Consider the following 53,688-nt stretch of genomic DNA (forward strand, 5'->3'; position numbering starts at 1 on the left):
AAGCCGGGGCCCGGGTGCGCCCACCCGACTCGAGCGACGGCGCCGGGCTGATGGTGGCGGCCGCGCCCGGCATCAGCGCCGCATTCGACGAGGCGCTGGTCCGCTCCGGCGCGCGGACGGCGTGACGGGGCCGGTCCCGCGACTGTCAGCAGGTTCCGGTGTGGGCCTTGGTCAGGAGGTCGGCGTCGGCGGGCTGAGTGGCATCGGGCAGCAGGCTCGCCAGCACGGCGTCGATGTCGTCGCTGTGGGTGAGCTCGGTGAAGTCGGTGCCGATCGCGAGGTCGACGCTGTCGTCGGCACGCCCGTCCTGGAACAACTCGGTGCAGGGGGCGACCAGCCAGACCGCCGCGGCCGCCGCGCGCCCGGACGGTCCGAACCGGATCTGGCCCTGGCACTGCAGCCGTGCGGTCACGTAGATCGGGTCGTTGGCGGCCTCGGGGTCGGTGAAGCCGAGGTCGCGCAGCGCTCCGGCCACCTCGGCGGCCTGGCCACCCTGACCGCTGGCGTTGAACACCCGGATCCGGGCGTCGGCGAGTTTGGCCGGGGTGACCTCGATCATCGACGACCGCGACACCTGCTCACCGAGATCGGGGACCGGCGCCCCGGGCTCGGCCGGCGGGGGAGGCCGGTTGCAGATCGCGGCCTGTGGAATGTCCGGTGGCCGCGACAGGGCGATGACCCACACCAAGAGGGCCACCACGCCCAGGCATCCGAACATCACGATGCCGGGCAGATAGCTCCGGCGCCGGAACGGGCGGCCGTGTCTGTCGAACGCCGTGCCCTCGGTGATTTGCGCGACCACGGTCAGCACTCTAGAGCCACCGCGAGTGGGCCACCTACCGGCTCGTCAAGCAGGCATTTCCATCCTGTGACGTAAATCACATTAGAACCGGTGTCAATACGGGCACGAATCGTTTGGCGGATGCGTTCGACGCTGGTACAAAGCAACGCTGCACACAAGCTTCATGGAGGGGACAGGTATGGCCACTGACTACGACGCCCCAAGGCGCACAGAAACCGATGACGTTTCCGAGGACTCGCTGGAGGAGTTGAAGGCCCGGCGCAACGAGGCCCAGTCCGCCGTCGTCGACGTCGACGAATCCGAATCGGCGGAGTCCTTCGAACTGCCGGGCGCCGATCTGTCCGGTGAGGAGCTCTCGGTCCGGGTGATCCCGAAGCAGGCCGACGAGTTCACCTGCTCGAGCTGCTTCTTGGTTCATCACCGCAGCCGTCTTGCCACCGAGAAGAACGGCATGATGATCTGCACCGACTGCGCCGCCTGAGGCAGGCTCGGGTCCGTCCCCTCAGGACTTGAGCGCTGCCAGAACCCTGTCTGGGTGCTTCGCGCTGATCAGCCAGTACGGGGTGGGGTCCTCCGGATCGTCGAGGACCAGAAGCACCATGGGGCCCACCCAGCCCTTGTGCACGACGTAGGCCGCAGGGTCGAGTTGGCGGCCCAGCGCCGCCGACTTGGCCGAGCGGGGCACCTCCGCGGAGCGGGTCACCACCGAGACGGGTAGGTGGGCTTCGCCGACCCACAGTTCGGTGTCCCCGCCGGAGCTCACCACCCGCAGTTCGGTCCGTCCGAGCGCGAGCAGTACGACCGCGGCGACCGGCAGCAGCACCGCGTAGGGCAGCCACGTGGGCAGCGCTGGGATGCCCTGGTTGACCTCGAGGGCGATGAGTGCGGCCAGGCCCAGGCCCGGCAACCACCACCACAGCGGCACCCAGAGCCGCTCGCGATAGCGGACCGTTTGGGCGGTGGCGCGCGTGTCAGACACGCGGCCCAGAGTAATCTCTGACGCCGTGTCCACATCTTTGGCGGTTGTGCGGCTCGACCGCGAGCTTCCGCTGCCCAGCAGGGCCCACGACGGGGACGCGGGGGTCGACCTGGTCAGCGCGCAGGACGTCCGGCTGGGCCCCGGGGAGCGGGCGCTGGTGCCCACCGGGGTCGCGGTCGCGATTCCGCACGGGATGGTGGGTCTCATCCACCCTCGTTCGGGACTGGCTGCGCGCGTGGGACTTTCGATCGTCAACAGCCCCGGGACGATCGACGCGGGCTACCGCGGGGAGATCAAGGTCTGCCTGATCAATCTCGATCCGGCGACCCCCATCGAGATCCACCGCGGCGACCGGATCGCGCAGCTTCTGGTCCAGCGCGTGGAATTGCCGGAGCTGATCGAGGTGACGTCCTTCGACGAAGCAGGGCTCGCCGAGACGACGCGTGGCGAAGGTGGCCACGGTTCGTCGGGTGGGCATGCCAGTCTGTAGGTGGAGTTGACATGGCTTCAGGCAGACACCGCAGCGAGAGGGACGCAGTGCCCGAGGAGGTGACGTCGGTGGACACCGACGACGAGGAGCTGGAAGGCCCGTTCGACATCGACGATTTCGATGATCCGGCGGTCGCCACGCTGGCGCGGCTGGACCTGGGCTCGGTGTTGATCCCGATGCCCGACGCGGGCCAGGTGCAGGTCGAGATGAACGAGGCGGGGGTGCCGAGCGCGGTCTGGGTGGTCACACCCGACGGCCGGTTCACGATCGCGGCCTACGCGGCCCCGAAGTCGGCCGGGCTGTGGCGCGAGGTCGCCTCGGAGCTCGCCGAATCGCTGCGCAAGGACGCACCGAAGGTCAGCATCGAGGACGGCCCGTGGGGCCGCGAGGTGGTCGGGTCCGCGGGCGAGGGGGCCGCGGTCGTGCGGTTCATCGGCGTGGACGGCTACCGGTGGATGGTGCGATGCGTCGTCAACGGCCCGTACGAGCGCATGGGTGCCCTCGCCGAGCAGGCACGCAATGCGTTGGCCGACACGGTCGTCCGTCGAGGCGACACACCGATGCCGGTGCGCACACCGCTGCCGGTGCAGCTGCCCGAACCGATGGCCGCCCAGCTCGCGGCCGCCCAGCAGCAGGCGATGGCACAGCAGCAACAGGCCGCCGCGCAGGCGGGCGGGGCTGCACCGCAGCAGCAGCAGCAACCGGCGCCACAGCAGCCCGCGCAGACTCCCGAACAGCCCGCGCAGCAGGATCAGCCTCCGGCTCCGGATGCGCGGCGCAGCACGCTCGGTTCGGCCATGCAGCAGCTGCGCACCATCACCGGAGGCTGAGGCTCCGCGCCGTTCGGCGGTGTCAGCGCCGCTCGGCGGCCTCGCCGACCGCGGCGAGGCACTGAGCGCCGAGGATTCCCGGATCGGCGCCGATGTCGTCGAGCGTGACCGTGCGCAGGGCTGCCCGGGGCGCCGCCGACACCCACTCGATTCCCACCTCCAGCGGATGCACCGCGTCGTCGGTGGCGGACACGACACCCAATGGTGGCCGCAGTGTCTCGAGGCGGGCCGTGGTCGGGGCTATGAACCGCGCGGCGTCCTCCATCGCGTCCGGCAGCGCCGGCCACTGATCCAGCCACGACCGGGTCAGTTCGTCGGCCAGCCAGGCCGGGCTCGACTGCTGCATCTGCGTGGTGGTCGTCACCAACCCTTCGCGGCGCAGCATGTCGGCGGAGTAGCGGGCCGCCAGGGCCGCGGGCGCGGTCTCGGGGTCGCCCGTCCATGCGGGCAGCGCCGCGAGCACCGCGACCGTCCCGTCGGGGTGTGTCAGAGCCCACTCGAGGGCGACGGCGGCGCCGATGGACACCCCACCCACGGCGATCGGTGACGGCGCGGCTGCGCGGCACGCGTTGTCGAGCTCGTCGCGGTACCCGTCGATCAGCCGGTGCGGCTGCGGCCGCGGCGTTACGACGACCGCACCGACCTGGTGCAACGCGGCGGAGAATGCCCGGTAGACGAAGTCGTCGTCGGACCCCGTGCCCGGGAGCAGAACGGTGGTGATTCCGCGCAGGATGGCCGCCATGTTTCGATCGTGCCTGGTGAGGGAAAACCCGACCCTGGCGACCCGCTCAACACCCGCCCCGTGGTTAGCACTTCGGAACCAAGAGGTCTACCGTGGCGTTGGTCAAGTGAGTCCACAGTGGATTGGCAGAAGGTCAGGAGAAGCCATGGCTACGGCCGAGGGGTATCTTCGACGGCTCACCCGGCGGTTGACCGAAGATCCGGAACAACTCGACGTCGAAGAGCTCAGCGACGAAGCCGCTAACACCGGCGCGCAGAAGGCGATTGACTGTCAGCGCGGCCAGGAAGTGACCATGATCGGCACCCTGCGCAGCGTCGAGTGCAACGGCAAGAGTTGCGCCGGCGGCGTGAAGGCCGAGTTGTTCGACGGCACGGACACCGTGATGTTGGTGTGGCTGGGGCAGCGGCGCATCCCGGGGATCGAATCCGGGCGCACCCTCAAGGTGCACGGTCGCGTCGGCAAGCTCGACAACGGCAGCAAGGCGATCTACAACCCCCACTACGAGATCCAGAAGTGAGCGACCCCGGTACCGATCCGGGCACGCAGACATCTCCGGCGCGTGGCGCGGCCGTGCTGGAACAGATGGGCGGTATCAGCGGCCTGATCTATTCGTCGCTGCCGGTCCTCGTGTTCGTCCCGGTCTCGTCGGCCTTCGGTCTGATGCCGGCCATCATCGCCGCGCTCGGCGTGGCGACGCTGATCCTGATATGGCGCCTGGCGCGGCGTGAGACGGCCCAGCCGGCCATCTCCGGGTTCTTCGGCGTCGGCATCAGCGCGCTCATCGCCTATCTCGTCGGGGCGTCCAAGGGCTACTTCCTCCTCGGCATCTGGACGTCGCTGATCTGGGCGGTGGTGTTCGCGCTGTCGGTCGTGATCCGGCGTCCGCTGGTGGGCTATATCTGGGGGTGGGTCAACACCCACGACCGCCGGTGGCGCGAGGTGCGGGCGGCGGTGCTCGCCTTCGACGCGGCGACGCTAGTGTGGGTCGCGGTGTTCACGGCACGCTTCGTCGTCCAGCACCACCTCTACGACGCCGACCAGACAGGCTGGCTGGGTGTCGCCCGTATCGCGATGGGCTGGCCACTGACCGCGGTGGCCGCCCTGGTGACGTACCTGGCGATCAGGAAGGCCAAGAAGGCGGTCCGTGAGGCGGGGCTCAGCGACGCTCCCGACGCCCCGACCGACCCCGCCGGCGACACCGACCCCGTCAGCGACACCGACGACCCGGCGCGCAAGACGACCTAGACGGACCGAGGCAGGACGTCGTCAGCGCTGCTGGGGATGCAGCAGCAGTTCGCGCAGCTCGTCCTCGGCCTCGGCCACCGTGACGAACAACAGCTCGTCGCCCCCCTCAAGGGGTTCGTCCCGCTCGGGGACGATGACCCGGGGGCCACGCAGGATCGTCACCAGCGTCGCGTCCCGGGGGAGTTCCAGACGCTTGACGGGTTTGCCGCCCCACGGGGTGTCGTCGGGCAGGGTGATCTCGACCAGGTTGGCCTGACCCTTGCGGAACTCCATCAGCCGGACGAGATCACCGACCGACACCGCTTCCTCCACGAGCGAGGCGAGCATGCGCGGCGTGGACACCGCGACGTCGACGCCCCACGACTCGTCGAACAGCCACTCGTTGCGGGGATCGTTGACACGGGCGACGACCCTCGGCACCGCGAACTCGGTCTTGGAGAGCAGGCTCACCACGACGTTGGACTTGTCGTCGCCGGTCGCGGCGATCACGACGTCGAACTCGTGCAGCTTCACCGACTCCAGCAGGCTCAGCTCGCAGGCGTCCCCGAGGCGCCAGTGCGCGGCGGGGATCGCGTCGACGTCGATGTGGTCGGGGTTGCGTTCCAGCAGCGTCACTTCGTGCATGTCGACCAGCTCGCGGGCGATCGAACGCCCCACCGCCCCGGCCCCGGCAATCGCGACCTTCATCGCAGCGCTCCTCGCCTCTGTGCCATGGCTCAGCCCTCGGCGTCTTCGCTCGGCGGTAGCGCGGCGATCGCCAGCGCCTCGGCGATGTGGCCGGAGATCGCGGCGAGATACACCTGATCGCCGGCCTGGATGACCGTCTTGGCATCCGGCAGCAGGCCGGCGCCGAACCGGATCATGAACGACACCCGTCCCGCCGTCGCACTCTCCAGCTCGGTGAGCCGCCGGCCCACCCAATCCTCGTGCAGCGCCAACTCGGTGACGCCGACATTGCCGGTGGGGTCCCGCCACTTCGTGGTCTCGGTCTCCCGCGTGAGGACGTTGAGCAGCCGGTCGGTGGTCCACGGCACCGTGGCCACGGTCGGGATGCCCAGGCGCTCATAGACCGCGGCGCGTTTGGCGTCGTAGATGCGGGCCACGACGCGTTGCACGCCGAAGGTCTCGCGGGCCACCCGGGCCGAGATGATGTTCGAGTTGTCGCCCGAGGAGACCGCCGCGAACGCCGACGCGCCCTCGATGCCGGCGCGGATCAGCACGTCACGGTCGAAGCCCATGCCCAGCACGCGTTCCCCCGGGAAGTCGGCAGAGAGCCGGTGGAAGGCGGTGCCGTCGCGGTCGATGACGGCGACGTCGTGGCCGATCCTGGCGAGGCTGTCCGACAGGGATGCGCCCACGCGGCCGCACCCCATCACCACTACGCGCACCTGAGGGTCCTTTCCCCGCCGAGGCTGCTGCAAAACCCGTGCACCCGGAACGCTACCGCTTCCCGACGGCCATCGGCCTTCGGGCTTACCCTTGGCAGTCGTGTCCAAGCTTTCGACCGTCGCACGGCGGTTGGTGCTGGGCCGGCCGTTCCGTAGCGACAAGCTGTCGCACACGCTGCTCCCCAAGCGGATAGCGCTGCCGGTCTTCGCCTCAGATGCCCTCTCCTCGACCGCATACGCCCCGGAAGAGATCTTCCTCGTGCTGTCGGTCGCCGGGCTCACCGCCTATTCGATGGCGCCCTGGATCGGCCTCGCCGTGGCGGCGGTCATGCTGATCGTGATCGCCAGCTACCGGCAGAACGTGCACGCCTATCCGTCGGGCGGTGGCGACTACGAGGTCGTGACGACGAACCTGGGCCCGACCGCGGGCCTGACGGTCGCCAGCGCGCTGCTCGTCGACTACGTGTTGACCGTCGCGGTGTCGATGTCCTCGGCGATGTCGAACATCGGGTCGGCGGTGCCGTTCATCAACCAGCACAAGGTGTGGTTCGCGGTGGTCGCGATCCTGCTGCTGGCCTCGCTGAACCTGCGCGGGATCCGGGAGTCCGGAACGGCGTTCGCGATCCCGACGTATGCGTTCATGATCGGGATGGTCGTGATGCTCGGCTGGGGGTTCTTCCAGATCTATGTCCTGGGAACGCCGTTGAAGGCCGAGTCGGCGGATTTCGAGATGCACTCCGAGCACGGCGACATCCTCGGTTTCGCGTTGGTGTTCCTGGTCGCCCGGGCGTTCTCGTCGGGAAGTGCGGCGCTCACCGGTGTCGAGGCGATCAGCAACGGGGTGCCCGCGTTCCGTAAACCTAAGTCGCGCAACGCCGCGACCACCCTGCTGCTGCTCGGCGGTATCTCGATCACGTTGTTCATGGGAATCATCATGCTGGCCCAGGCGACCGGCGTGCAGATCGCCGAACGTCCGAACGAACAGCTCGTCGGGGCCCCGGTCGACTACCACCAGCGGACGCTGATCGCCCAGCTCGCGGACGCGGTGTTCCACGACTTCCCGCTGGGTCTGTTCCTCATCGCGCTGGTCACCGCGCTCATCCTGGTCCTGGCGGCCAATACCGCGTTCAACGGCTTCCCGGTGCTGGGATCGATTCTGGCGCAGGACCGTTTCCTTCCGCGCCAGTTGCACACCCGGGGGGACCGGCTGGCGTTCTCGAACGGCATCCTGTTCCTGGCCTTCGGCGCCATCGCGTTCGTCGTGGCGTTCCAGGCCGAGGTGACCGCGCTCATCCAGCTCTACATCGTCGGGGTGTTCGTGTCGTTCACGCTGAGCCAGATCGGCATGGTCCGGCACTGGACGCGTCTGCTGCGCACTGAGACCGACGTCGCGGCGCGCGGCCGGATGATGCGGGCGCGGGTGATCAACACCATCGGATTCGTCTGCACCGGAACGGTCCTGGTCATCGTGGTCGTCACGAAGTTCATGGTCGGTGCGTGGATCGCGATCCTGGCGATGGCGGCGCTGTTCGGGATCATGAAGCTGATCCACCGCCACTATGCGTCGGTGAGCCGCGAGCTGGAGGCACGCGCGGCCGAGACCGAGGACATCGTGCTGCCCAGCCGCAACCACGCCATCGTGCTGGTGTCGAACCTGCACATGCCGACGATGCGCGCGCTGGCGTACGCGCGGGCCACCCGTCCCGACCTGCTGGAGGCGGTCACGGTCAGCGTCGACGACGCCGAGACCCGGCAGCTGGTGCACAAGTGGGAGCACAGCGACATCAGCGTGCCGCTGAAGGTGATCGCCTCGCCGTACCGGGAGATCACCAGGCCCGTGCTCGATTACGTCAAACGCGTCAGCAAGGACTCGCCGCGCACGGTGGTGACCGTGTTCATCCCCGAGTACGTCGTGGGGCACTGGTGGGAGCAGGTGCTGCACAACCAGAGCGCGCTGCGGCTGAAGGGACGGCTGCTGTTCGAACCGAACGTGATGGTGACGTCGGTGCCGTGGCAGCTGTCGTCGTCGGAACGCCTCAGGAAACTGGCGCCGCAGTCCGCGCCGGGCGACGCGCGCAAGGGGTTCCTGGAATGAGCCCCGCCGACGAACTGACCCTCACCACGGTCGCGCCGGCCAACGGGGGCAGCTGCATCGCCCGCCACGAGGGCAGGGTCGTGTTCGTCCGCTACGCCTTACCCGGCGAGACGGTGCGGGCCCGCCTGGTCGGCGACCGCGGCTCCTATTGGAACGCCGAGGTGGTCGAGGTGCTCGACGCGGCGGACGGCCGGATCGACCCGCTGTGCCCGATCGCGGGCCCAGACGGCGCAGGCTGCTGCGACCTGGCGTTCGCCGAGCCGTCGGCCGTCCGCCGGATCAAGGGTGCGGTGGTCGCCAATCAGCTTGCCCGCGTAGGGAATTACCACTGGCGTGACGAGTCGGAGGCCACCGCCGAGCCGGTCGGCGACCAGGGTGCGACGGGCTGGCGGACCAGGGTGCGGCTCGCGGCGTCCGCCGATGGCCGTGCCGGCTTTCACCGCTACCACAGCGCCGAACTGGTGCACCGTCTCGACTGCGCGCAGTTGCCCGCGGGGATGCTCGACGGCGTGGCCGAGGCTGAGTGGCCGGCCGAATCGGAGATCCATGTCGTGCTCGACGACGACGGACGGCGCCACATCGCGGTGGCGGGGGCGAAGGGGGAGAAGGGGGAGAAGGGCGGCAATCGGACTTCCGCCGCCGGAGGCGGCAATCGGACTTCCGCCGCCGGAGGCGGCAATCGGACTTCCGCCGCCGGAGGCGGCAATCGGACGCGAGTCGTCGAGGGCGACTACGAGACCACGCAGCGGGTCGGCGCCCGCAGTTGGCGCGTTCCGGCCACGGCGTTCTGGCAGGCCCACCGCGACGCACCGGCGCTCTACAGCGCTCTCGTCGCCGAGTGGGCGCGGCTGGAGCCGGGCATGTCGGCCTGGGATCTGTACGGCGGTGCGGGGGTCTTCGCCGCTGCATTGGCCGAGGGCGTGGGTGAGCACGGCAGCGTCCTGACGGTCGACACGTCCCGTGGCGCGTCGCGGGCGGCGCGAGCGGCGCTGGCCGACCTCGGCAACGTCTCGGTGGTGACGGATTCGGTGCGGCGCGCACTGGCCGGGCAGCGCCGCCGTGCCGACGTCGCCGTCCTGGATCCGCCCCGGGCCGGGGCCGGGCGCGAGGTGATCGACCTGCTGGCCGCCGCCGAGGTTCCCAGGATCATCCACATCGGTTGCGAGGCGGCATCTTTCGCGCGCGACGTCGGTCTGTACCGGGACCGGGGATATCAGGTGGAGCACGTCGCGGTCTACGATTCGTTTCCCCTCACCCATCACGTGGAATGCCTGGCCGTGCTGCAGCGACCGCCGGGCAGCACCTAGGATGACTGCCAGGTGTGCCGGGAAGTCTGGTCGGCGATAACGCAATGACGTCTACCCGAGGCAGGCCGTGACATCCGATCCCAGTAACCGCCGCCGCCGCACCCCGCTTTTCTCGCGGGGCTCCTGGTCGGAGACGAGCAGGGTCAGCGAGATCCTGCGCAAGGAGACCGTCGGCGGCGTCATCCTGCTGGTCGCCGCGGCCACCGCACTGATCTGGGCCAACTCCCCGTGGGCCGAGGGCTATTTCGGCCTGCGCGACGCGGTGCTGGGCGGCCGGTGGCTGGGGCTGCACCTCGACCTGAGCATCGGGGAGTGGGCGGCCGACGGCCTGCTGGCGATCTTCTTCCTCGTGGTGGGCCTGGAGTTGAAACGCGAGTTCGTGGCCGGCGATCTGCGGGACCCGCGCCGTGCGGCGCTTCCCATCGCCGCCGCGGTCGGCGGCATGGTGGTGCCCTCGCTGATCTTCGTGCTGGTCAATCTGAACACCGGCGACGGCGCGCTGCGGGGCTGGGCGATCCCGACCGCGACCGACATCGCCTTCGCGGTCGCCGTGCTGGCCGTCATCTCCACGCACCTGCCCTCGGCACTGCGCACCTTCCTGCTGACGCTCGCGGTCGTCGACGACCTGCTGGCGATCACCGTCATCGCGGTGTTCTACACCGACGACATGAACCTGGCCGCCCTGGCGCTGACCGCGGTGCCGCTGCTGCTGTTCGGGCTGTGCGTGCAGCGCGGGGTGCAGGCGTGGTGGGTGCTGGCGCCGCTGGCGATCGCAACCTGGGTGCTGATGCACGAGTCGGGCGTGCACGCGACCGTCGCGGGCGTCCTGCTCGGTTTCCTGGTGCCGGTGCGCCGCTCGGCCGTCCGCGGCGGCCGGGAGCTGGAGGCGGGGATGGCCGAGCACTTCGAACACCGGCTGCGCCCGATTTCGGCCGGTGTCGCGATACCGGTGTTCGCGTTCTTTGCCGCCGGAGTCAGCGTTGGCGGGGCGGACGGGCTCGGCCACGCGTTGCGCGATCCGATCACCCTGGGCATCGTGCTGGGGCTGGTCGCGGGCAAGCCGATCGGGATCTTCCTCACAACGCGGGTGCTGGCCGCGGTGACCCGCGCGAATCTCGACAGCTCGCTGCGGTGGGTCGACGTCCTCGGGGTGTCGATGCTGGCCGGCATCGGTTTCACGGTGTCGCTGCTGATCGGCGATCTCGCCTACGGTCTCGGGTCAGAACGTGACGATTTCGTAAAGGTTGGCGTGTTGGCCGGGTCACTGCTGTCCGCGGTGCTCGCGGTGGTCCTGCTGCTCTCCAGAAACGCTGCCTACCGGCGCATTTGTCAGGAAGAGACCGTCGATGCGGACGCCGACGGTGTGCCCGACGTCTACCAGGCTCGACAGGACCCGGCCTGACGTCCGTGCGTAGACTGGGCTGATGCTTGAACAGATCCGCGGTCCCGCTGATCTGCAGCGCCTGTCTCGGGCTCAGCTCGACGAGCTGGCCCGAGAGATCAGGGACTTCCTGATCCACAAGGTCGCGGCGACAGGTGGGCACCTGGGACCCAATCTCGGTGTCGTGGAACTGACGCTGGCGCTGCACCGCGTCTTCGACTCGCCCCACGACCCGATCCTGTTCGACACCGGGCACCAGGCCTACGTGCACAAGATGCTCACGGGCCGTTGCCAGGACTTCGACACGTTGCGTAAGAAGGACGGCCTGTCGGGCTATCCGTCGCGCACCGAGAGCGAACACGACTGGGTCGAGTCGAGCCATGCCAGCTCGGCGCTGTCCTACGCGGACGGTCTCGCCAAAGCCTTCGAGCTCAACGGGCACCGCAACCGGCACGTGGTGGCTGTCGTCGGTGACGGCGCGTTGACCGGCGGCATGTGCTGGGAGGCGCTGAACAACATCGCCGCGTCCCGGCGCCCCGTCGTGATCGTCGTCAACGACAACGGCCGCAGCTACGCCCCGACGATCGGCGGCCTGGCCGAGCACCTCGCCGCGCTGCGCCTGCAGCCCGGCTACGAGCGCGTGCTCGAAGAGGGCCGCAAGGCCGTGCGTGGCGTGCCGGTGATCGGCGAGTTCTGCTACCAGTGCATGCACAGCATCAAGGCCGGGATCAAGGACGCACTCTCGCCGCAGGTCATGTTCACCGACCTCGGCCTGAAGTACGTCGGCCCGATCGACGGTCATGACGAGGCCGCCGTGGAGAGCGCGCTGCGCCACGCCCGCACGTTCAACGCGCCCGTCGTGGTCCACGTCGTGACCCGCAAGGGCATGGGCTATGCGCCGGCCGAGAACGACGCCGACGACCAGATGCACGCCTGCGGGGTCATCGACCCGGAGACCGGTCTGGCCACGACGGTGCCCGGCCCGGGCTGGACGGCGGCGTTCTCCGAGACGCTGATCCGGCTGGCGGCCAAGCGACGCGACATCGTCGGGATCACCGCGGCCATGCCGGGACCTACCGGGCTCAGCGCGTTCCGGGACCGCTTCCCCGATCGTTTCTTCGACGTCGGCATCGCCGAGCAGCATGCGATGACGTCGGCTGCGGGGCTGGCCATGGGCGGCATGCATCCCGTCGTGGCGGTCTACTCGACCTTCCTCAATCGCGCGTTCGATCAGCTGCTGATGGACGTGGCCCTGCACCAGCTCCCGGTGACCCTGGTGCTGGACAGGTCGGGCATCACCGGCCCCGACGGTGCCAGCCACAACGGCATGTGGGACCTGTCGATCCTCGGGATCGTGCCCGGCATCCGGGTCGCCGCACCCCGGGACGGCGCACGACTGCGCGAAGAGCTGTCCGAAGCCGTCGACGTCAAGGACGGCCCGACGGCCATCCGGTTCCCCAAAGGCGATGTCGGAGAAGACATTCCGGCGATCGAGCGGCGCGACGGCGTCGACGTGCTCGCACGTCCGGTCGACGAGCTCTCCCAGGACGTTCTCATCGTCGCGGTAGGGCCGTTCGCGGGCATGGCGATCGCGGTCGCCGAGCGCCTGCGCGACCAGGGCATCGGCGTGACGGTCGTCGACCCGCGGTGGGTGCTTCCGGTGCCCGCGACGATCAACGAGCTGGCCGCCTCGCACAAGCTCGTGGTGACGCTGGAGGACAACGGTGGCCACGGCGGTGTCGGGTCGGCGGTGTCGGCGGCGCTGCGCCGCGCCGAGATCGATGTGCCGTGCCGTGACGCTGCGCTGCCCCAGGAGTTCTTCGCCCATGCCTCGCGAGGTGAGGTGCTCAAGTCCGTCGGGTTGACCGAGCAGAGCATCGCCCGCCAGATCACCGGCTGGGTGGCCGCTCTGGGAGCCTCCGCCGGGGATCGGGAAGTCAGCGAACGCATCGACTGACGGTGAGACGCTCCGGCGCGGTCCGCACACTGGCCGCCTTGCTGCTGTCGGCTGCGCTGCTCGTCGGTTGTGCGCGCCCTGTCGAGGCGGGCGGCCCGCTGTGGTCAGGGTTGGATGCGCGCTCGTTCGACGGGGCCATCCCGGCTCCGGGCACGCTCATCGAATCGGTGACCCTCGATCCCGAGCTGTCGGTGCCGGGCGCCGGTGCCGCGTATCGCATCCTGTACTCGACGATCGACCAGCATGAGCGTCCCGCGGTCAGCACCGCGGTGGTCTTCACCCCGAAAACCCCTGCGCCGCGCTCTGGTTGGCCCGTCGTGGCATGGGCGCACGGAACCGTCGGCCTGGGCGACGACTGCACCCCGTCGGCGCTGTCGCGCAGCGGACGAGACGACGCATACCTCTCGCACTGGTTGGATCAGGGGTACGCCGTGGTCGGCAGCGACTACGCCGGCCTCGGCACCCCGGGTCTGATGAGCTACCTCAACAGCGTCACCACCGCCCGCGGTGTCGTGGACTCGGTGGTCGCCGCGCACGACATGGATCTCGACCTCTCCCCGGCGTGGGCCGTCGTCGGCCAATCGCAGGGCGGGGGCGCCGCGGTCGCCACGGCGCGGTGGGCGAGCGAGTTCAGCGCGGGGTCAGGCCTGGACTATCGCGGTGTGGTCGCCACCGGTACGCCCGCCGGGGTGGAATCCATTGTGAAGCAGGCGGGTCCGGACATGGCGGTACCGCCGGAACTCGGCCCGATGGCCGGCGTCTACACCGCCTACATCGTCGCCGCACTGCGTGAGGCGCGGCCCGATCTGAACCTCGACTCCGTCCTGACCCCCGCCGGGCTCGCCGCCGCCGAGCAGGCCGAAACGGCGTGTGTCGCCGAACTGGCCGAGGCGCTCGCCGATACGACGGTGCCCGGCTTCTTCTCGGCGCCGATCGCGTCGATTCCCCGATCGGCGGACGCGATCGACGACTTCATGGGGCTGCCAACCGACGGCTATGACCGGCCTCTCTTCCTCGGGGTGGGGATGCAGGACCGGGATGTGCCGCCCGATCTCACCCTGAGATTCGCCGAGCAACTGCGGGCCGACGGTCAGGACGTGACGCTCAAGGTGTATCCGGATGCCGACCACAGCGGCGCCGTGCTGGAGTCCATCCCCGATTCGACCGCTTTCCTGGCCCGTATCCTGGCCTGATCGCCGAGCCGGAGTCCGGCCGAGACGAGGGTTAGGGTCATCGGTGTGGACGCTGAACTCGAACAGTGGCGCGACGCCGGGCAGTACTTCGACTACCTCGGATTCGACATCTTCTTCCGGCACGAGGGCCACGGCCCGAATCTGCTGCTGATCCACGGGTATCCGTTCAACACGTGGGACTGGGAGCCGCTGTGGGATCGGCTCACCGCACGGTTCACCGTCGTCGCACCGGACATGATGGGCATGGGGTTCTCGGCCAAGCCGTCGGCGTACGGCTACTCGGTCGCCGACCACGCGGACATGCACGAGGCGCTGCTTGCACACCTCGGCGTCGAGTCGGCGCACGTCCTGGCCCACGACCTCGGCGACTCCGTCGGCCAGGAACTGCTGGCGCGCTGTCACCGGGGCGAACAGTCCTACGGTGCGCTGTCTCTGGAGTCGGTCACCTGGCTCAACGGGGGCCTGTTCAACGAGGCCTACACGCCGCGGCTGATGCAGAAGCTGATGTCGCGAACGCCGTTGGGCGACATCATGAGTCCGCTGCAGGGCAGTCCGCTGTCACGGCGGCTGCTGGAGTCGACGATCGACGAGATGTTCGGCCCGGACACGAAACCGGGTAGGCGCATGATGGACCTCTTCCACCAGATCCTGGAGCACAACGACGGAAAGCGGGTGCTGCACAAGGTCGGTCGCTTCATCGAGGACCGTTACCGGCACCGCAACCGGTGGGTCCGTGCGATGAGGGAGACGACGGTGCCCATGCGGCTCATCGACGGCGCCCTCGATCCGAACTCCGGTGCCCACATGGCCCGCCGCTACGCCGAAGTGATCGCCGGCGCGGACGTGGTGATGCTCGACGACATCGGCCACTGGCCCCAGTTGGAGGCGCCCGACGCGGTGTGGCGGCACTTCGTCGAGCACGTCGACCGGGTTACTGCGCAGCGGTAGTCAGGGCCCGCGCCAGCACGGGTACGGTCAGCTCCCGCTGCCACTGCCGCGCGGTGGACTCGCGCAGGAAAGCGTCCACGGCGGCGGCCGGGTCGTCGGTGTTCTGCCAGTCCCAGCACAGCCGGCGCACGGTCTCGGGCGCCAGGAGGTTCTCGACGGGAACCTCGATCTGCTGGGCCAGCGAGGTGAGTTCGGCCCGCGCGGCCTCCAGGCGTACCGCCGCCTCGGGTTTGCGGCGCGCCCAGCGCGACGCGGGCGGCGGCCCGTTGGACGGTTCCTGGGCGTCGGGCGCCTCGCCGATCCGGGCCCGGGCGAGGGCGTCGAGCCACACCTGTGCGCTGCGGCGCTGCTTGGAGCCGCCGAAAATGGGTAACGCCGTGAGCTTTTCGACGGTATCGGGGTTGGTGGTCGCGGCGGCGATGATCGCGCTGTCGGGCAGGATGCGCCCGGGGGCGATGTCACGCCGGCGGGCGATCTGGTCGCGGGTGGTCCACAGTTCGCGGACCGCCGCGAGCGTCCTGGGGTCGCGCACCTTGTGGATGCCCGACGTGCGCCGCCACCGGTCGCGCCGGGTCGGCGTGGCCTCCAGCGTGCGCAGGTACTCGAACTCCTGCCGGGCCCACTCCGTCTTGCCCTGCTCGTCGAGCACGGCGGCGACCGCGTCGCGCAGATCGATGAGCACCTCGACGTCGAGGGCGGCATAGTTGAGCCACTCGGCAGGCAGCGGACGCTTGGACCAGTCCGCGGCTCCGTGGCCCTTGGTCAACTGCAGACCGAGCAGCCGCTGCACCATCGCCGCGAGGTTGACCCGGTCGTAGTTGGCGAGACGACCCGCGAGCTCGGTGTCGTACAGCGCGGGCGGGCGCATACCGATCTCAGCGAGGCAGGGCAGGTCCTGGTCGGCGGCGTGCAGCACCCATTCGTCGCTCGCGAGCACCTCGGCGACCGGACCCAGCACCTGCAGGGCGTCGCCGCCGTGGCTGACCGGGTCGATGAGCACGGTCCCGGCGCCGGCCCGGCGGATCTGCACGAGGTAGGCCCGGTTGGAGTAGCGGAACCCCGAGGCGCGTTCGGCGTCCACCGCGAAAGGGCCGTGTCCGGAAGCCAGAAGATCTGCGGCCCTTCGGATCTCGTCTCGGCTGGCCGAAACGTCGGGCACGCCGTCGCGGGGCGCCAGGAGGGGTTCGGCCTCGGGTTCCGGTTCGGCGGTCGCTGCGGCCTCTTCGAACTCTTCCGGGTCCGCGGAGGGGCCCGTGATCTCGGTGTCTGACATAGGGGTCAGGCGCGCGTGCGTGAGTTCAGGTCGGTCACCCCGGCGGGCGGCAGCCCCGCGGCGTGTTCGAGCACCTCACAGAACGCCTCCACGTGCGGCCCGAGCTCCAGTGTCGTGGCCGTCCAGGACGCACGCAGCTCGAGCTGGTGTGCGCGGGGAGGCCCGGAGATGTCGCCGTAGCGCACCGACGTGGTGGCGGTGACGGTACCCCCGAGCGCGGTGACGTGCTCGGCGCGCTGGTCGAGGGCGTCGACGAGCCAGCTCCACGCCACCTCGGGCAGGAGCGGATCGACGGCCTCGGTCGAATCCAGGTCGGCCTGGATGTAGGCCACCAGACGCATGGTCCCGTCCCAGGCCTCGGCGCCCTCAGGGTCGTGCAGCAGGATGAGCCGGCCGAACGCGTCGCCTTCGGAACGCTCGGGGATCACCGGGGTTTCGGCATGCTTGACCTCGGCGCCGAGCGCATAGCTGTACGGCGCCAGCCGCTGCGGCGGCCGGATCGGGCCCAGCTCGATCTCCGGACGAACGGTGGTGGCATTCATCGCCGCCACCGCTTCGCGGAACTGAGCCGGTTCGGCGGTGGTCACGGCGTTTGACGCTAGACCATTTGGCCAGGTCTGTGCTCATGGCGCGCCGATTCGGACGCAACCGGGCATGGCAGCATGGTGGGCGATGAACACGCGCCGCGAGCTGCCCGAATCCCCGTACCTGGCCGCCGTCGCCGGCCGCAAGCCGGCCCGCGTGCCGGTCTGGATGATGCGGCAGGCAGGTCGGTCGCTGCCCGAATACCGGCAGCTACGGGCCAAGAACACGATGATGCAGGCCTGTTTCGACGCCGAGCTGATCACCGAGATCACGCTGCAGCCGGTACGCAGGCACGGCGTCGATGCGGCGATCCTGTTCTCCGACATCGTCGTGCCGCTGCGGGCGGCGGGCATCGACCTCGACATCGTCCCCGACGTGGGGCCGGTGATCGCCAACCCGATCCGCACGGCCGGTGACGTCGCGTCCGTCCGGCCGCTGGAACCCGAACAGGTGAGCGCGGTGGCCGCCGCGATCGGGGCACTGACCTCGGCGCTGGGGGACGTCCCGCTGATCGGCTTCGCCGGCGCGCCGTTCACCCTGGCGTCGTACCTGGTCGAGGGCGGCCCCAGCCGCAATCACGAACGCACCAAGGCGATGATGCTGGGGGAGACCCCGACCTGGCATGCGCTGATGACCGCGCTGACCGATGTGACGATCGCGTTCCTGCGCACGCAGGTGGAGGCCGGGGTGGACGCGATCCAGGTGTTCGACTCGTGGGCGGGGACCCTCTCCCTGGCCGACTACCGCAGCTACGTGTTGCCGCACAGCGCCCGCGTCTTCGAGGCGCTCGCCGGGTTCGGTGTGCCGATGACCCACTTCGGCGTCGGCACCGCCGAACTCCTCGGCGCGATGTCGGAGGCCGTCACCGGGCACGGCGTGCCCGCCGTCGTCGGGGTGGACTGGCGCACCTCGCTCACCGACGCCGCGGCACGGGTCCAGCGCGGCAGCGCCCTGCAGGGCAACCTCGACCCGGTGGTCCTGCTCGCCGGCTGGCACGTGGTCGAGCGCGCGGTGCGGGCCGTGGTGGAAGACGGCAGGCGCGCGGTCGACGCCGGGGTGGCCGGGCACGTGTTCAATCTCGGCCACGGGGTGCTGCCGGCCACCGACCCCGACATCATCACCGACGCCGTCGCCTTGGTGCACGAGCTGTGAGCCCGGCCCACCGCGCGCGCTATTGCGTTGTCGGCGGCGGTATTTCCGGCCTCGTCGCGGCCTACCGGCTCCGCGTGGCGGCGGGCCCGGACGCCGAGATCACGCTCCTCGACCCCGCCGACCGCCTCGGCGGCGTGCTGCGCACCGAACGGATCGGGGGCCAGCCCCTCGACGTGGGGGCGGAGGCCTTCGTGGCCCGCAGGCCCGAGGTGCCCGCGCTGCTGGGGGAGCTCGGGCTGTCGGGCCGACAGATCACCACCACCGGCGTGCGGCCGCTGATCTACAGCGAGGGCCGTCTGCATGAACTCCCCAAGGACACGGTCAACGGGATCCCGTCGCGTCCCTCGGCGCTCACCGGTCTGGTCGACGACGCGACGATCCGCCGCATGCTCGACGAGCCCCGCCGCGCCCTGCCCTGGCGCCCCGGTGCCGACCCCTCCGTCGCCGAGCTGGTCGGCGACCGGTTCGGCGAACAGGTCGTGGTGCGGTCGGTCGATCCGCTGCTGGCGGGTGTCTACGCCGGATCGGCGGCGACGATCGGCCTCCGCGCGGCGGCGCCGACGGTGGCCGCGGCGCTGGACGGAGGCGCGCGCAGTCTGACCGAGGCGGTCGCGGCGGCGCTGCCGCCCCCTCGCGCCGGTTCGGTGTTCGGCGCCATCGACGGCGGCTATCAGGTGCTGCTGGACGAACTCGTACGACGTTCCGGGCTGCAGTGGGCCCAGGTCGCGGTGCGTGGCGTCCAGCGCGCATCCGGGGGATGGGACGTGGTCGACGACGAAGGCGGCCGGTGGGCCGCCGATGCCGTCGTCCTGGCGGTCCCGGCTCCGCGCCTGCCCGCTCTGATCGCCGACGTCGCGCCGGACTCCGCCGCGGCGGCGCGCACGATCCCGGTGGCGTCGGCCGCGGTGGTCGCCCTGGCGCTGCCCGGGGGCACGCCGCTACCCGACCAGTCGGGGGTGCTGGTCGCGGGCAGGGGCCGGTTGCGCACCAAGGCGGTCACGTTGTCCTCACGCAAGTGGGGTCGCCGCGGCAGCGTGGAGATGGTGCGGATGTCGTACGGACGGTTCGGCGACGATCTGGCGCGCAACACCGGTGACGAGGAGTTGCTCACCTGGGCGGCCGAGGACCTGGACACCCTGTTCGGGATCCCGACCGAGCCCGTCGACACCAGGGTGGCCCGATGGATCGACGCGATGCCGCAGTACGGACCCGGGCACGCCGCGATCGCCGCGCAGGTGCGCGGCGGTCTTCCGCAGGGCCTGGCCGTGGCCGGTGCCTACCTGGACGGCATCGGGGTCCCCGCCTGTATCGCCTCGGCGACGAGGGCGGTGGCGGCGCTGGTCGTCGGGTAGACCTCCGGCCTCGGGCGTGCGTGGCACCGGGATCCCGGATGGCACCATGAACGCATGGCCAAGCTCGATTTCGACGAACTGAACTCCACGATCCGCTACCTGATGTTCTCGGTCTTCGCCGTGACGCCGGGTGCGCTGCCGTCCGAGGACGAGGCGCGCGCCACGCTCGCCGACGACACCGCGACGTTTCTCAAGCAGCAGGAGGACAAGGGCGTCGTCGTGCGTGGTCTCTACGACGTCGCCGGGATGCGGGCCGATGCGGACTTCATGATGTGGACGCACGCCGAGAACGTCGAGGCGCTGCAGGCCACGTATTCGGACTTCCGGCGCACCACCGCGCTCGGTCGGGCGTCGACCCCGGTGTGGAGCAATGTGGCCCTGCACCGTCCCGCCGAGTTCAACAAGAGCCACATCCCGGCCTTCCTCGCGGGGGAGGAACCGGGCGCCTACATCTGCGTGTACCCGTTCGTCCGGTCCCTGGAGTGGTACCTGCTGCCCGACGAGGAGCGCCGGCAGATGCTGGCCGAGCACGGCATGGCCGCGCGCGGCTACAAGGATGTGCGTGCCAACACCGTTCCCGCGTTCGCGCTGGGCGACTACGAGTGGCTGCTGGCGTTCGAGGCTCCGGAACTGCACCGGATCGTCGATCTGATGCGCGACCTGCGCGCCACCGATGCCCGGCGCCACGTCCGCGAGGAGACGCCCTTCTTCACCGGTCCCCGGGTCTCGGTGGAACGACTGGTACACGCGCTGCCCTGAGCGTTTGCTGCGGCGCACGCGCGCCGGCGCGTAAATGACGGTGACGTAGATTGGGTAATCGGTGCTCACGCCGACTTTGCGGTCGTGAACCCGCACTAATCCGCCTGGCGAAGAAGTCAGCAAACGCACCTGGGCGAATGCGCGCCGGTTTGGTGGCGTCGCGATGGTTGCTAAACTCGCCGGGATGCCGAAGCTACGGGGGGTGACGGCGGGCGCCGCAATCGTGGGCGTCGGCTACGCAACGTGGCTGGTCAACGGTTGGGGCGGGGACACCGTCATCCGGATAGTCGACGACGCGGGTCTGATCCTGTTCGCCGCGTTCGCTTCGGCGTGCGCGGTGACAGGGGCGTTCCGCACCCGGGGCAAGGTGCGCGCCGCGTGTGCGACTCTGGCGGCCGGCGCGGCGGCGTGGGCGGCCGGTGAAACCGCCTGGAGCTACTACGACCTGATCACCGGCGAGCAGACCTTCCCGTCGCTGGCAGACGCGGGGTATGCCGCGTTCCTCGCCGGCGCCGGCCTGTGCCTGGGTTTCCTGTTGTTGGCGCATCCGCCGCGGGTTCAGCTGCGGCTCGCCCTGGACGGTGTGATCGTCGGTGCGGCGCTCTTCGGGGCGGCCTGGGTGACCCTGCTCGGCCCTGTCTACGCGGCCAAGGGCGACTTCCCGGTCGGCGTGGAACTGGCGTTGGCCTATCCGATGGTCGACATCGCGCTCGTGAGCATGGCGTCGCTGATGCTGGTGCGGGCGTCGGTGGACAAGCGACCGTCGCTGGCCGCACTCACCGCCGGCCTGGTGCTGATCCTGCTGTCGGACCTGGCGTTCGCGTATCTGACCGCCGTCGACGGCTACGAGGCGCACCACGTCATCGCGATCGGATGGGCGTGGGGCTTTCTGTGCCTGGGCATCGCGGCGCTGCTGGCGCCGCAGTCCCTGCGTGAGAGCGGAAATCAGCCCGCGCCGTCCTCGCCGCGGGCCGCGGTGTGGCTTCCCTACGTGCCGGTCGTGGTGTCGGCCGTGGTCTGCACGCCGGTGCTGATCGGTGGTCTCGGGCCGGTGTACGTCGCGGCGGCACTGACGGTGTTCGCGGTGATGATCCGCCAGTTCCTGGTGCTCTCGGACAACCGGCGCCTGCTGGTCAAAGTCGCCTACCAGGCGCTGCGCGACCCGTTGACGGGCCTGGCCAACCGGGCCCTGTTCCAGGATCGCCTCCTGCACGCGGTCGAACTGCATCAGCGCCACTCGACGGCGGTGGCCGTGCTGATGCTCGACCTCGACCGGTTCACGTCGGTCAACGAGAACTTCGGACATCCCGGCGGCGATGCCGTTCTGGTGCGCGTCGCCGAACGGCTGGCCAGCACGGTCCGCAGCACCGACACCGTCGCCCGCTTCGGCGGTGACGAGTTCGCGGTGCTGCTGGAGGGCGACGCCGACACCGCAGAGGCGCTGGGGCGCCGGGTCGTGACGGCGTTCGAGCGTCCGTTCGTCATCGCCGACGAGGACCTGATCGTGCGGCCCAGCATCGGACTGGCCGTCGCTCCGGCCGACGAGTCCGATGTGACCGGCGACGAGTTGCTCGGGCAGGCCGATGCGGCGCTGCGGTCGGCCAAACGGTCCGGTTCCGGGGCGCTCGTGGTCTTCGAGCCGCAGGCGGGCAGCGGTGCGGCGGGCCGACCTCAGCTCGACACCGCCCGCGACGAGGGCGCCGGGCCGAACTCCGAGCATCTCCTCGCCGAATTACGGCACGCGATCGAGCATTTCGGGCTCAGCGTCGTGTATCAGCCGAAGTTCGACCTGCGTACCTACGACATCGTCGGGCTCGAGGCCCTCGTGCGGTGGCCGCACCCGCGTCGCGGCCTGCTCTCGCCGCAGCAGTTCCTGCCCCTCGTCCGCCGGCACGGCCTGATGCGGTCGGTGACGTCCATCGTTCTCGAGCTCGCCCTCGACGACGCGGCCCGCTGGTACGAGCGCGGTATCGGCGTGCCGGTGGCGATCAACGTCTTCGCGCCGGCGATCAGCGACCCGGAGTTGCCGCGCCAGATCAGCCAGGCGCTCGAGCAGCGGGGCCTGCCGCCGCACGCGCTGACCGTCGAGATCACCGAGGATCTGCTGCTCGACAACCTCGGCAAGACGCGCATGGTGCTCAACACGTTGCGCGACACCGGAGTCCGGGTCGCCATCGATGACTTCGGCAGCGGCTATTCGGCGCTGTGGTACCTGCGGGAGTTCCCGGTGGACGAGGTCAAGCTCGACCGTGAGTTCATCGCGCCCATCATGAGCCATCCGGCATCGGCGGCCATCGTGCGCGCCGTCGTCGACCTGGCGCACGCGCTGGGCGTCATCCCTGTCGCCGAAGGCGTCGAAAACACCGAGACCGCAACACAACTGCTGGAGTACGGCTGTGAGGTCGCACAGGGCTATCTCTGCAGTCCGCCGCTGCCGGCCGAAGCGATCGAGAAGCTGCTGCACTCGCAGAAGCGGATCCTGGCGGCGTCGCGGACCGATTAGGAGTCGGCGGGCACCAGCTTCAGCGAGATCGAGTTGATGCAGTATCGCTGGTCGGTCGGGGTCGGGTAGCCCTCGCCTTCGAAGACGTGCCCGAGATGGCTGTGGCAGTTCGCGCACAGCACCTCGACCCGGCGCATACCGAGTGAGTCGTCGGAGCGCAGGATGACGGCCTCGGAGTCGGCGGGGTCGAAGAAGGACGGCCATCCGCAATGGGATTCGAACTTCTCGGTGCTGCGGAACAACTCGGCTCCGCAGGCGCGGCACTGGTAGACGCCTTCGGTCTTGGTGTCGGTGTACTCGCCGGTGAACGGGCGTTCGGTGCCTGCCTGCCGCAGCACCGCGAACTCTTCGGGGGAGAGCCGTTCGCGCCACTGGTCGTCGCTGAGCACCAGTTTGGGGGCTGTCATGGTGCCAGGCTACTCGGCTGTCCCCGTGTCGGCGTGAGCTGCGCGACCCAGGGCGGATCGATGCCGTCGGCGAGGCGGCCGTCCTCTTTGGCGTCGAGGTAGCGGTACAGCAGCACCGAGAACACCACGACCATCAACAGCGACCAGCCGTACGTGATCTTCAGGTACTCCAGTGCGCGTCCGGTGGAGGGCAGCTGCCAGAGCAGCCAGCGGTCCATGGTCAGGAAGCCGTAGACCGCCAGCCACGCCACCCAGTTGCGGATCACCGAGTTCGGCAGCACCACCGTCATCAGGAACGGGAACAGCACGATCGAGTAGTAGCCCTGGCCCAGGGAGAGCGCCAACCACGACGTCGTGAGCAGCACACCGGAAGACGTCAGCATCCAGAAGAACGGGTCGCGTGTGCGGTAGTAGCGGTACAGCAGCCACAGCGAAATGGCGCCGAGCACGACGAACAGGACGCGCAGCGACAGGATCAGCCACATCGGGTGTCCGAAGTACAGGCCGTTGCCCAGGATCGAGCTGTTGAAGTAGTCGCGGGTGGACAGGATGTAGGGCACGGTGCGCGTCACGAAGTTCATCGGGTCGCTGATCAGCGGCCAGGCGGCGGCATTGAAGGCCACCGGCACCAGTAGCGCCGTCACCAGGGCCCGCCACTGCCGGTTGAGCAGGGGGAGCAGCAACAGGGGTGCGATCAGCGGCTTCACGACCAGCGTCAAGCCGATGCTGACGCCGGCCCACCATTCGTGACTGCGGTTGCCGTCGAGCAGCCAGCGGAAGAACAGCACCTCCAGCAGCAGGATGACGCCGTTGATGTTGCCGAAAACCAGTGTGTTGGTGACGCTCTCGGTGCAGAACATCGCCAGCAGCAGTGCCGGCGCCGCGACCGAGGCGAGCGTGTAGTTGAACAGGCGCAGCAGAAAGTAACCGGCGAGGATGATCGCGACGGTGTTGAAGAAGATGAACCAGTTCCGGGACGCGACCTCGGGCAGGTACGCGAAGGGCGCGATGATCAGTGTGCCGCCCGGCGGGTAGAGGTAGTGCGGGTCGACGTGGTCGAAGTGCTCGTTGTAGATGTCCCAGCCGAACTTGAAATTGATCACCGCGCGGTAGACGGGCGCGAAATCGTCGGTGATGTAGCGGTTGAAGACGAGGACGTAGCTGCGGTGGATGACCGCCATGATGGCCAGGGGCCAGAGGATCGACCGCAGGACCGACGCGGTCGTCGGAGGCGACGTGCGGGGTCGGAACGCGGTCAGCACAAGATCACGCACGCCCCGCACCGTACCGCAGTCCTGCGGGCGTTCCGTCAGGCCGGGCAGTACGTGTCGGTGGAGGGAAGTTGCCCGGATGTGAGGTACTCGACGACCGGAGGCAATGCGCACGGGGAGTAGATGATCGCGCCGTGGCCGATGCCCTGCCACATCACCCTGCGGTTAGAGGACCCGGCGTTGATGGCGGTGGCGGCCACCGCGGCGACGCCCTCGTTGCCGACGATGGGGTTGTTCGCGACACCCAGCAGCAGGGTGGGGGTCTTGAGCTCGGCGGGCTCCTTCGGCGCGCTGCCGCTGGGCCAGTTGAGGCACTTGACCATGTCCAGGGCCCCGACGGTGCCGAACTGGGGGTATATCTTGCCCCAGGCGACGACGAGTTCGCGGACCCTGTCGGGGGTCGGCCTGTTCAGGGCGTCGCTGCAGGTGTTGACGAACTGTCCGTCGGTTTGGCGCAGCGTCTCGGCCTGGTTGATCAGGTTGTTGAGGCCGTTGGTGTCTCCGGAGCGGGCATCGGCGATGGCCACGGCGAGTTCGTTGCCGGCGTCCACCCGGCCGCCGCGGGGATATCCCAGCGCGGTCGAGATCGCGTCGGCGACGGCGGCCACCGACGCGCCGCCGGGTCCGCGGCCGGCGCGGGCGTCGGACAGAAGTGCATCGACGGCACCCTTGGGGTCGGGTCCGAGGGGGCAGTTGGTCGCCAGGCACTGCGTGGCCCAGGCGTCGAGGGCGGCCTGTTCGCCTTTGACCCGCTGTTCGGTCGCGGCTTCGGCGGAGATGCCCAGGGGCAGCGGCGAATCGAGCACCAGCCGGGCCACCTTGCTCGGGTGCGATCCGGCGTAGGCGAGGGCGACCTGCGCGCCGTTGCCGATGCCGAGCAGCGCCAGCGCCGGCACGTCCCAGGTGGTCCGCAGGCGCTCGATGTCCTCGGCGGCGTGGGCGTTGTCGTAGGCCGAGTCGCCCGGGGCGATGGTGTCGGTGCAGCTGGTGGTCGCGGTCATCGTGATCGCACCCAGGCTTGCCACCGGGTCGTCGCCGGACTGGAACTGGGCCTGCTCGAACATCTCCTGGCGGTCGAACAGATCCCGGCAGTCGAGCGCCCCCGACATACCGATGCCCCGGCGGTCCACCGAGACGATGGGATGGGTCTTGAGCACGTCCGCACCGGCGCGGGACAGCCACACCGGCAGCTGGACCGAGGACGGCAGGTCGGAACCGGTGGTCATCACGAGCGGCCCGGCGTCGGCGGGGGTCTCGACAGAGGTCGCGCGGACCACCCCGATGCTGACGGTGCCGGTGGCCCCGTTGATGGAGTCCAGATCGGCGTCGTAGCTCGCACAGTCCAGCTTCACGCCGGGCAGTGCGGGCACCGATGCCGAGGCGAAGACGCGAGAGGTGCAGTCCCGCCAGGACAGGTCGTTCTTCGGCGCCTCGATACCGGGCGGGCCGGCCGGCTGGTCGCTGGTCTCGGGCGCGCCCTGGGGTCCGGCCCCGGAGTCGGTGGCGTATCGCGGGTTGGCGGCCAGCCCCGGCGAGCAGCCGGCCAGGGGGAGCACCACGGCCAGCGACAGCACGACAGCCGGCACCACACGACGCATGGGCACCACAGTACTGATCACCGAAGGGTGCACTCCTACCCAGCCGTTCCGTCGCGTCGTCGCTGATAGCGCAGGTACAGGTAGCCTGCGTCGTCGCCCAGAGCGTGTGCCAGACGCATGTCGTGGCGCACCTCGCCGTCGCCGGTGACGATGCGGTGCGGTGCGCCGCCGAGCATCACGGGTGCCACGGTGATGCAAAGTTCGTCGAGCAGGTCGGCCTGGGTGAACATGCCGAGAATGCCGGGGCCGCCCTCGGCCAGTACACGCAGCAAGCCGCGCTCGGCGAGCATCGCCAGCGCGGTGGCCAGGTCGACGGAGTCCGGGAGTGCTGCCGAGGCGTCGATGACCTCGGCGAGGGACCCGAGGCGCCGCCGGGTGTCGTCGGCGGCGCGAGACGACGTGAGGATCAGCGGGGCGACCGAGGTGTGGTGGAACAGCGCGGCGTCCGCGTCGAGGTCCCCGGAGCGGGTGAGGACGGCGATGGGAGGCACCTCGGACTGTCCACGGCGTCGGCGGGCCGCTCGCCCGGTGGCACTGACCTGCGCACCCGAGTAGTTCTCGACGCGCGCCGTCGACGCCCCGACGATCACCACGTCGGCCAGATCTCGCAGCGACGTGAACACGGCGCGGTCCCCGGCGCCACCGAGCGCGCCGGACTTCCCGGCGCTGGTCGCGCCGCCGTCGGCCGACATGATCATGTTGGCCCGCACCCAGCAGGCGCGTAGGCCGTCGGGATAGCGGTAGCGCTCTGCGAGGTCGTCGAGGCCGACCTCATCGGTGCGGCCCAGGAATGTGAGGTGCGTCCCGTCAGCGTCGCCGGACATACGGGAAATCTCAGCACGCCGTTAAGGTGCCTGCATGCACGGGTCCAGCGATGTCGAACACCTCGTCGATCGACATCCCAGCGTCACGCCGGAACGACTGATCGCCCAGCTGATCCCGCCGCCGACATTCGCCGACGTCAGCTTCGACACCTACCGGCCCGACCCGGGGGAGCCGTCGCAGTCCGCAGCGGTGCAGACGTGCCAGAAGTTCTGTGAGCAGGCCGTGCAGCGGCGCGCCGGCAAGAAGAAGCTGTTCGGCAAGCGTGAGGTGCTGCCCGGTGTCGGGATCTACCTCGATGGGGGCTTCGGTGTCGGCAAAACCCACCTGCTCGCGTCGTCGTACTACGCCGTGGGCGGGGCCGACCAGGGTAAGCGGGCGTTTGCGACCTTCGGTGAGTTGACCCAGCTGGCCGGTGTGTTCGGGTTCGTCGAGTGCATCGAGCTGCTCTCGGAGTACGTGTTGGTGTGCATCGACGAGTTCGAGCTCGACGACCCAGGCAACACGACGCTGATCTCCCGGCTGCTGTCGGCCCTCGTCGAGCGGGGCGTGTCGGTGGCCGCGACGTCGAACACGTTGCCCGAGCAGTTGGGCGAGGGACGGTTCGCCGCCCAGGACTTCCTGCGTGAAATCAACACGCTGGCATCGATGTTCACCACCGTGCGGATCGAGGGGCCCGACTATCGCCAGCGCGACCTGCCGCCGGCGCCGACGCCGCCCAGCGATGCGGAGGTGATCGAGCGCGCGGCGGGGGTGAGCGGTGCGACGCTGGATGACTTCGATGCGCTGTGCGCGCACCTGGCGACAATGCACCCGTCGCGGTATCTGACGCTGATCGAGGGCGTCACACATGTGTTCATCACCGGCGTGCACCCGTTGGACGACCAGAACGTGGCACTTCGTCTGGTGTCGCTGACCGACCGGCTCTATGACGCGGGCATCCCGGTCGTGGCGTCCGGCGCCAAGCTCGACACGGTGTTCAGCGAGGAGATGCTGGCCGGCGGTTTCCGCAAGAAGTATCTGCGTGCGACGTCGCGGCTGTTGGCGCTGACCGCGGCGGGTCAGACGGGCCGCACCATCACGTAGTCCTGTTCCAGGTGTTCGCCGAGCCGGAAGGTTTTGGTGCCCGCCACCTCGAACCCGTGCTTGCGGTAGAAGCGCTGGGCCCGCTCGTTGCGTTGGTTGACGCCCAACCACACCGACGCCATGTTCAGTGTGGACGCATGGTGCAGGGCCGCGGACATGAGTGCCGCCGAGACGCCGCCACCATGCGAGCCCGGAAGCACGTACATCTTCGAGATTTCGATCGTCGGCGCCGTGGTGACAGCGCCGCGCACGTCCGGATCGTCGGGTAGCCCGCGGATCAGCATGGCGTAGCCCACGAGTCGTCCGTCGTCCTCGGCGGTCAGCACGGTGCGGTCCGGGTCGGCGAGATAGGCGTCGAAGCGTGCCGTGGAAAGGTTTTCGGCGATGAACGCGGCGACATCGTCGGGCCCGACCGACGGTGGGCACGCCAGCGGAAAAGTCGTGGCGGCGAGGTCGGCGAGTTCGGCGACCTGCCCCGCGTCGGCGAATCCGACCTTCAGGACACGTTCCACTGCGCCAGGCGCTGACCGGTGATCTTGTCCAGCAGCACTACGTTGCTGACCAGATCGCGGTAGCAGTCCCACCACACGCCACCGGTGAACGTCTGGCCCACCTGGGCATTGGCCATCAGGTTCTGCAGCGCGTCCGGCGCATCGCTGTTGCGGGGTTCGTACGCGTCGGCGGTCGGGGTGACACCGCGGAACGAGAACGTGATCGCCATGGCGTACGGCGTGGGCAGGCGCACCGGCGTGACTGTCACATCCGCGCGAAACACCTGATAGCGCGGCGCCCTGGGCGGATAACCGAACCCCGGCGGCGGAGGCGAGGGAAGGATGTTGTTGACCGACACATCCGCGACGAGGCCTTTGAACTCCACGCGCAGGGGCTCGCCGAGACGCCCGATCGGGATGTCGGCCGCCGCGGCGGGGGAGGCCACGACTCCTGCCAAGGTTGCCAGGGTGGCGGTCAGGAGTACGAGCCAGCGACGCATGCTTGGCATGATCGCACACCGTCGGCGGTGGCTGGATGGTCTTGGCGTGAGGACCTGAGGGCCGGCGCCCGGTCGGGAGGCACCGGCGCGGCGGCGCCTCCGCCACGCAGAGTGGGCACGCAAAGCCTTTCGCATCACGCCGTCTCGAGTTCCAGCAGCAGGGTTTTGGCGTGGGCCCCGCCGATGTACTGCCCGGTGGTGCCGTCGGAGCGCACCACGCGGTGACACGGAATGACCACGGGCAGTGGATTGTGGGCGCAGGCGGTGCCGACGGCGCGCACCGCCCGTGGACTGCCGACCGCTGTGGCGACCTGGGCGTAGCTTTCGCGCTCGCCGTAGCCGATGCGGCGGAGGTGGTCGAGGACGCTGCGCCGGAATCCGCCGGCCAGGCTGAGGTCGACCGGTACGTCGAATGTCGTGCGCTGCTTGGCGAAGTACTCGTCGAGCTGGCGTGCGACGGTGTCCAGGCGGGCTGGGGCGTGCAGTATCCGCGGGCTCAGCACGGCAGCGAGCCGGGCCAGCACTGACTCGTGGTTTTCGATGTCGTAGGCCACCCGGGCCAGGCCGTGGGGAGTGGCAACCAGGAGCAGCGGCCCGACCGGGCTGTCGATCGTCCGGTAGGCGATGTCGAGCACCCCGGACGGTTCGGCCGCGGCCGCCAGGCGATCGTGCAGGCGGCGCAGAGTGGATTGCTCGTCGGGCAGGGGAACATCAAATGCGATGTCGATCATGCGATGTCGTCCTCGGCGTAGTAGCGGCGCAGGGTCTTCATGCCGTCGGCGGCGGCTCGACGTGCGGCGTCGGGGGAGTTGCCCAAGATCACCGCGATCTCGGTGAAGGGCAGCCCGGCGATGTGGTGATAGGCCAGCGCATGGCGCTGCTTGTCCGGAAGGCGTTCGAGCGCCGCCCACAGGTCGGGATCGCGATTCTGCGGGTCCGACCTGGCGTCGGCGCGCTCGGGCAGGACGTCGGTGGGCACTGCGCGCCGGGTGCGGGCGCGGCCCACATCCAGGGCGCGGCGATGGGCGATCGTCACCAGCCACGCTTCGACGTTGGTGCCCTCGGGGAGACCGGGATAGGCCTTCAGCGCCGACAGGAAGGTTTCCGACCAGGCGTCTTCGGCATCGGCTGGACCGACGACTGCCCGACAGACCCGCAGCACGGTGGCGCCGTGGCTGGCCACAATCTCTTCGAACGGTCGCACCCTCACGTCATGAAGACGCCGGGCGTCCTCGGAGTGTGAGATTCACGTCGTCGTGAACGCCTCCAGCGCCTCGCGCAGCTCACGCTCGAAGCGGTCGATGTCGATGCCGAGGGTGTGCAGGACGCCGTCGGCGTCCTCTTCCTCGTAGAGCGCCAGCAGGATGTGCTCGGTGCCCACGTAGTTGTGCCCCAGGCGCAGCGCGTGCCGGAAGGTGAGCTCCAGTGCCTTCTTCGCACGGCCGTCGAACGGGATCAGGGCGGGGACGTCGCCGACGCGTGGGGGCAGCGAGACGCGGTCGCCCGCTGACGTGAAGTCGATGCCCTGGGCGGCCAGAAGGCGTCCGGCCAGGCCCGTGGGGTCGTCGAAGAGGCCCAGAACGAGGTGGGCGGGCAGGATTTCGGCGTTGCCCGCCGCGTGCGCCTTGTTCTGTGCCTGCACGACGACAGCGCGGGCGCGCTCAGTGAACCGGCCGAAACCCGCCTCGGGATCGAGAGCGGCCATGTCGGTCGGGGTTTTCGGAACGAAGCGCTTCTGGGCGGCCTGTTTCGTGACGCCCATGCATTTGCCGATCTCGGTCCACGACGCACCGGACCGTCGGGCCTGGTCCACGAAGTGGCCGATGAGGTGGTCGGCGACGTCGCCGAGCGCCTCGGCCGCGAGTACGGCGTCGGTCAGTTGTTCGAGGGGTTCGTCGTGGACGCGCTTGATGACGTCGATCAGGTCGTCGAGGCGGACGGGATGGCTGATCTTTGCGGAGTCGCTCATGCGTCAACCGTAGGTTGACGAAACGTCGGCGTCAACCCTCGGTTGACGATCAGCTCTGGGGATACCCCCGGCGGACCGTCCGGTCGAGGATTCCCAGCGTGGCCCGCAGGGCGAGTTCGGACACCACCGGGAAGATGCCGGCGTCGCGCCAGTGCTGGTCGATGTCGGACCAGTCGTAGAACGACGTCACCCGCGTCCCGTCTGTGGCCGGTTCGAGCCGGTAGCCGTAGACGTGACCGATCTGAGGCTTGATGCGGCCCAGGATCGTCCAGGAGATCAGGGCATCGGGCTCGAAGTCTCTGATCTGCACCGTGACGTCGTAGCGGCCGAGTTCGGGAAAGTCGTTGAGTGATTCGCGGTCCATGTGCACGACGAACGAGTCGCCGGCAGCCCGCACCGGGTCCCCGCTGGCGTTCTGCAGCATGCCGGTGGCGTCGATGGCGACGTGTCCCTGCGGATCGCACAGGACAGCAAAGATGTCGGCGGCGGGGGCGGGGATCGTGCGGGGCACCTCGATGCGATCAGTCATGCGTCGATGGTGTCATGGGAGTGGCATGGGTCACTGAGGTGTTTCGTTCTGCGCGAAGTCTGGGAATCCCAAGGAGGATGCGGGCTAACGAGAAACTGATCATGCAGCCGAGGATGCTGCGGCGGGCGTTGGACTTTATTCACGACAACGCCCAGTACGACATCACAATTCGGGACATCGCGGCCGCGGCTGATGTCACCCCACGCGCAATCCAGTACGCATTCCGCGAACATCTGGACACCACGCCGCTGGAATATCTCCGGCGCCGGCGCCTCGAACGCGCGCACCGAGAATTGCAGTCGGCCGATCCGGCCTTCGACACCGTGACGTCGATCGCGGGCCGGTGCGGATTCAGCCATCCAGGCCGCTTCAGCAGCGCCTACAAAGAGGTCTTCGGGACAGAACCGAGTCGCACGCTACGCAGCGGGTAAGGCTCACATCGGGGTGAAGCCGACTCCGTTGTACTTGCCCGCCTGCCAGCCCTGCGGACCCAGGCAGACGAGGGGCCGGCCGTCGGGGGCCTGCGCGGCCGACTGCGGCTTGGGGCAGCGGCTACCGATTTCACGCACGCCGAACAGTTCGTAGCTGATCTGCCAGAACCCGGTGTAGACGGGGGGCCACTGATTGGGGATCCACCGACACTGCAGCGCCTGACCCCCCGGTCCGCGCCCGAAGGTGAAGCGGTCCATGTTCGTGCACGGGGCCGTGAGATGGGCGTCGTAGTTCATGCCGGGGACATCGGTCTCGTAGCGCCCGGGCTCATCGAAGTAGAGCGGCCCCGGCTCCGCCGACGCAGCAGGCGCAGCGGACAGAGCGGCAGCGCCGAGCGCGGCCGCTGCAAGCATCTTGCGGATCATGTCCCACCTTTACCTCGTCAGAAACCGTACCGCCGTCTTGCGACATTAGTCGGTGCAGTGGGCACGCCGTAAGGTTTCCGACCCCGGGAATGATCTCGGCCCGCCACCCGGGGGGTTGGTGGCGGGCCGAGAGTATCGGGTTGGTCGATGGTCGGTCTGTTCGACCGGACACCACCGAAATTAGGGGCCGAAGCTGAGAGGCATCTGATAACCGCATAGGTCTCTGATGCGAAACCAGGGGTGCGTTCCCGGTGGCGCGCCGCCGGCCGTGAATCAGCTGCGGAGCTTGGTGAGGTCGGCCGTGGCGCGGCGTTCGACGAAGAGCGGGACGAAATCCCGGATGGGACGGCCCTCGAAGTGGGCGTAATGCTCGTGGACGACCTTCGCGACCTCGGCCGGTTCCACCTTGGCGTGCGCATCGGCCAGTCTCTGGGCGAGCTGATCGATGATCTGCTGTTCACTCAACGCGATCACGGTTTCAGCCTGCCTGTATAGACCAGCTCAGTCAATCGGTGGCTACGTCCGTCACACTTCCAGCCAGGGGCGACGGGATGTACCTGTGGCGAACGTCAAATGATCATTCTGGTCACGGCGTCTGCCCTCACTTCACACGCAGGACGGACGCCGGAACCCAGTGCGTCACGCGGTCTTTGTGGCTCCCGTGTTTCACGGGATAGGTGACCAGTCCCCACCACCGCCCCTGCTCGCTGAGACCCCAGCAGGTCAGCTGGCCTTCGACGATCGAGTCCAGCTGCAGCCCCTTGGGGTGGTACCTGCCGTCGCAGTGGGGTTCGCGGGGAAACAGTGCGACCAGGTCGACCAGCACCTCCCGGGGCGGGTGGACGCGCCGGAAGACGGTGCGCAGAGGCTGACCCCCGTGCCCGATCTCCTGCATGGCCATTGTTCGATCATATGTTCGAAACCAGCGTGGTGTCACCGGGCTGCAGGAGCCCAAGGGAACAGAAAAGGCCCGCCGGAGCGGGCCTGAACTTTCTGCGAACTCTGGTGCGCGATACTGGGATTGAATCGTATTTCATGTTTGCTAACCTCAGTGTAGTTGAGCAGCACAAACCCGCTTTGAGCTGCATTAACAATACTTTCCGCTAGTGGAGCCATGAGGAAGCTCGCGGCAGTAAAGTGTGCTGTGTCAGTTCACGTTCAGTGCATGAACTGAGAGCTGGGTTCCTCCCAGTTCACGCGACGATGGTCAGTTCACGGAGGTCGGCATGGCGCGCGGTGAGGGCCGTAAGACGAGGCAGGCCGGAACGTTCGGCACGGTCCAGCAGCTGCCCAGCGGCCGGTACCGGGCCATGTACTACGGCCCCGATGGACGCCGCTACAAGGCCCCGACCACGTTTCTGGCGAAGGCTGACGCGCGCGGTTGGCTGGCCCTGCGTCAGGCTGAGATCATCAGCAAGGCGTGGACGCCACCGGAGGCCACGCCGAAGATCACGCGGACCACGTTCGCGGACTACGCCCGCAGCTGGATCAAGCAGCGTGACCTCAAGCAGCGCACCCGCGAGCACTACGAGGTGCTGTTGGAGCGCCACCTGATCGGGCCGTTCGGGTCACTGCCGTTGACCTCGATCACCGTCGATGATGTTCGCGGCTGGTACGCCACGTTCGCCACCGGCACCCCCACGCTGCGATCACACACCTACGGGCTGCTGCGCACGATCCTGGCGACAGCGGCCAGCGACGGGAAGATTAGCGCCAACCCGTGCTTGATCCGTGGGGCCGGAAGCACGAAGCGGGTAAAGAAGATCAGGCCCGCCACGCTGCCCGAGATCGAAAAGATCACCACAGAGATGCCCGACCAGTACCAGGCCATGATCCTGTTGGCGGCGTGGTGTGCGCTGCGGTTCGGCGAGCTGACCGAACTGAGGCGAAAGGATGTGATCCTGGAGATTGCTGTCGACGCCGAGGGGGAGACCGCCCACACTGGCGTCATCCGTGTGGAGCGCGCCGTCGTCCGCGTCGATGACGGTTACCTCGTAACCACCCCGAAGTCAGACGCCGGTACCCGCGACGTAGCGATCCCGCCGCACCTCGTACCCGTGCTCCGCGACCACCTCGCGGCGCATGTCGACGGTGGGCCGAACGCTCTGATGTTCCCCGCCGCTCATGGTGGGCATCTGGCCCCGGCGACCCTTTACCGGCAGTTCTACAAGGCGCGCACCGCCGCCGACCGGCCCGATCTGCGATTCCATGATCTTCGGCATTCCGGTGCCGTACTGGCTGCCGCCACGGGTGCCACGCTGGCTGAGCTGATGGCCCGTCTGGGTCACTCCACGCCGCAGGCGGCTATGCGATACCAGCACGCCGCGCAGGGGCGTGATCAGGTCATCGCGGCAGCGTTGTCCAAGATTGCGCTGGGGCAGTAGCGGCTGCCCTACGCCGACACCCCACCACCGAACGCCGTCATCCTGGCATCCACCTCGTTGAGGTCGACCCGCACGAGCCGGGTGCCGTTGCGGTATCCGGTCAGCCTGCCGTCGCTGATCATGGCGCGGATGGTGCGGTCGGTGACGCCGAGGTAGTCGGCGGCGTCCTGGATCGAGACGTATCGGCGCTGAGCCATCGTGAAACTCCGGTGCTGTTGCGGAACGTGATGCGCCCGCGACCGTACACACCGCGCCCGACTAGCTCGCCGAGATTGTTACGCATATGTCCACCAACAGATTTCGTGTCCTTGACCGGCAACTAGTTGAAGCACTCTAGCAACGCTCCACGCGCCGGTATCCGCAGCTCACCAGCTCGCCTGTAGTCATCGAGTGACGCATGCGCGGGTAATCAGTGGCACGGCAACGGTTCCCCATGATGTTGCGCTGCAAGCTGTTCTGCGACTTCCCCATGATGTTGCGCTGCAAGCTGTTCCGCGACTTCCTGGCGATCCACTACGTCGACCTATGGGAGATCGACTGCCCACGGGCGAAGGGCGAAACGCCGACGACGTGGACAATGCTCGCGTTTACGTTGACATTCAACAGTTTTCGCTTTACCGCGTCGCAGCGCCGTGCTTCGCTGAGCTGTATGACCGTATTGGAAAGACCACTTACCCGCGTCGAAGCTGCTGAACAGCTTGGCATCTCACTGTCCCTGCTGGACAAGCTCACCGCTACCGGACAGCTCATCCCCACCAAGATCGGACGCCGCACCGTGTACCAGCAGCAGCACCTGCGCGCGTACCTCGAATCGCAGGCACAGCCCAGAGAGGCGAAAACCTTGAGCCACCCGGACGAACAGGAACTGGCTGCGCTGAACGTGCTCCGGGCCGTGGAGCACCGTATGCAGGGCGACGCCGACGCGATGGTCCGCACCTTGCGCGGCACGGGGCGGCAGGTGTCGCTGCGGCTCCTCGAAGCGACCGAGCTCATCGCCCATCTTCTCCAGCACAGCGACCGCCCTGAGCAGGCGCTAGCCGGGCTGCTTCAGAGCGTGCGACCGACCGGCTGAAAACGAAACGCCAGTGCCGGGTAGGTCGGCACTGGCGCTCCAAAGTTCCGAGCTGAAGGGAACACCACGATGATAAGCCGACCCGGCGACGACGTACCGGCGCAGCTTGCACGCCGCCGCGACGCCGCCCACCGCAGCGAGCCGCTGGAGTGCTGCTCGTGTAGAGACCCGCTCACCTGCCACTGTCACGAGCAGGTTCAACCGATCACCGAGCATCAGCTTGACGGCTGGTCGGCAGCCGCGCTGCATCTGCTCGACAACGGGCTGAGTCCCGCTGTGCCCGTCGATGTTCAGCGCCGGTTGTGGCGGCGTGGTGGCTCGGATCGCGCGCTGGCGCAACGTCTGCGCGGCGTCTGCTCGGATCGTGCCGCATGAGCCGCAAGCCGCTCGGTGTGCTGCACGACGGGCGCGAGGTGTACGACAACTCGCCACGCCCTCTGGTCGCAGCGTTGGAGCTTGGGCACGGCACGCTTTGCGGCACCAACGGCAGCGACCCGTACGCCGACGTGCTGCCCACTGATCCCGAGGACGTTGCTAGAGAGGCCATCTCGGGTGAGGACCACGGGGCGGTTCCCGGTTCTGTAGACCTGGGTCGGGAACCGGGAACCGCAGTAGTTCCCGGTTCTGAGACCGGACCCAGAACCGAGGACCGCGACAATTGCACCTCGGTTCCCGGTTCCGCACATAGGTCTCCAGAACCGGGAACCGAGGACGAAACACCGCTCTACGTGGACATTTCCGCTCTGCTCGATGGCACGGTTCCAGAACCGCCAGAACCGCAACTAGGGCGGCGAACCGATGGACACGCCCTGTTCTATCCCGGTCAGGTCAATTGGGTATTCGGAGACCCCGAGAGCGGCAAGTCATGGCTTTGCTTGGTGTGCGTCACCGAGGCACTATCAGCCGGTCGACGGGTCCTGATGATCGACCTGGACCACAACGGCGCACCATCCACAATTCACCGTCTGCTCGCCCTCGGTGCGCGCCCTGACACCCTCCGAAACCCGAACCTGTTCCGGTACTGCGAACCCGAGGACGCCGCCGAGGTGCGTCAGGTGGTCGAGGACTCCCGCGCCTGGAGGCCCGCCGTGGCCATCGTGGACTCCATCGGCGAGCTGCTGCCCATGTGCGGGGCCAACACGAACTCAGCCGACGAGTTCACCGTGATGCACACCAAGGTGCTGAAGCCGTTGGCGAAGGCCGGTGCCGCTGTGCTGGCGGTCGACCACCTCGCCAAGAACGCGGACTCTCGCGCTGTAGGCCCTGGAGGCACTGCGGCCAAGCGCCGCGCCATCGGCGGCAGCTCCATCCGCGTGAAGGTCAAGCAGCCGTTCACCCCTGGCCACGGCGGCAGCGCCACGCTGATCGTCAACAAGGACCGCCACGGCGGTCTCCGCGCACACTGCCCGGTCGGCGACCGCGAGCCGGTCGCGGGCACCTTCAAGCTGCTGGCGTTCAACGAGGGCGCGTTGGCGTGGGTGATCGACGCCCCGGCCAAGGGTGAGCGCAACACCGACGAGGCCGCACCGCTGCAGGACGTGCAGGCTGTGGCCGCTCTGGACCCGCCGCCAGAAACCGTGGAGGAAGCGCGGGAGCGGCTGCGGTGGAGCAAGCAGCGAGCCACGAAAGCGGTTCGTGCATGGCGAGAAAGTGAGGTCAGCCTCGGATGACGGAAGGTGTCGCGCTTGATCTGCACACTGGCACCGAGGAGTAAGGCATGACGACCGCACCGACCTGGACAACGACACCGCCACCGCAGGCGTGGGCCGACACGATCACCGCCGCGCAGCACGCCGCCCACGGTGACCCGTTGCAGTGCTGCGCCGCCATCGCCGAGAGCGGCTGTGATCCCGGCTGGCTCGTCATCGCCGGGGTGCATCTGCTCGCCGCTGTGCTCGCCGAGGGCGTCGCCGCCGACGAGCTGCGCGCCGAGGTGCTGCGCATCGCCACGGATACGGGCGCGTCGGACTACATGGTGACCGCCAGCCTGGAGGTCGTCGCGCTCGCCGAGGCGATGCAGCGCGACGAGCTGCCGACCATCTGGCAGTTGTGCAGCGGCTCGCAGGTGTCGGCGCGCGACCTCGCCCACGGGGCGTGCTCGCTGACCGGGCAGGCGATAGCAGCTGTGGCTGTGGACGTTCCCGGCGTGTTCGACCGGCTGCGCGCGCAGTACGGAGGTCGCTGACATGGCTGCCAGGTATCCGACCGTAAAGCTGCACGGTGAACCGTGGGTCGAACTGTTGGTGCACGTGTTTCGTGGTGGCCCAAACTTGCGGGGTGCGTTGTGTGTGGGCAAGTCGGAGTTGTTCGACCACCACGACAGCCGCTTCGAGGCTGCCCGTATCTGTGCCCGCTGCCCGGTTCGGCTGCCATGCCGAACGTATGCGAGCAAGGCCCGGCGTCTGACGGGGACGTGGGCAGGCGTCTACCGGAACCACGGCGATGACGAAACTGAAACGGAGACAGACAATGTCACAGCATGACGACGGGGACACAATGGCGGACAGCGGGTTTGACCTGTCGGGCATCGGCGCTCACCGACCTTGCCCAGCGCGCGGCGTCCTCGTGTTCGACGGCCCGTTGCCGCCCGATGTGCAGAACGCCGAGGACAGTCGAGCCGACGCCGACCTCCGTGCGCGGCATTGGCGGTCAAGCGTGACCGTCGAACGACCCGCGACACCTGTGGAGCGCGCTCTGCTGCTCCACCTCGGCTACGAGGTGCCCGCCACCCTGCACACCCGCGTGCAGTGGCTCAGCGACGGCGTCCGACGCCGCACCTGGCCGCAAATACCCGCCACGACTGAGGGACTCGCACCATGACCACGACCGACGACACTCCGCAGCACGGGGCCGACGCCCAGGCCGGCCACTCTGGACCTGCCAGCACGGACGACAACCGCCCGCCAGCAAGCGAACCCAACGACCAGCACGGCGACGACACCGACGACCGGGACGACGCCGAGCAGGATGACGACGCCGACGACGGCAGCCGCTCCAACCGGGAAAAGCGGTACCGGCTACGCCTGCGCGACGCCGAACGCCAGCGCGACGAACTGGCCGACACCCTGACTCGCACCCGACAGGCCATCGTGTCCTCTGTGGTGGCTGGCAGCGGATACGCCCCGAAGGTTGCCGAGCTGGTCACCGCCGACATGGACAAGCTGCTGGACGACAACGGCATCCCCGACGCCGAGAAGATCGTCAGCAGCCTCGCGGCAGTCGTCGCCGACTACGGTTTCGCCCGTCAACCGAGAACGCCAGCGCCGAACCTCCAACAGGGTTCCACCAACGGCGGGGGCGGTGCCGGTAAAGCCTCGTGGGCAGGTGCGATTAAGGGCAGCGAGTAGACTCGCCACTGCGGGACCGGCTGCGCGTCGCAGCCACCCGCAATAGCTCGCCTTCGTGAGGCACACCCGGCTTGAGTGTTGACCGCTCGCCGGGAAACTCGCCCAAACATGCCGTCACGGAAGGCAATTGATATGACGACGAACAGCACGAACGCTGCCGCTATCCTCACCCCCGAGCAAGTCGCCGATCTGGTCGTGCAACCGCTCATCACCAGCTCGGTCGCAATGGTCACCTCCACGGTCGTGCAGACCGACAGCCACTCGATGCGCTTCCCCGTCATCGTGTCCGACCCCGACACCGCATGGGTGTTGGAAGGCGCAGAGATTCCCGTCTCCGATCCTGATGTCGAGGAAGTGTTGGTCACCCCGTCCGGTCTCAAGGGTCTGACCGTGGTCAGTAACGAGCTGATCGCCGACTCCGACCCGTCTGCGCTCGATGTCGTCGGGCAAGGACTTGTGCGCGATCTGCGGACCAAGCTCGACGCCGCATGGCTCGGCGACACCGTCACCAACGGACCCAACGGGCTGGAGTCCCTCACCGGGGTAACCGAGACCACGCTGGTGTTCGACGGCTCACTCGACGTGATCGCCGAGGCCGTCTCGCTGGCCGAGAATGCGGGCGCACCAACGATTCACCCCGTGGACGGGCTGCCCAACTTCTCACTCGTCTGCAACCCGGTCGACGTGCTCGCGTTGTCCACCGCGAAGGTCAGCACCGACAGCAACCAGCCGCTGCTCGGAGTCGACGCCACCGCCGTCACCGGACGCTCCGCGCTCGGCGTGCGCATCCACTCCGCGCCCGCCTGCGCGCAGGGCACCGCCTGGCTCATCCCGAGAGACCGCGTGTTCGTGGTTCTGCGCAACGACCCCGAGGTCGTAAGTGACGGTTCGGCTTTCTTCTCCAGCTATCGCACGGCTATCCGCGCGGTGCTGCGCGTCGGGTTCGCTTTCCCCCACGAGGCCGCGATTGTGCGCCTCGGCATGGAAGGCAGCTAGCCCACAGACTCACCGCTGCTGCCGGGAGCCGCTTGACTACTCCGCCCGACAGCAGCGGTGACCAGACCACCGCAGGCCGCGTGAGGTCACCCGCCATAGCGCGGCCAGCGGTGCCACCCACACCGAGGGAGATCCCCGTGTCCTGGACCGGCGACCGCCGCACCCGACCCCGCAACGGCGCACGACGACTCCCCGAGAAACTGCGCCGCCGCGTCCTCCGCAGGTATCCCACCTGCCAGCTCACCATCCCCGGCATCTGCACCGTCACGAGCACCGAGGTCCACCACCGGCAAGCCGCAGCCGACTTCTCTCCCGACGACCCCAACGTCGACAACGAGGACGGACTCGTCGGGGTGTGCTCACCATGCCACCGCCGCGTCTCTGCATGCGACTCCGCAGCCCGAGCCAACCTCGGCACCCGCGTCCTACGGGAGAAGGAACCCCACCCCGGCATCCTGCCCTGACCGGGACGCACCGCCCAGACCAGCGGCGACACAACGATATTCACGCACAGCAAACGCTGAAACCTGTTGTCGTACAACGTCATTCAATCGCATGAAACCTGTTGTGGCACAACGGCATGCAGATGCACAGCGCTGCCTGACTCGGTCGGCATTGTCCCGACGACAGCAAACGCCAGCAGCGCTGCAATATGGCTCTGAGCTGCGCATATATTGCCCCCGGGGAGGCCCCCGCTAACACCCACCTGAGACGCGACCGGGACGGGGTCGCTGAGGTTCTGCGCACTGCACCGGAGTTTCCGCAGGTCAGGGGCTGTTCTTGAGCCGTCGAATCACGTTGTTGCACAGCAATTTTGACCGCATGCATCATTTACGCAGGTCAGGGCATGTTTTGAGCCCCCGTTGCAGCTGCCGAATCACGTTGTGATGCAACCTGTGTCAGCGTTCAGCGCATCAGTGACAGGCATTGTCTAGCAATGACTTTCGGGGACGCTGGTCGGTCATACACTCGTGGTATGACGAGGCGTCGCACTGCTGGGCAGAAGTTGCGGGAGAAGATGACGACCGCGCTAGAGGCGACCGGCGTCGCGGGCATCGAGTTCGATGAGTACGAGACCGAGGCTCTGGACCGGGCGTGCGCGGCTGCGGATCGCGCCGAGCAGTTGCAGGCGGTGTATGACGTGGAGTTGGCGGGCGAGGCGCGTCCGACGATGTTGTCTCGGCTGTCTGCGGAGTTGCGGCATTGTGAGCGGCAGTCGGTGCAGATGTTGGAGCGGGTGCGGTTGACCGAGGAGCTGCCGAAGTCTGCTCGTCATCAGCGGGCGGCGCAGACGCGCTGGGATCGGCATCGGAAGCGTAATGAGGCTCGGGTGGGTCCGCGTCCGCAGCAGGTGGGGAGTTAGGGGTGCCGCGCCAGAATCCGGCGTTGGCTGCCGCCCAGCAGCGCAGCGGCGACGGTCTGGGACCGATCTATCGGCATCTGTTGGGGCGTCAACGTGAGATGCAGCGCCGTTTCGGGGTGGTCGGCACGGTGAGGCGTCCGACGTTTCTGCTCGACGCCCTGGAGGCTGGCGAGACGGTGACGGTGTCGTCGTGGCGGGTGCCTGTTCATATGCGCACGCCTGGGTGCGGCGGCACGCTCGTAATCGACCCAGGTATGTAATCCCAAGTCCGAAGACGCGGGAGTCACGTCGCGTTGCGTTGCATCCCCCATGCGTGGATCAGTGCATGATGAAGGACAAACTTTCCTCGTGTGTAAATCTCAGCTTCGTCGCGGCGGTGATAAAACTGCATGTAAGTCTCGTGTCGGCCGACATGATTCCCAATCGCGCCCGCGTAGAAGAGAAGGGTGAGGAGCCGCTCAATTTCTGAATGTGATGGCCGCTCTCCGCTTACTTCCTCGATGGCGGACTCGAACTCTGTCCGGTCAAATACCTGCTTACCAACGACTTTAAGGGCAGATATTGCTAGCGCCGCGCTTTCGGGTCCACCCTCGTAGCCTGCGAATTCATTGCGAATAGCGCCGACAAAGTATTTCGTTGCGTATTGGAGAACGCCTTCGCGAATCACTTCGAACGACAGCGTCGCGCCGCTCGCGCGAAAAATGCCGGAAGCCTCCGCCTTCCTTATCTCCTCGAATAGACGTAGAAGGTCTCGCGGTGTATGGCGCGTCATGTTCATTAGGTACCGGAAAGTCTTTTGCCATTTCACAGGACCGTTCCGTCCGCCGAGGCGGATGCGGGTGGGGAAGAAGCTCAGTACGTCGACCGACTCCATCCCGAGGGCCTGCCCAGCTTTCCTGTTCACGAGTTCCATCAATGGAGCATGTATGCCGGCCTGGCCCGACATCACTCGCCAATCAAGATCGTATGAAAAGTCGTCGCGCATCTTCTGGGAATCGGGGAGCGAGAGCGAGATGCGAGCGAATACGTCGTTCCTCAAAAGCAAGACGATGCTCCCGGTTGCCCGAGTCGAACGGAGCTTTTGATTGAGTGCGTAAGCAGCTTGCACTAGCGACGATAGGCTCTCGTCATATTTGGAGTCGTTCAGAAAAATCGAGTCCAGGCCGTCGAGCAATAAAATGTGTCGTACGGCCGACTCCTGGTTACAGACCCAATCCTCCATGTACGGAATCAAGTTGTAAATATTTAAGGTTGGCTTACTTTCCCGCTTATACAGATCGCCTAATTTGGGAATGGGGATTGAAACGGTGGTAGTCGAGGCTTTCACCAATGCGCGGCCAGAAGCGTCTCCCATGAAACCGAAATCACGAAGAAGCTTCGCAACACGCCTGACTTCCGTGTCCCTTTGAATGGAGCAGCCCTGATCCCGCAGCATCAGCTCTAGGTAGTTGCACAACAGAATGAATTTCCAGGCGACCACCGTCCGCTCAGGACCGGAAACTTGGCCGGTCTGCAACCGGGGTACCTCCGCCAGCGGAAGCGCGGACGCATCGTCAACGCGCGCGAGGTGGGTGCCCTCGGGTTCGGTTTCTTTCAGGTACCAGGCGAGCGCGGATTTGCCAGTACCTTTTGGGCCAAGGATGAGGAACTTTCGCCCTTGAAGGACCGACTGCACCGCGCCCTTCAGATCGACGTAACTCTTGATGAAGGCCTCGTTGTCCTCCGAAGCCTCATTCCGCGAGTCACTGAGGCCGAAATAGAGGTCCTTGTACCTCAACGGTTACCCCCAGCGTTCGTGCCTGCCCCGGAACGTTTAAGGGTACTTAGTGCAGTTGCTCACGTCGGGTAGCTACGGGGCGTGTCGCGATGGCGTTGCTGAAGTCAGTTCACGTTCAGTTCACAAGGAGGGCGCCAAGCGCAGGAGAACGCATGCTGAAGTGCACAAACTGTGGTGCGCGATACTGGGATTGAAGTAGGCTGGACGTGATTTGCGGGATATGCGACATGACCAGAGGATATAGCTTTTGAACTGGTCATGTAAGACATAGTATCGCGCGAATCATGACGAAGTCCAACGAAGCTCAGATATGCTCATTGTCCACGTATCGTCCACGCGGAGGAGCTATCGAGATGGCCCGCAAGCGCTCGTTCGCCACCATCGAGCAGTTGCCGTCGAAGCGCTGGCGGGTGAAGTACACCGCGCCGGACGGCATCCGCCGAGCTGCACCGCACACGTTCGGCAACAAGCTGACCGCCGAGGCGTGGGTAGTGGACATGCGCCGCAAGATCGACAAAGACCAGTGGGACGCGACCGACGACGACCCACGCGAGGCGATCACCTTCGGTGCTTACGCGGCCCGCTGGCTGGAGAATCGCCAAGTGGCGGGCCGACCGATCAAAGCACGGACGCGTGAGCACTATGACGCGATCCTGGACGACCACCTGCTCGACGCGTTCGGCCACCGTCAGCTTGCGGCGATCAAGCCGTCAGATGTGCGCGACTGGTACGCCAAGACGCTGACGGACAAACCGACGATGCGCAGCCATGCCTACAGCTTGCTCCGCACGATCATGGCGTCGGCGGTCAACGAGGAACTCATCGACGCCAACCCGGCGCGGATTGTCGGCGCGGGGCGCGCCAAGCGTGTGCACAAGATCAGGCCCGCGAGCATCGAAGAACTCGGCACGCTGACGGCGGCGATGCCCGACCGGCTGCGGCTGATGGTGACCCTGGCGAGCTGGTGTGCCCTCAGGTTCGGCGAGACCGTCGAGCTGCGCCGTGGCGACATAGACCTCTCGCAGGAGGTGATCCGAATTCGTCGTGCGGCGGTGCGGACGAAAGGCGCATACAGCATCACCACGCCCAAGTCGGACGCCGGTGTGCGCGATGTCGCGATTCCGCCGCACATTATTCCGCTCATCGAAGCACACCTAGCGAAACATGTTGGTAGCAAGCGCGATTCGCTGATCTTCCCCACGGACAACGGCGGGCACTTACAGCCGTCGACGCTGTATCGACACTGGTACAAGGCCCGTACCGCGGCGAATCGCGAGGATTTGCGTTGGCACGACTTAAGGCACTCGGGTGCCGTCATCGCGGCCGTATCGGGTGCCACGCTGGCGGAGCTGATGGCCCGGCTGGGACATTCGACACCGCAGGCGGCGATGCGCTACCAGCATGCCGCCGCGGGCCGCGACCGTGAGGTCGCAGCGTTGATGTCGAAGCTGGCCGACGTCGCCCCCTAGGCTGTTGATGTCAATACGTATGACAAAGGGCCGCAACGGTATTCGTGGCGACGAGTGTTGGCGAAGCCCGACGAATTGTGGTATCTATTTAGTGAACCCGAGGGGCGCGTCCCTGGTCTAATCCACGACGAAACGCGTCCGTCTCGACGGGGGGTTAGCGCCTAACAAGCGCAGGGACCATGATGCCGAATAATTAAATAGGGATCGGCTCAGCGACAGCATCGGATTCGTGGATGGTGGCCTGTCGGGGTCCGGTCAGCACTTTTTATCCGTGTGCTGGCTGGTCGCTGCCGTTCTCCGATCAGTCATCCAGAACTGATCGGACACCTATGGCCACAAAAACCGTTTCACCGCCCAATCTGTCGATCGCTGACGTCGCAACATATCTCGGCGTCACCACGCGGACTGTCCAGCAGATGATTGCCGACGGTCGCCTACCTGCCTACCGCCTAGGCCCGCGTGTCGTGCGACTGCGCCGCGATGACGTTGACGCTGCGCTAAAGCCGTATGGCGGTGCGTCTTGAGTACCCCGAAGCGACCGTTCCGCGAATCGCGTTGCCGCGGCTGCAACCGAGTGCTGACCGGCGTAAAGGCCCGTCTCCGCGGCTACTGCGCCCGGTGCGATCAGGCGGTGTCCGATGCCGCCACCTGACGCGAGAGTGGCGGCCCCCGAAGGAACCGCCACCCAACAGCCCGCCAAAGCTGCCTACCTCGCCGAGTTTACCGGCCACGCCGACATTCTCGATTGCTTCGGCGCCCTCTACGGCGACACTGCAGGGTTCCTGCACGTCGCCACCGGGTCGGGCATCTACGTGAAGAACGGCAAGCCTGCCCACCGCGACTGGAGCGAGCGATGCTACGAATACCCGGCGCAGGCTGGGCAGGCGGCTCGCGACATCGCGCAAGGTGCGCCGGCCTGCGACATCTACGTGTGCAGCTCCATCATGCGTGGCCGCACGCGTACCAAGGGGGCGGCCGCCCGGCGGTCGCTTGTGCACGCCGACATCGACGCCGAGACCAAGGCCGACCTTGTGCGCGCGGTCGACGGGTTCGCGATTGCGTCCGGCACACCGGGGCACGCGCACGTGTATGTGCCGGTGGCCGAAGAGCTTACGGTCACCGAATTCGAGGCCCTGTGCCGCGGGCTGGGCGATTACTTCGGCGGGGGCGACGCCAAGATCTCCGATAACGACTTCCTGCGCCCCGTCGGCACGTTCAATCACAAGCCCACACTCAGCGGCGGCGAGCCGTCGCCGGTCACGTGGCTGGTGACGCCGTGACGCCGATCAGCAAGGTGGACCTGGCGGCGCGGCTGGGGATAAAGCTGCCACCGCCGTATGAGGCCAACGGGCACAATGGCGCACAGGCGGGCGGGGGCACGATGACGACCACGGTCGTGGGCGAGCCCGAACCCGTCGATAACCTGTGGATCTTCCCGCTGGTGTTGGCAGCCCTAGGCAAGGTCACCGGCGACCGCTCGGAAGATACGGCGCGAATCATCGGTGCTTGCTACGACGCGAGGCTGACGCTGTCCCAGACGCGCTGGGTCGTCAGCGCGCGCGAGGATCTAGTCATCCGTCTCGCTGAGCGGCGCGACGACGACGTGGGCCGGATCTGGGAGAAGATCGACGCCGAGCGGCGCAAGCGGGCGCAAAGCGAAGCCTGGATGACGGATGATCTGCCGCCGTTCGCGCCGCCAGACGGAACCGACGCTGAGACGGCGGCGGTCGAACGGTCCTGGCACCCCGTTGATCTCGAATCGGTCCTAGTGGGGGACTGGCAGCCGCCCTCTCCCGCAGTTGGGCGGCGAAGCGACGGCGTCGGCATGTTCTATCCGGCGAAGGTCCACAGCGTGGCCAGCGAGTCCGAGGGGCTGAAAACGTGGATGCTGCTGGCGGCAGCCTTCGACGAGATACGGAAGGGCAATCACGTCCTGTTCGTCGACTTCGAGGACGACGAGGGCGGCGTGGTCGGCCGGCTGTTGACGCTGCAACTGTCGCGCGAACAGATCCGCACGTACTTCCACTACGTGCGGCCCACCGAACCGCTCACAACGGCGACGAACGTCGCTGACCTCGCCGCCAGCGTCACGACTTACCGACCTACGCTCGCCGTCGTCGATGGGATCACCGAGGGCATGACGATGCACGGCCTCAACCCGCTCGACAATCAGGACATTGCGAAGTTCGGCCGCATCCTGCCGCGCCGCCTCGCGCGCGCTGGATGCGCGACCGTGTGCCTTGACCACGTCGTCAAGGATGCAGAATCGCGCGGTCGGTACGCACTTGGCGGCGTGCACAAGCTCAACGCCATCGACGGCGCCGCGTTCATCCTCGAAGGGCGCGATCCGTTCGGCATCGGACTCACCGGCCGCAGCTCCATCCTGATCGCCAAGGACCGGCCCGGCCAGCTTCGCAAGCATGCGCACCCCCGGAAAGACAAGCTGTTCGCCTTCGGCGAGCTCGTGCTGACCTCGCACGATGAGAGCTACGTCGAGTTCGAGATTCGGCCAGACGCGCCAGTGGCCAGCGAGTTCCGACCGACCGTGCTGATGGGCAAAATCTGCGCGGCGCTCGCCGAACACGGTCCGATGTCGCAGCGGAAGATCCTGGCGACTGTCGCAGGCAAGCGTGAGTACGCGATCAACGCGCTGGCCCTATTGCAGCGGGACGGATACGTCTCCGATCAGTCGCCGCACAAGTTGCTCAGACCGTGGGACGAATCATGAACATGCAGGTCAGAGGCGTTACCCGCGTTCCCCTCGTTAGTGGGGCTAAGGACTTGAGTCTAGCTAACATTGCGACCAAGGGGCGTTCCCCTCGTAATATGGACGTGACCTGCAGCGTTACCCTGTTCCCCAAGCGTTCCCCTACCGTTACCCTTCCGCCCGCTGCAAATACCGATGTACCCGTTACCCCGTTCCCCCCCCTATATACAAAGGGGAACGGGTCAGGGAACGGTTGCAGTCAACCTTCGACGACTCATGCAGCAGGTCAGTGTGCCGGCGGTGCGTGCCCGTGAATCGACAGCAGCGAAGGGCTGCCGAGCGCGCCTCGGCGCGCCGTAGTATCCACCGGCTTGAAAGGAAGGTCGCGGCCACCGGACGCCCCGGCGTCATCCGTGGGCTTACCGGCGCCTGCCGAGATTGCAACGCAGACGGCTCGCTCATCCTGCTGCCGAGCGGGGACACCATCGGGCAGGTGCATCACGACGAGCACTGTCCAGCCGCATGCGGCATCACAGCCTGGGAACCCTGTCCGCTCGACGAGCACGAGGACCCCGCGTGACGGGGCCGCGCCGCCGCACCATCGTCGGCGCGCCGTGGATCACGCTGCTGGCGGCGATCCTGCGCGACGTCCCGCGCCTGGACGGTGCACTATGCGCCGGGCAGCCTGGCGTGTTCGACGGCCGTGACGGCCGTGACGGCGAGCACACCCGCGAGGCCATCGCGCTGTGTGCCCAGTGCCCGGCACATACGGCATGCAGCGAGTGGTGGGGCACCCTGGGCGTACCGCGACGTCCCCGGGGTGTGGTCGCAGGCCGGTGGCGCGGATCAACGAGCGACGACGCAGACGTCGGCGATGCGGCCGCGACGACGAATGCCGTCACAGCGGTCGAGGCAAAGGACGAAATATGTTACACCGCAACAAATCACGCTCAAGTACGACTCGGCGAAAAGTAGATAGAATGAATACAACGGAAGGTGAATCCATGAACCCACAACCCCCGCAGTTGGTGCCGTTAATGCTGGTGGCCCACGAAATCGGCGGCGACGCCAATGCCCTGGCGGCCAAGCTCGGCGATACCGTCGTCCTTGATGGCATCGGGATACGCTGTCTGACAGCTGATCTCGCGCGCGAGGTCATTGCCGATCATCGCGCCGCCGTCGCTGCCGAACGGGACCGGCGTCGCGCCGAAGCCGCCGAAGCCCGACGGCGACCAGATCCGTTGCGCGAGCGCGTCAGGGCGCTGGCGGCGCAGCAGGAGCGCTTCGGCGGCGCGGACCTGCCGGCGCTGGCCGTCATGACAGCTGGGGACATCGAGGGACGGCTCGAAGTGAGCAGCAAGCATTTGGACGAGCTGCTGACCGGTGATCCCCACTACCACTCGCTCAGCGGCAAGGGAGCTCAGTGATGCTGTACAGGTTCGTGATGGAGGGCCGCCCTCTGAGGCACCCAGCGCAGTACGACGAGACGCAGGGGGTGCAGGTGGCCGATATCGAGACGCGCTGCCGCGCTGCGATTGCCGCGGCCAGCACCGCGGTAGGCGAGATTAACGTTGCGCTGCGCGCTGCGGCGTCTCGCCACACGGCTGCGGGACACCGGCCACCAGCCGGAACGCCGGTCGAGCACCGCGCCTGCGGGCGCATCTTGGGAGTGCATTGATGGCGATCCCGCAGCGGCGGTCTCAGCGTGTGGTGTCGTCGGGCAATTGCAGCGTCGGGGTCACGCGCGACGCGGTGCTCGACGATCGAATGGCTGCGGCGCTGACCTTCAGCGACACCGCCGGGACGTATCACGTCGTCGACCTCACGCTGTCGGACGTTCGGAACCTGTTCGGCGATCTCGTTCGGCTGCTGGGCGCCAATCAGCAGCAGGTCGATATGTGGTGGCGGCGGCTGGCGGATGGCCGCGACGGCCGCCCGCAAGCGGCGGTGCGGCGATGACTGGGCCACGTCGCCGCACGTCGCCACGCCCGCATTACGGTGCCCGGCATCGACAGCTGCGCGCACAGGTGAGCAAGGTCGTCGCCAGTGGCAACGCAATCTGCTGGCGGTGCCAACGGTGGATCCGACCAGGCGAGCCATGGCACCTCGGGCACGCAGACGTGCCCGACGCCAAGCGGCGCCACATCTACGCCGGCCCCGAGCATGCGCTTTGCTCGCACACCAGCGGCGGTTGGGCACGTCAGGGCATCCTCGATGCGCCGCCGCCACCGGAACGACGCGCGCAGCCGAAGGCCGCTGCGCTGAAGTTCTTCGACACGCGACACGAAAGTGATGGTGGCACAGCATGATTCGGCACACTGTGTTGGGTGAAAGTGGTTGTGGCACAGCGCTATTCGCCGGAGCGAGACGTTGCCAAGGGCGGCCTACATCACGTATACTGGCAGGTCGGAAGCCCTTTTTTAATGCGGGCCTCGTTTTCCAGAACAGGTGTCCGGCGATTTATCCGTCAAGACGAAAATGATTGGCCCTTGGATGGCCGAACGTAAACCGTTGCCGCGCAACGCGATTAGCATCACGAAATCTGTTGCAGCACAGCATGATTACGGAGTTGAGGACATGAAGAAATCGCCCATGCCGCCGAAGCTCGGCGAGTCGGGCAGGGCGCTGTGGCGCCAGGTTGCCGAGGAGTTCGCGATCGACGAGCACGAACGCCTGGTCCTGGTCCGCGCCTGCCGCACTCTGGATCTGATCGACCAGCTGCAGGCGGTCGTCGACCGGGAGGGCTTGATCGCCGAATCGAGTCAGGGTAGCCGCGCGCACCCGGCGCTGACGGAGATGCGACAGCAGCAATTGGTGCTGGTGCGCCTGCTGAAGACGCTGAGGCTGGAGTTCGGTGAGCAGCAGCAGGCCAAGCCGACGACCCTGCGGTCGGTCGGCGCATGACGCGCCAGCGCCGCGGCGGCGTCGCAGCGCCGCAGGAGCTGACCAGCTGGTCGTTGTTCGCGACGACGCGGGGCTACATCGACCGCCGCGCGAAACGCTACGACGAGTCGAAACTCGGCGAGTGGATCGAGGCGCGCCAGCAGTGGGAGGCCGATCACGGCGGCTTCGCTGACAGCGAGTCCACGGTGGCCGACCAGGCGCCGCCCGCCGAGCTGGTCGGATTCGAGCTGTGGTGCGGCCGGCGCGGCGTGGCCTACGCCCTCGCCACCGGCAGCAACACTCTCGCCGAGTTCGCCGACCGGCAAGAGGCGTTCGGGCTGTGGTGCGAGGCGCGGTCAGCGTTCGCCGCCGAGCACGGCTGGCCCGGTGGACGGGCGGTGCGCCGTCGCGAGGAGACAGCCTTCACGCCGTTCGACCTCAACGCGATCTAGCGGTGTGGACGTCCACGGGCTCTGAGAGCCTTTAGCGCCCGGGGCTCCCGCCTGCGTGGCTCAGGTTATTTACTGCTGTGTTCATGGTGTGCGGGCCGCGGTCCGGGGGCCGCGCTGCCCGCTCGGACGGGCGCTCCGTTCTCGAACACTTCGAGGTAGGTAGCGTAAAGACGCCTGGCAGTGGCGATGAACATCAGACCCAAGTAGGTGGTCATGCCCAGTGATGCTGATGACAGCGCAACGTGCCACCAACGCTCTACGTAGCCCACCTGCTGGGTAGCGGCCGCAAGGGCACCGAACAAAAGTGCGGCGGTGAACGCCGCGCATGCGGCGAGCACTACGCCGCTCATGGTTTCACGTACGTGCGCGCGCACCCGTTCGTCGGTCGACAGCGTCAGGCTATCGGCGATGCGGGCACGCAGAGTGACGACCTGGCCTGCGGCTGCCAGCAGGACGCCGGCAAGGAGCGCGACGGCCGGCAGCATCGCTACCGGAGCGGGGAAGACGTATCCGAGCCAAGCGGTGATGCCGACGGCAGCGGCGGGAAGGCCGAATAGCACGGTGAGCGCCCACCAGTCACGCTTGTTCGACTTGTACTTGCGGACGAGGCGCCAGTAGTCGCGCATCGCTGGCCAGAGACTGAAGCGATCCGGAATTGGACTATGCATTCCGGCCTCCTGTCACCTATGTTGCCGACCCGTTGGACAAGGGCAACGTTCTGATAGTTGGAAGCAGTTCCCGAAGGGTTTTCTCCGCTTGATCGTAGAACGTGTCGTCTGCAACGTACCCCCGACCTAAGACATAAGTGAACTTGCTGAAGTCAGTGGTCGGAGTGATCTTCTTGTGGTGATTTCCATCGTCCAGGTCGACCGCGACGGTATTGAAGGGAACATCCACGGTTTCGTGTCGGCTGACGAAGACATCCTGTCGCAACGCGTCGGTCGCAGCTTGCGTTCGAGTAGCGGCTGAGTGCTGGCGCTCAGCTTTCGCAGCCGCCTGTTCGGCCTTCTGTCGCGCCTTCGCCTGCTTGCGCGCCTCGGCGACTTGCTTGCGGGAAAGTTTGTTGCCTTCTGCGTCGTACTCAGGCACCTCAACCCTCTTTGTCCGACCTACGCCGGGAAACGTCTCGAAGAAGGACTCAGCCCACTCGAGAACGCGTGATCGGACGTCGACGCCGTGAGCGGTTACGGACATTGATACATCGTTGCGATCCCGCTGCCCATCGTCGTCGTAGGTCCATCGGTCAAAAACGACGCGCTTGACCTCGGCGTTTCGAATGAAAGCCATCATCGCGGCTTCCCCGGCGAGGTTTCCGAGGTCTTGAAGACGCCACGGAACTTCGCTACATGCCTTTAGGCCCCTGATCACCGCACTTGATGGGCATGATCTCCCGCGAACCTCGACGGCGAGTAGGGCGATTGTTCCCTTGGTCTCGGCGAGCAGCGTTGCACGATAGGGATGCAACGTCGGCTTGTCCTTCATCGCGACATCTTGCCCGTCAACGAGAAGTGTTCCGTCTGCGTTCATGACCCCCTGCTCGAACTTCAGGCGGACCGTCTCACCGGTTCGGCTAGCGCTATCGAACCGGATCGCCATTCCCTTGCCCTGCGCCGGCCCCGTCTCGTCGTCTTCTGCCTCTGTGATGCCGAACGGGTACACGCGCATGCGGTGAGCGGTGACATCCCCAATAACGACATCGCGGTAGTCGAACTGGTGGATAACACCGGTTGACTTTCCCTGCTCATCAACCTCAGCGCGCTTCGCCTCGCCAAACGGCTGCGGTTCGCGTTTCCCGCCTTCGTGTAGCTCGACAGCGAACACGCGGTAGCCGTACTGCGTCATGTCCCCCCCGTCGATGGTCTGCACGAGGACTATCACCCATCGAGACCAGCGAACACAAGCAACACGCCTGAGCTGGGCGAATCTGTTTCACGCGCAGTTGACGCAACCGTGCCACCACACCGCGGGGGTTTTGGCGGCGAATACGCACGTGCCCTTTTCGGCCGGTGATTTGACACAGGGTTACGAGCCGAGCCTCGTAGGCTCTACGCCGGGGAGGGGGTAAGTGAGCAAAAAGAGCCCACGTAAGCAGAGTCGTATTGCAGAGTTCCTTCATGCCGATCTCGGCCGCTACGACCCCCACTCGTGTCCAGAGGATCAGCTGTACCGCGACACCATCGTCAGCGTGCTCGGAGCCGCGATGGATGGTTGGGTGCCCGAACTCGTCTTCCGGCTAGCGATAGATCATCGAACCGGTCTCAACATCGACTGGGCGATCATGACGCACGCATACCGCATTGAGGACGGCGCCAAGGGCGACCGGCGACGCGTCGAACGAATCGACATTTGCGAGTCCGAGGTTCACTACCACCGGTTTCGAAGGAGTGACGATCCCGACGATGACCAGGGAGAACGGCGCCGGATTATCTCGCTATATGCCGACGACGCGGTTGAAGACACGATCGTTGCTCACGATAAGCATCGTGCACTGACGATCGGAATGATGGTGGACACAATCTACCGGAACCGCGGGGGCGACTATAGCGATCTTCCCGTCTGGGGACGCCGACGATCGTTCATAGCCGAAGCTTCTACAGCAGAAGTCGAGCGGGAACTCGCTCTCAGCTAGTCGCAGGCCGAGTGTGCCGCGCTCGAAATCAGGACCCATGATGGGTTACGAGCGCGGCCGCAATCGTCCACGTATCGTCCACGCCGACAAGAAAGGCC

The 53,688-nt window shown here is 67.4% G+C and carries 66 protein-coding genes (1 of these 66 cut by a window edge); 41 read left to right on the plus strand and 25 right to left on the minus strand.

All coding sequences use genetic code 11. The annotated features are described in order from the left end of the window. Nucleotides 1-125, plus strand: partial view of an inositol monophosphatase family protein gene (locus FHR72_RS08300; RefSeq protein ID WP_311736089.1) — the 3' end only. 751 nt of this gene lie to the left of the window's left edge; 125 of the gene's 876 nt are visible here — the last part of the coding sequence; the start codon falls outside the window, past its left edge; it ends in the stop codon at nucleotides 123-125. 20 nt (nucleotides 126-145) lie between these two features. Here the strand turns inward: FHR72_RS08300 and cei are convergent, their stop codons facing one another. Then, entirely contained in the window at nucleotides 146-802 is a 657-nt protein-coding gene (gene cei / locus FHR72_RS08305; RefSeq protein WP_183467470.1) for an envelope integrity protein Cei, read from the minus strand. Nucleotides 803-980: 178 nt separating this feature from the next. On the opposite strand from cei, the gene FHR72_RS08310 reads away from it, so the two are divergent. After that, nucleotides 981-1,283, plus strand: coding sequence for a DUF4193 domain-containing protein (locus FHR72_RS08310; RefSeq protein WP_183467471.1), 303 nt, complete (start codon nucleotides 981-983; stop codon nucleotides 1,281-1,283). A gap of 21 nt (nucleotides 1,284-1,304) precedes the next feature. Here the strand turns inward: FHR72_RS08310 and FHR72_RS08315 are convergent, their stop codons facing one another. Beyond that, nucleotides 1,305-1,781 (minus strand): DUF3093 domain-containing protein, encoded by a 477-nt coding sequence (locus FHR72_RS08315; protein ID WP_183467472.1) that lies wholly within the window; start codon nucleotides 1,779-1,781, stop codon nucleotides 1,305-1,307. Nucleotides 1,782-1,806: 25 nt separating this feature from the next. Here FHR72_RS08315 and dut point away from each other — a divergent pair, with 25 nt between their 5' ends. Together dut and FHR72_RS08325 are read left to right on the plus strand one after the other, a co-directional pair. Beyond that, nucleotides 1,807-2,271, plus strand: coding sequence for a dUTP diphosphatase (gene dut, locus FHR72_RS08320; protein ID WP_183467473.1), 465 nt, complete (start codon nucleotides 1,807-1,809; stop codon nucleotides 2,269-2,271). Nucleotides 2,272-2,282: 11 nt separating this feature from the next. Next, nucleotides 2,283-3,101: a DUF3710 domain-containing protein gene (locus tag FHR72_RS08325; RefSeq protein WP_183467474.1), complete on the plus strand. Its 819-nt coding sequence runs from the start codon at nucleotides 2,283-2,285 to the stop codon at nucleotides 3,099-3,101. 22 nt (nucleotides 3,102-3,123) lie between these two features. Here FHR72_RS08325 and FHR72_RS08330 read toward each other — a convergent pair whose 3' ends face one another. Then, nucleotides 3,124-3,843 carry an alpha/beta fold hydrolase gene (locus FHR72_RS08330; RefSeq protein WP_183467475.1) on the minus strand — a complete coding sequence of 240 codons (720 nt, stop codon included), beginning with the start codon at nucleotides 3,841-3,843 and terminating at the stop codon, nucleotides 3,124-3,126. Between the two features lie 145 nt (nucleotides 3,844-3,988). Between FHR72_RS08330 and FHR72_RS08335 the strand changes: the two genes are divergently transcribed. After that, nucleotides 3,989-4,360 (plus strand): OB-fold nucleic acid binding domain-containing protein, encoded by a 372-nt coding sequence (locus FHR72_RS08335; RefSeq protein WP_183467476.1) that lies wholly within the window; start codon nucleotides 3,989-3,991, stop codon nucleotides 4,358-4,360. After that, complete coding sequence (locus FHR72_RS08340; protein WP_311736090.1) at nucleotides 4,357-5,088, plus strand: DUF3159 domain-containing protein; 732 nt, start codon at nucleotides 4,357-4,359, stop codon at nucleotides 5,086-5,088. The genes FHR72_RS08335 and FHR72_RS08340 overlap by 4 nt, the downstream gene beginning before the upstream one ends. Before the next feature lie 21 nt (nucleotides 5,089-5,109). Here the strand turns inward: FHR72_RS08340 and FHR72_RS08345 are convergent, their stop codons facing one another. Both FHR72_RS08345 and FHR72_RS08350 read right to left on the minus strand, forming a co-directional pair. Then, the gene (locus FHR72_RS08345) at nucleotides 5,110-5,775 is read right to left on the minus strand and encodes a potassium channel family protein (protein WP_183467477.1); all 666 of its coding nucleotides are present in this window, start codon (nucleotides 5,773-5,775) and stop codon (nucleotides 5,110-5,112) included. A gap of 29 nt (nucleotides 5,776-5,804) precedes the next feature. Beyond that, on the minus strand, nucleotides 5,805-6,476 hold the full coding sequence (locus FHR72_RS08350) for a potassium channel family protein (protein ID WP_183467478.1): 672 nt from the start codon (nucleotides 6,474-6,476) through the stop codon (nucleotides 5,805-5,807). Nucleotides 6,477-6,576: 100 nt separating this feature from the next. Here FHR72_RS08350 and FHR72_RS08355 point away from each other — a divergent pair, with 100 nt between their 5' ends. From FHR72_RS08355 to FHR72_RS08380, 6 genes are all read left to right on the plus strand, one after another. Continuing rightward, a complete protein-coding gene (locus FHR72_RS08355; protein ID WP_183467479.1) occupies nucleotides 6,577-8,571 on the plus strand; it encodes an APC family permease in 1,995 nt (664 codons plus the stop codon). After that, on the plus strand, nucleotides 8,568-9,878 hold the full coding sequence (locus FHR72_RS08360) for a class I SAM-dependent RNA methyltransferase (protein ID WP_183467480.1): 1,311 nt from the start codon (nucleotides 8,568-8,570) through the stop codon (nucleotides 9,876-9,878). Before FHR72_RS08355 ends, FHR72_RS08360 begins: the two co-directional genes overlap by 4 nt. 67 nt (nucleotides 9,879-9,945) lie before the next feature. Further along, a complete protein-coding gene (nhaA, locus tag FHR72_RS08365; RefSeq protein WP_183467481.1) occupies nucleotides 9,946-11,280 on the plus strand; it encodes a Na+/H+ antiporter NhaA in 1,335 nt (444 codons plus the stop codon). A gap of 22 nt (nucleotides 11,281-11,302) precedes the next feature. Then, complete coding sequence (gene dxs, locus FHR72_RS08370; protein WP_183467482.1) at nucleotides 11,303-13,216, plus strand: 1-deoxy-D-xylulose-5-phosphate synthase; 1,914 nt, start codon at nucleotides 11,303-11,305, stop codon at nucleotides 13,214-13,216. Then, the gene (locus tag FHR72_RS08375) at nucleotides 13,213-14,409 is read left to right on the plus strand and encodes an alpha/beta hydrolase family protein (RefSeq protein ID WP_472670763.1); all 1,197 of its coding nucleotides are present in this window, start codon (nucleotides 13,213-13,215) and stop codon (nucleotides 14,407-14,409) included. Before dxs ends, FHR72_RS08375 begins: the two co-directional genes overlap by 4 nt. A gap of 45 nt (nucleotides 14,410-14,454) precedes the next feature. After that, nucleotides 14,455-15,357, plus strand: coding sequence for an alpha/beta fold hydrolase (locus FHR72_RS08380; RefSeq protein WP_183467484.1), 903 nt, complete (start codon nucleotides 14,455-14,457; stop codon nucleotides 15,355-15,357). Here FHR72_RS08380 and FHR72_RS08385 read toward each other — a convergent pair. Next, complete coding sequence (locus FHR72_RS08385) at nucleotides 15,341-16,630, minus strand: HRDC domain-containing protein (RefSeq protein ID WP_183467485.1); 1,290 nt, start codon at nucleotides 16,628-16,630, stop codon at nucleotides 15,341-15,343. The genes FHR72_RS08380 and FHR72_RS08385 overlap by 17 nt on opposite strands. 5 nt (nucleotides 16,631-16,635) lie before the next feature. Next, on the minus strand, nucleotides 16,636-17,217 hold the full coding sequence (locus tag FHR72_RS08390; protein ID WP_183467486.1) for a DUF3000 domain-containing protein: 582 nt from the start codon (nucleotides 17,215-17,217) through the stop codon (nucleotides 16,636-16,638). An 85-nt stretch (nucleotides 17,218-17,302) separates the two neighbouring features. Between FHR72_RS08390 and hemE the strand changes: the two genes are divergently transcribed. From hemE to FHR72_RS08410, 4 genes are all read left to right on the plus strand, one after another. Then, complete coding sequence (gene hemE, locus FHR72_RS08395) at nucleotides 17,303-18,367, plus strand: uroporphyrinogen decarboxylase (protein WP_183467847.1); 1,065 nt, start codon at nucleotides 17,303-17,305, stop codon at nucleotides 18,365-18,367. Then, nucleotides 18,364-19,719, plus strand: coding sequence for a protoporphyrinogen oxidase (locus FHR72_RS08400; protein ID WP_183467487.1), 1,356 nt, complete (start codon nucleotides 18,364-18,366; stop codon nucleotides 19,717-19,719). The genes hemE and FHR72_RS08400 overlap by 4 nt, the downstream gene beginning before the upstream one ends. Nucleotides 19,720-19,773: 54 nt before the next feature. Then, nucleotides 19,774-20,478 (plus strand): hydrogen peroxide-dependent heme synthase, encoded by a 705-nt coding sequence (gene hemQ / locus FHR72_RS08405; protein ID WP_183467488.1) that lies wholly within the window; start codon nucleotides 19,774-19,776, stop codon nucleotides 20,476-20,478. Nucleotides 20,479-20,662: 184 nt separating this feature from the next. After that, a complete protein-coding gene (locus FHR72_RS08410) occupies nucleotides 20,663-22,981 on the plus strand; it encodes a putative bifunctional diguanylate cyclase/phosphodiesterase (RefSeq protein WP_183467489.1) in 2,319 nt (772 codons plus the stop codon). Here the strand turns inward: FHR72_RS08410 and msrB are convergent. From msrB to FHR72_RS08430, 4 genes are read right to left on the minus strand one after another with little or no spacing between them, the layout of a single operon-like run. Next, nucleotides 22,978-23,388, minus strand: coding sequence for a peptide-methionine (R)-S-oxide reductase MsrB (gene msrB / locus FHR72_RS08415; RefSeq protein WP_183467490.1), 411 nt, complete (start codon nucleotides 23,386-23,388; stop codon nucleotides 22,978-22,980). The two genes, FHR72_RS08410 and msrB, sit on opposite strands and share 4 nt — an antisense overlap. After that, a complete protein-coding gene (gene aftC / locus FHR72_RS08420; RefSeq protein ID WP_311736091.1) occupies nucleotides 23,385-24,662 on the minus strand; it encodes an arabinofuranan 3-O-arabinosyltransferase in 1,278 nt (425 codons plus the stop codon). The genes msrB and aftC overlap by 4 nt, the downstream gene beginning before the upstream one ends. 35 nt (nucleotides 24,663-24,697) lie before the next feature. Continuing rightward, nucleotides 24,698-26,257 carry an alpha/beta fold hydrolase gene (locus FHR72_RS08425; RefSeq protein ID WP_183467491.1) on the minus strand — a complete coding sequence of 520 codons (1,560 nt, stop codon included), beginning with the start codon at nucleotides 26,255-26,257 and terminating at the stop codon, nucleotides 24,698-24,700. Between the two features lie 35 nt (nucleotides 26,258-26,292). Further along, entirely contained in the window at nucleotides 26,293-27,081 is a 789-nt protein-coding gene (locus tag FHR72_RS08430) for a pyrimidine reductase family protein (RefSeq protein ID WP_183467492.1), read from the minus strand. Nucleotides 27,082-27,115: 34 nt separating this feature from the next. On the opposite strand from FHR72_RS08430, the gene zapE reads away from it, so the two are divergent. After that, on the plus strand, nucleotides 27,116-28,165 hold the full coding sequence (zapE, locus tag FHR72_RS08435; RefSeq protein ID WP_183467493.1) for a cell division protein ZapE: 1,050 nt from the start codon (nucleotides 27,116-27,118) through the stop codon (nucleotides 28,163-28,165). On the opposite strand, the gene FHR72_RS08440 is transcribed toward zapE, so the two are convergent. From FHR72_RS08440 to FHR72_RS08465, 6 genes are all read right to left on the minus strand, one after another. Continuing rightward, entirely contained in the window at nucleotides 28,141-28,677 is a 537-nt protein-coding gene (locus tag FHR72_RS08440) for a GNAT family N-acetyltransferase (protein ID WP_183467494.1), read from the minus strand. The genes zapE and FHR72_RS08440 overlap by 25 nt on opposite strands. After that, a complete protein-coding gene (locus FHR72_RS08445) occupies nucleotides 28,662-29,156 on the minus strand; it encodes a hypothetical protein (protein WP_183467849.1) in 495 nt (164 codons plus the stop codon). The genes FHR72_RS08440 and FHR72_RS08445 overlap by 16 nt, the downstream gene beginning before the upstream one ends. A gap of 134 nt (nucleotides 29,157-29,290) precedes the next feature. Continuing rightward, nucleotides 29,291-29,887, minus strand: a complete 597-nt coding sequence (locus FHR72_RS08450; RefSeq protein WP_183467495.1) for a methylated-DNA--[protein]-cysteine S-methyltransferase — start codon at nucleotides 29,885-29,887, stop codon at nucleotides 29,291-29,293. Next, nucleotides 29,884-30,366 (minus strand): RNA polymerase sigma factor, encoded by a 483-nt coding sequence (locus FHR72_RS08455; RefSeq protein WP_183467496.1) that lies wholly within the window; start codon nucleotides 30,364-30,366, stop codon nucleotides 29,884-29,886. Before FHR72_RS08455 ends, FHR72_RS08450 begins: the two co-directional genes overlap by 4 nt. Nucleotides 30,367-30,402: 36 nt before the next feature. Continuing rightward, entirely contained in the window at nucleotides 30,403-31,125 is a 723-nt protein-coding gene (locus tag FHR72_RS08460) for a Clp protease N-terminal domain-containing protein (protein ID WP_183467497.1), read from the minus strand. A gap of 49 nt (nucleotides 31,126-31,174) precedes the next feature. Further along, entirely contained in the window at nucleotides 31,175-31,654 is a 480-nt protein-coding gene (locus FHR72_RS08465) for an SRPBCC family protein (RefSeq protein WP_183467498.1), read from the minus strand. Nucleotides 31,655-31,767: 113 nt separating this feature from the next. On the opposite strand from FHR72_RS08465, the gene FHR72_RS08470 reads away from it, so the two are divergent. Then, nucleotides 31,768-32,085, plus strand: coding sequence for a helix-turn-helix domain-containing protein (locus tag FHR72_RS08470; protein WP_260155929.1), 318 nt, complete (start codon nucleotides 31,768-31,770; stop codon nucleotides 32,083-32,085). 3 nt (nucleotides 32,086-32,088) lie between these two features. Here the strand turns inward: FHR72_RS08470 and FHR72_RS08475 are convergent, their stop codons facing one another. The 3 genes from FHR72_RS08475 to FHR72_RS08485 all read right to left on the minus strand — a co-directional run bounded on the left by FHR72_RS08475 (nucleotide 32,089) and on the right by FHR72_RS08485 (nucleotide 33,406). After that, a complete protein-coding gene (locus FHR72_RS08475; RefSeq protein ID WP_183467499.1) occupies nucleotides 32,089-32,511 on the minus strand; it encodes a hypothetical protein in 423 nt (140 codons plus the stop codon). Between the two features lie 273 nt (nucleotides 32,512-32,784). Then, a complete protein-coding gene (locus tag FHR72_RS08480) occupies nucleotides 32,785-32,985 on the minus strand; it encodes a three-helix bundle dimerization domain-containing protein (protein ID WP_183467500.1) in 201 nt (66 codons plus the stop codon). A 127-nt stretch (nucleotides 32,986-33,112) separates the two neighbouring features. Continuing rightward, a complete protein-coding gene (locus FHR72_RS08485; protein ID WP_183467851.1) occupies nucleotides 33,113-33,406 on the minus strand; it encodes a hypothetical protein in 294 nt (97 codons plus the stop codon). A gap of 331 nt (nucleotides 33,407-33,737) precedes the next feature. Here FHR72_RS08485 and FHR72_RS08490 point away from each other — a divergent pair, with 331 nt between their 5' ends. Further along, nucleotides 33,738-34,895: a tyrosine-type recombinase/integrase gene (locus FHR72_RS08490; RefSeq protein ID WP_183467501.1), complete on the plus strand. Its 1,158-nt coding sequence runs from the start codon at nucleotides 33,738-33,740 to the stop codon at nucleotides 34,893-34,895. Between the two features lie 8 nt (nucleotides 34,896-34,903). Here the strand turns inward: FHR72_RS08490 and FHR72_RS08495 are convergent, their stop codons facing one another. Continuing rightward, nucleotides 34,904-35,092, minus strand: coding sequence for an excisionase family DNA-binding protein (locus FHR72_RS08495; protein ID WP_183467502.1), 189 nt, complete (start codon nucleotides 35,090-35,092; stop codon nucleotides 34,904-34,906). Nucleotides 35,093-35,331: 239 nt separating this feature from the next. On the opposite strand from FHR72_RS08495, the gene FHR72_RS08500 reads away from it, so the two are divergent. The 5 genes from FHR72_RS08500 to FHR72_RS26825 all read left to right on the plus strand — a co-directional run bounded on the left by FHR72_RS08500 (nucleotide 35,332) and on the right by FHR72_RS26825 (nucleotide 38,450). Next, a complete protein-coding gene (locus FHR72_RS08500) occupies nucleotides 35,332-35,967 on the plus strand; it encodes a helix-turn-helix domain-containing protein (RefSeq protein WP_183467503.1) in 636 nt (211 codons plus the stop codon). A gap of 69 nt (nucleotides 35,968-36,036) precedes the next feature. Further along, nucleotides 36,037-36,342, plus strand: coding sequence for a hypothetical protein (locus FHR72_RS08505; RefSeq protein WP_183467504.1), 306 nt, complete (start codon nucleotides 36,037-36,039; stop codon nucleotides 36,340-36,342). Between the two features lie 545 nt (nucleotides 36,343-36,887). Then, entirely contained in the window at nucleotides 36,888-37,637 is a 750-nt protein-coding gene (locus FHR72_RS26855; RefSeq protein WP_472670740.1) for an AAA family ATPase, read from the plus strand. Nucleotides 37,638-37,684: 47 nt separating this feature from the next. Continuing rightward, nucleotides 37,685-38,152 carry a hypothetical protein gene (locus FHR72_RS08515; RefSeq protein WP_183467505.1) on the plus strand — a complete coding sequence of 156 codons (468 nt, stop codon included), beginning with the start codon at nucleotides 37,685-37,687 and terminating at the stop codon, nucleotides 38,150-38,152. A 1-nt stretch (nucleotide 38,153) separates the two neighbouring features. Next, nucleotides 38,154-38,450 carry a WhiB family transcriptional regulator gene (locus tag FHR72_RS26825; protein WP_183467506.1) on the plus strand — a complete coding sequence of 99 codons (297 nt, stop codon included), beginning with the start codon at nucleotides 38,154-38,156 and terminating at the stop codon, nucleotides 38,448-38,450. Here the strand turns inward: FHR72_RS26825 and FHR72_RS08525 are convergent. Continuing rightward, complete coding sequence (locus FHR72_RS08525) at nucleotides 38,440-38,610, minus strand: hypothetical protein (RefSeq protein ID WP_183467507.1); 171 nt, start codon at nucleotides 38,608-38,610, stop codon at nucleotides 38,440-38,442. The genes FHR72_RS26825 and FHR72_RS08525 overlap by 11 nt on opposite strands. 12 nt (nucleotides 38,611-38,622) lie before the next feature. Here FHR72_RS08525 and FHR72_RS08530 point away from each other — a divergent pair, with 12 nt between their 5' ends. The 6 genes from FHR72_RS08530 (at nucleotide 38,623) to FHR72_RS08555 (ending at nucleotide 41,933) form a co-directional block, all read left to right on the plus strand. Beyond that, the gene (locus tag FHR72_RS08530; protein WP_183467508.1) at nucleotides 38,623-38,787 is read left to right on the plus strand and encodes a hypothetical protein; all 165 of its coding nucleotides are present in this window, start codon (nucleotides 38,623-38,625) and stop codon (nucleotides 38,785-38,787) included. After that, nucleotides 38,784-39,314, plus strand: a complete 531-nt coding sequence (locus FHR72_RS08535; RefSeq protein ID WP_183467509.1) for a hypothetical protein — start codon at nucleotides 38,784-38,786, stop codon at nucleotides 39,312-39,314. Before FHR72_RS08530 ends, FHR72_RS08535 begins: the two co-directional genes overlap by 4 nt. A 132-nt stretch (nucleotides 39,315-39,446) precedes the next feature. Beyond that, nucleotides 39,447-40,310, plus strand: a complete 864-nt coding sequence (locus FHR72_RS08540) for a phage major capsid protein (RefSeq protein WP_183467510.1) — start codon at nucleotides 39,447-39,449, stop codon at nucleotides 40,308-40,310. A gap of 137 nt (nucleotides 40,311-40,447) precedes the next feature. Continuing rightward, a complete protein-coding gene (locus FHR72_RS08545) occupies nucleotides 40,448-40,774 on the plus strand; it encodes an HNH endonuclease (protein ID WP_183467511.1) in 327 nt (108 codons plus the stop codon). Between the two features lie 512 nt (nucleotides 40,775-41,286). Then, the gene (locus tag FHR72_RS08550; protein ID WP_183467512.1) at nucleotides 41,287-41,673 is read left to right on the plus strand and encodes a hypothetical protein; all 387 of its coding nucleotides are present in this window, start codon (nucleotides 41,287-41,289) and stop codon (nucleotides 41,671-41,673) included. A 23-nt stretch (nucleotides 41,674-41,696) separates the two neighbouring features. After that, entirely contained in the window at nucleotides 41,697-41,933 is a 237-nt protein-coding gene (locus FHR72_RS08555) for a hypothetical protein (RefSeq protein ID WP_183467513.1), read from the plus strand. Nucleotides 41,934-41,956: 23 nt separating this feature from the next. Here FHR72_RS08555 and FHR72_RS08560 read toward each other — a convergent pair whose 3' ends face one another. Then, nucleotides 41,957-43,450, minus strand: coding sequence for a P-loop ATPase, Sll1717 family (locus FHR72_RS08560; RefSeq protein WP_183467514.1), 1,494 nt, complete (start codon nucleotides 43,448-43,450; stop codon nucleotides 41,957-41,959). A 353-nt stretch (nucleotides 43,451-43,803) separates the two neighbouring features. On the opposite strand from FHR72_RS08560, the gene FHR72_RS08565 reads away from it, so the two are divergent. The 10 genes from FHR72_RS08565 to FHR72_RS08610 all read left to right on the plus strand — a co-directional run bounded on the left by FHR72_RS08565 (nucleotide 43,804) and on the right by FHR72_RS08610 (nucleotide 50,961). Then, nucleotides 43,804-44,919, plus strand: coding sequence for a tyrosine-type recombinase/integrase (locus tag FHR72_RS08565; protein WP_183467515.1), 1,116 nt, complete (start codon nucleotides 43,804-43,806; stop codon nucleotides 44,917-44,919). A 329-nt stretch (nucleotides 44,920-45,248) separates the two neighbouring features. Continuing rightward, on the plus strand, nucleotides 45,249-45,443 hold the full coding sequence (locus tag FHR72_RS08570; RefSeq protein ID WP_183467516.1) for a helix-turn-helix domain-containing protein: 195 nt from the start codon (nucleotides 45,249-45,251) through the stop codon (nucleotides 45,441-45,443). 135 nt (nucleotides 45,444-45,578) lie between these two features. Further along, nucleotides 45,579-46,199: a hypothetical protein gene (locus FHR72_RS08575; protein WP_183467517.1), complete on the plus strand. Its 621-nt coding sequence runs from the start codon at nucleotides 45,579-45,581 to the stop codon at nucleotides 46,197-46,199. Further along, on the plus strand, nucleotides 46,196-47,647 hold the full coding sequence (locus FHR72_RS26735; RefSeq protein ID WP_311736092.1) for an AAA family ATPase: 1,452 nt from the start codon (nucleotides 46,196-46,198) through the stop codon (nucleotides 47,645-47,647). The genes FHR72_RS08575 and FHR72_RS26735 overlap by 4 nt, the downstream gene beginning before the upstream one ends. Before the next feature lie 555 nt (nucleotides 47,648-48,202). Next, nucleotides 48,203-48,601: a hypothetical protein gene (locus tag FHR72_RS08585; protein ID WP_183467518.1), complete on the plus strand. Its 399-nt coding sequence runs from the start codon at nucleotides 48,203-48,205 to the stop codon at nucleotides 48,599-48,601. Between the two features lie 29 nt (nucleotides 48,602-48,630). Further along, nucleotides 48,631-49,053 (plus strand): hypothetical protein, encoded by a 423-nt coding sequence (locus FHR72_RS08590; RefSeq protein ID WP_183467519.1) that lies wholly within the window; start codon nucleotides 48,631-48,633, stop codon nucleotides 49,051-49,053. 250 nt (nucleotides 49,054-49,303) lie between these two features. Continuing rightward, nucleotides 49,304-49,585 carry a hypothetical protein gene (locus tag FHR72_RS08595; RefSeq protein ID WP_183467520.1) on the plus strand — a complete coding sequence of 94 codons (282 nt, stop codon included), beginning with the start codon at nucleotides 49,304-49,306 and terminating at the stop codon, nucleotides 49,583-49,585. Nucleotides 49,586-49,746: 161 nt separating this feature from the next. After that, entirely contained in the window at nucleotides 49,747-49,935 is a 189-nt protein-coding gene (locus FHR72_RS08600) for a hypothetical protein (RefSeq protein ID WP_183467521.1), read from the plus strand. 268 nt (nucleotides 49,936-50,203) lie between these two features. After that, complete coding sequence (locus FHR72_RS08605; RefSeq protein ID WP_183467522.1) at nucleotides 50,204-50,530, plus strand: terminase; 327 nt, start codon at nucleotides 50,204-50,206, stop codon at nucleotides 50,528-50,530. Next, nucleotides 50,527-50,961 carry a hypothetical protein gene (locus tag FHR72_RS08610; protein ID WP_183467523.1) on the plus strand — a complete coding sequence of 145 codons (435 nt, stop codon included), beginning with the start codon at nucleotides 50,527-50,529 and terminating at the stop codon, nucleotides 50,959-50,961. The genes FHR72_RS08605 and FHR72_RS08610 overlap by 4 nt, the downstream gene beginning before the upstream one ends. Nucleotides 50,962-51,026: 65 nt before the next feature. Here the strand turns inward: FHR72_RS08610 and FHR72_RS08615 are convergent, their stop codons facing one another. After that, nucleotides 51,027-51,587, minus strand: a complete 561-nt coding sequence (locus FHR72_RS08615; RefSeq protein ID WP_183467524.1) for a hypothetical protein — start codon at nucleotides 51,585-51,587, stop codon at nucleotides 51,027-51,029. Nucleotides 51,588-51,645: 58 nt separating this feature from the next. Beyond that, complete coding sequence (locus tag FHR72_RS08620; RefSeq protein ID WP_183467525.1) at nucleotides 51,646-52,827, minus strand: hypothetical protein; 1,182 nt, start codon at nucleotides 52,825-52,827, stop codon at nucleotides 51,646-51,648. A gap of 199 nt (nucleotides 52,828-53,026) precedes the next feature. Between FHR72_RS08620 and FHR72_RS08625 the strand changes: the two genes are divergently transcribed. Beyond that, nucleotides 53,027-53,590 carry a hypothetical protein gene (locus FHR72_RS08625; protein WP_183467526.1) on the plus strand — a complete coding sequence of 188 codons (564 nt, stop codon included), beginning with the start codon at nucleotides 53,027-53,029 and terminating at the stop codon, nucleotides 53,588-53,590. Nucleotides 53,591-53,688: the final 98 nt, after the last annotated feature.

Source organism: Mycolicibacterium iranicum (assembly GCF_014190915.1).
GTDB classification, from domain to species: domain Bacteria; phylum Actinomycetota; class Actinomycetes; order Mycobacteriales; family Mycobacteriaceae; genus Mycobacterium; species Mycobacterium iranicum_B.

What these genes read in the sequence shown, in the direction of transcription:
- FHR72_RS08515 (WP_183467505.1), top strand. Translation starts at nt 37,685, where the DNA reads ATGACGACCGCACCGACCTGGACAACGACACCGCCACCGCAGGCGTGG.
- dxs (WP_183467482.1), top strand. Translation starts at nt 11,303, where the DNA reads ATGCTTGAACAGATCCGCGGTCCCGCTGATCTGCAGCGCCTGTCTCGG.
- FHR72_RS08345 (WP_183467477.1), bottom strand. Translation starts at nt 5,775, where the DNA reads ATGAAGGTCGCGATTGCCGGGGCCGGGGCGGTGGGGCGTTCGATCGCC.
- FHR72_RS08610 (WP_183467523.1), top strand. Translation starts at nt 50,527, where the DNA reads ATGACGCGCCAGCGCCGCGGCGGCGTCGCAGCGCCGCAGGAGCTGACC.
- FHR72_RS08430 (WP_183467492.1), bottom strand. Translation starts at nt 27,081, where the DNA reads ATGTCCGGCGACGCTGACGGGACGCACCTCACATTCCTGGGCCGCACC.
- FHR72_RS08570 (WP_183467516.1), top strand. Translation starts at nt 45,249, where the DNA reads ATGGCCACAAAAACCGTTTCACCGCCCAATCTGTCGATCGCTGACGTC.
- hemE (WP_183467847.1), top strand. Translation starts at nt 17,303, where the DNA reads ATGAACACGCGCCGCGAGCTGCCCGAATCCCCGTACCTGGCCGCCGTC.
- FHR72_RS08595 (WP_183467520.1), top strand. Translation starts at nt 49,304, where the DNA reads ATGGCGATCCCGCAGCGGCGGTCTCAGCGTGTGGTGTCGTCGGGCAAT.
- FHR72_RS08335 (WP_183467476.1), top strand. Translation starts at nt 3,989, where the DNA reads ATGGCTACGGCCGAGGGGTATCTTCGACGGCTCACCCGGCGGTTGACC.
- msrB (WP_183467490.1), bottom strand. Translation starts at nt 23,388, where the DNA reads ATGACAGCCCCCAAACTGGTGCTCAGCGACGACCAGTGGCGCGAACGG.
- zapE (WP_183467493.1), top strand. Translation starts at nt 27,116, where the DNA reads ATGCACGGGTCCAGCGATGTCGAACACCTCGTCGATCGACATCCCAGC.
- FHR72_RS08605 (WP_183467522.1), top strand. Translation starts at nt 50,204, where the DNA reads ATGAAGAAATCGCCCATGCCGCCGAAGCTCGGCGAGTCGGGCAGGGCG.
- FHR72_RS08500 (WP_183467503.1), top strand. Translation starts at nt 35,332, where the DNA reads ATGTTGCGCTGCAAGCTGTTCTGCGACTTCCCCATGATGTTGCGCTGC.
- FHR72_RS08550 (WP_183467512.1), top strand. Translation starts at nt 41,287, where the DNA reads ATGACGAGGCGTCGCACTGCTGGGCAGAAGTTGCGGGAGAAGATGACG.
- FHR72_RS08485 (WP_183467851.1), bottom strand. Translation starts at nt 33,406, where the DNA reads ATGCAGGAGATCGGGCACGGGGGTCAGCCTCTGCGCACCGTCTTCCGG.
- FHR72_RS08330 (WP_183467475.1), bottom strand. Translation starts at nt 3,843, where the DNA reads ATGGCGGCCATCCTGCGCGGAATCACCACCGTTCTGCTCCCGGGCACG.
- FHR72_RS08450 (WP_183467495.1), bottom strand. Translation starts at nt 29,887, where the DNA reads ATGATCGACATCGCATTTGATGTTCCCCTGCCCGACGAGCAATCCACT.
- FHR72_RS08460 (WP_183467497.1), bottom strand. Translation starts at nt 31,125, where the DNA reads ATGAGCGACTCCGCAAAGATCAGCCATCCCGTCCGCCTCGACGACCTG.
- FHR72_RS26825 (WP_183467506.1), top strand. Translation starts at nt 38,154, where the DNA reads ATGGCTGCCAGGTATCCGACCGTAAAGCTGCACGGTGAACCGTGGGTC.
- FHR72_RS08410 (WP_183467489.1), top strand. Translation starts at nt 20,663, where the DNA reads ATGCCGAAGCTACGGGGGGTGACGGCGGGCGCCGCAATCGTGGGCGTC.
- FHR72_RS08310 (WP_183467471.1), top strand. Translation starts at nt 981, where the DNA reads ATGGCCACTGACTACGACGCCCCAAGGCGCACAGAAACCGATGACGTT.
- FHR72_RS08615 (WP_183467524.1), bottom strand. Translation starts at nt 51,587, where the DNA reads ATGCGCGACTACTGGCGCCTCGTCCGCAAGTACAAGTCGAACAAGCGT.
- hemQ (WP_183467488.1), top strand. Translation starts at nt 19,774, where the DNA reads ATGGCCAAGCTCGATTTCGACGAACTGAACTCCACGATCCGCTACCTG.
- FHR72_RS08470 (WP_260155929.1), top strand. Translation starts at nt 31,768, where the DNA reads ATGCTGCGGCGGGCGTTGGACTTTATTCACGACAACGCCCAGTACGAC.
- FHR72_RS08385 (WP_183467485.1), bottom strand. Translation starts at nt 16,630, where the DNA reads ATGTCAGACACCGAGATCACGGGCCCCTCCGCGGACCCGGAAGAGTTC.
- FHR72_RS08425 (WP_183467491.1), bottom strand. Translation starts at nt 26,257, where the DNA reads ATGCGTCGTGTGGTGCCGGCTGTCGTGCTGTCGCTGGCCGTGGTGCTC.
- FHR72_RS08590 (WP_183467519.1), top strand. Translation starts at nt 48,631, where the DNA reads ATGAACCCACAACCCCCGCAGTTGGTGCCGTTAATGCTGGTGGCCCAC.
- FHR72_RS08325 (WP_183467474.1), top strand. Translation starts at nt 2,283, where the DNA reads ATGGCTTCAGGCAGACACCGCAGCGAGAGGGACGCAGTGCCCGAGGAG.
- FHR72_RS08445 (WP_183467849.1), bottom strand. Translation starts at nt 29,156, where the DNA reads ATGCGTCGCTGGCTCGTACTCCTGACCGCCACCCTGGCAACCTTGGCA.
- FHR72_RS08475 (WP_183467499.1), bottom strand. Translation starts at nt 32,511, where the DNA reads ATGATCCGCAAGATGCTTGCAGCGGCCGCGCTCGGCGCTGCCGCTCTG.
- FHR72_RS08490 (WP_183467501.1), top strand. Translation starts at nt 33,738, where the DNA reads ATGGCGCGCGGTGAGGGCCGTAAGACGAGGCAGGCCGGAACGTTCGGC.
- FHR72_RS26855 (WP_472670740.1), top strand. Translation starts at nt 36,888, where the DNA reads ATGATCGACCTGGACCACAACGGCGCACCATCCACAATTCACCGTCTG.
- FHR72_RS08495 (WP_183467502.1), bottom strand. Translation starts at nt 35,092, where the DNA reads ATGGCTCAGCGCCGATACGTCTCGATCCAGGACGCCGCCGACTACCTC.
- FHR72_RS08360 (WP_183467480.1), top strand. Translation starts at nt 8,568, where the DNA reads ATGAGCCCCGCCGACGAACTGACCCTCACCACGGTCGCGCCGGCCAAC.
- FHR72_RS08535 (WP_183467509.1), top strand. Translation starts at nt 38,784, where the DNA reads ATGACCACGACCGACGACACTCCGCAGCACGGGGCCGACGCCCAGGCC.
- FHR72_RS08465 (WP_183467498.1), bottom strand. Translation starts at nt 31,654, where the DNA reads ATGACTGATCGCATCGAGGTGCCCCGCACGATCCCCGCCCCCGCCGCC.
- FHR72_RS08525 (WP_183467507.1), bottom strand. Translation starts at nt 38,610, where the DNA reads ATGCCGCGCACGGAGGTCGGCGTCGGCTCGACTGTCCTCGGCGTTCTG.
- FHR72_RS08505 (WP_183467504.1), top strand. Translation starts at nt 36,037, where the DNA reads ATGATAAGCCGACCCGGCGACGACGTACCGGCGCAGCTTGCACGCCGC.
- FHR72_RS08565 (WP_183467515.1), top strand. Translation starts at nt 43,804, where the DNA reads ATGGCCCGCAAGCGCTCGTTCGCCACCATCGAGCAGTTGCCGTCGAAG.
- FHR72_RS08540 (WP_183467510.1), top strand. Translation starts at nt 39,447, where the DNA reads ATGACGACGAACAGCACGAACGCTGCCGCTATCCTCACCCCCGAGCAA.